Raw genomic sequence first — 57,671 nt, 5'->3', positions numbered from 1 at the left:
CTATTGACAAGGCTAAAGAGGTTATAGGTGTCGATTTTGAGGAGTTAATTATCTGCACGGCTAATCCCGCTGACACATTTGTAATTCAGCAGGAATTCATCTATCAAGTGGGAATTACCTGTCAAGAATAAACCTGAGCTTGGATGCCAGCTCTTTTCTGGAAAATGGCTTCATCATATATCCCATGATACCATTCTCCATTGCTTTTTTTTCATTTACATTACAGCTATATCCCGTACAGAGAAGTACAGGTAAATCTGGACGTATGTCCATGCATTTTCTGGCAAGCGTCATTCCGGTAAGCCCGGGCATTGTATAGTCTGTCATGAGAAGATCGAATATCTCGGGATTTTTGCGAAAAGTATCGAAGGTCTGCTGACTGTCAGTAAAGGATGTAAGACGATATCCAAGTTTTTTAAGCATACTTCTGGCAACCTTTTCAACCACAGGATCATCATCAACAAGAAGAATATGCTCATTGCCTGATTCTTCCACAGTTCCGTCAAATGGAAATTCTTCTGTCAACGCAGGATCATCAAGCTCAGGCAGATAAACACGAAAAATAGCACCTGAACCAGGAGAGTTCTCTGCTATTATCCCCCCCTTATGGCTTTTTACAATGCCCATGACAACAGAAAGCCCCATTCCTGAACCTTTTCCCACTTCCTTAGTTGTAAAATATGGATCAAAAATCTTTTCAATGTGCTCTTTTGATATGCCAGGGCCTGTATCTTTTACACTAATACAGATATATCGACCAGAAGGAATTTTGACGCCTGAGCAGTTAAGGGGCTCTTCCAATATTTTTCTTGTTATTTTCACAAACAGCTCCCCGCCTTCTTCCTCCATGGCCTGAGCCGCATTTGTGCAAAGATTTATCAAAACCTGATGTATCTGGGTTGGATCACCAAGAATTGTTCCAAGATTTGGTTCAATTGAGTAATCCATAAAAACCATACTGGGGATGGAGGCACGCATAAACTTAATCGTCTCTTTGACAATAGGGACAATATCAACGATATCATACCTGCGCTCTCTTTTTCTGCTGAACATCAGAATCTGATTAATCAGTTTTTTGGCACGGAAACTGGCTTTAAGGATCTCATGGGTTTTTTCAGTATCCATTCCTGCACTTTGCAAATCATCTTCAAGAAGCTCTGTGTAACCTGTTATAATTGAGAGCAGGTTATTAAAATCATGTGCAATACCTCCGGCAAGGGTTCCCATTGCCTCCATCTTTGTAGCCTGGCGCAAAAGGCGCTCCTGCTCTTTTATCTTCCTGTCTGTTCTTGCCTTGTAAATCGCCATTTCAATGGCTGCTTTCAATTCATACTCTTCAAATGGCTTTAAAAGATAACCAAAGGATCCAACGGAACTTGCTCGCTGAAGCAGTGCATCCTCAGCATATGCAGTCAGAAAAATAACAGGTATTCCATAGGATGAATAAATATGATCAGCAGCATCAATACCATCCATTTCTCCACTCAACCTTATATCCATCAGAACTATATCAGGCTTTTTATCCTCTGCATCAACAACTGCCTCCTCACCAGAAGTCACGGAAGAAACAATAGAGTAGCCCATGCTTTCAAGGCTTTCCCTAATAGCGTCTGCAATAAGAACTTCATCTTCTACAATCATTATAGTTGCAAGTGTGGACATTACTTTTTTACCTTTTATTATATATCTGAAGGTTTTTTATAACGTACATGGCGGACATGATACCATAGCTGTTATAATAAGAGATTGTTGGTATTTATGCAAATATATTTTCCTTACCATAATATTTATTTGAAAGATAATTCAATATGCTGTAGAGACTTCTGACGCATATAATGGAAAAACACTGCAACTGCTGACATCTTTAATATCTAAATAAAAGTATCCACGCTTTTTTGATGAGGATTCCCGTTAAACGGGTATTATGGCCAGTAGGTCTGCAAATGAAAGACATTTGATAATTTTAGAAAAAAGGAATGATTTATGAAAGGTAAGCCTGTTATTTATCCTGTCAATATGACTGCCACTTACAAATTTGAATCATCTGACGATCTTATTGATGTTGTTCAGAATCGTACAGGCTATATATATTCAAGGTGGGATAACCCATCCATCATGGAAGTTGAAAAAGAGATGGCCGCCCTTGAAGGATATGACCATGCTGCGGCATTTTCTTCAGGAATGGCTGCCATTACAACTTCGGTATTCTCACACATGAAAAGCGGTGACCGTATTCTGAGTACAAGAGAAGTTTATGGTGGAACCTATGAACTTTTTACAAAAGTGCTCCCCAATATGGGAATTGAGGTTGTAATGGTTAACTGCTGGGACATTGAAAAGTTAACATCTGAAATTGAAAAGGGCATAGATGTTCTTTACCTTGAATCCCCCACAAACCCTCTTCTCAGGGTAATGGATGTGGCGCCTCTTGTAAAACTTGCACATGCAAAAGGGGCAACGGTGATGCTTGATTCCACGTTTGCTTCACCTGTTAACCAGCACCCTGTTGATTTAGGTGTTGATGTCACAATACACAGCGCCACAAAATTTATAGGCGGCCACCATGATATTACAGGCGGTTTTACATGCAGCAATGAAAAATCATTCTGGAAAATATGGGATTATCGTAAAATTTTGGGCGGTGTAATGGATCCCATGACAGGATTTCTTGCCCAGCGTGGCCTTAAAACACTGGATATCCGTATGGAACGCCAGAACAACAATGCAATGGAGATTGCGCTTTTTCTGGAGGCTCATCCATCCATAAATTCTGTACATTATCCTGGTCTTGAGTCACATCCAGATCATGAGGTGGCAAAAAGGACTCTTAAAGGTTATGGTGGCATGATGAGTTTTGAAGTAAACTCTGACTTTAATGGCACAAAATCCGTTATGGATCGCCTGAAAGTCATCAAACTTGCCACAAGTCTTGGGGGAGTTACAAGTCTTGCCAACCAGCCAATCACAAACACCCATGCTTCTTTAAGCCCTGAAGACAGGAAAAAAGCAGGTGTTGCTGAAAACCTTGTAAGACTCTCCGTAGGAATTGAGCCTGTGGCAACATTGATTGATGATCTGGCTCAGGCATTGAAAATTTGACTCTGATCACCATTTCGACCATGATGCGTAGTGACAAATCCTATGTGCCTCTACCTTGCGAGACATTAGTATTTTATAGAGACTTGCAAACAAAAAGTCTCCGTAATTCAACCTTGTTAACTTTTTATATAATTGTCTGAATCAGGATACCCTGGATTAACAGGATAAGGCAGGATTAAGTATCCTGAACATCCTTTTATCCTGGTTATCCTGATTCAGACATAAAAAAAAGATAAGCTAACAAATAACTGTTTTTTTAAACGACTTCATGCTTTGTTGCGGTAAAGATCTCTTCCGTTGCCTCTATTTAAGACATCTATTTAAAAAATTTCAAAGGCTCTCTCACCATGAATGGAGCTGTCAAGACCTGACACTTCGTCATCTTTATCTACCCTAAGTCCTGATGTTACAGCTTTTGTTATAAAAATAACAATCAGAGTGGCAACAGCGCTGTAAGCTGCCGTTGCAATAACTGACACCAATTGTATCCATACCTGTCCGACATTGCCGTATAAAGCTCCGGAAACCCCTTCTGTTATTGATGGGTCAGCAAAAATACCTGTTGCTATTGCACCCCATACACCACAAACACCATGTACTCCAAAGGCATCAAGTGAGTCATCATATCCCATTTTTTTCTTAAGCACTGCCACACTGAAAAAACCTATGATACCAGATACTGCTCCAATGGCAATGGAAGATGGCAGATTTACAAAACCGGCTGCCGGTGTTATCGCAACAAGACCCGCCACAACACCGGATGCAATGCCAAGTAGTGTAGGTCTTTGAGTTCTTACCCACTCAACAGCCATCCATGATATTGCACCGGCTGCTGCTGCTGTGTTTGTAACAAGAAATGCCGATGCTGCAACACCATCCGCTGCAAGCTGGCTTCCTGCATTAAAACCAAACCAGCCAAACCACAGAAGAGCGGCACCAAGAGCTGTCAATGTTATACTGGAAGGAAACATGGCTTCTGTTCCATACCCCACCCGTTTGCCAAGTACCATGGCAAGAACAAGGCCTGCAATTCCGGCATTGATGTGCACAACATTACCACCTGCAAAATCAAGGGCACCCATTGCATGCATCCATCCGCCACCCCACACCCAGTGTGCCACAGGGCAATAGACCAGCGTTATCCATAGAACCATGAAAACAAGCCATGAAGAGAATTTGATTCGATCCACCACAGAACCCAGTACAAGGGCACCAGTGATACAGGCAAATGTCATCTGAAAAAGAACAAAAACAAGTGTTGGAATGGTACCTGATATTTCGGCCGGAGTTATACCTGAGAGCATAAAATAATCAAAGCCACCTACAACACCGGCAACATCAGGGCCAAAAGCAAGTGTATATCCCCACAAGACCCATACTATGCTGCCGATACAGTAAGCCATAAAAGTCATGGCAAAAGTGTTAAGCAGATTTTTGTACCTTGACATTCCACCGTAAAATAAAGCAAGACCCGCAGGTGTCATAACCATGACAAGGGCGGTTGCAACAATTATCCAGGCTGTATCACCTGAGTTGATAGTTGGCTCATCACCTGCAAAAGCAGGCAAGACATTAAATAGGGAAAGAAGCAGCACAACTATTGAAAAAATGACCTTGAAAATGTTTGTGAATTTAATGGCTTTCATTGCTTTAAATTATCTCCTTGCAGTTTTTTTTAGATGAAGTGATCTCAGGAATTAGATTTATAACGTACATGGCGAATCACCGCCGCAATCGAAAAAATGAAAGTCGTTTTAAAAACAGTCTGTTATCGAGACTTTCATATAAACGGCCATGGCAGATCCATCTGCCACAACGATGCATGAAAGTCTTTATATGTCAGTCTGCTATAAAGACTTTCCAATAAACTGATTCCTGAATGGCCTCTGTTTTTATGATTAAAAAAATTAAAATCTGCAATGCTGAAAAGCAAAGAGAATGCCACCCTATGGCAATTCAAAAAAGAAATATAAATATCAACTGTTATATTAAATAGTTATCATTTTAAAACGCAAACAAATAGAGATGCATTTAAAAAAAAGACCTACAAAAACAAAATCCATTTTTGCATTTTAAATAAAAATAAAATACAAAAATGGATTATTTACCCATCAAGTAATGGAGGTTAATTATTTTCCCCGTATTTCGGGCATCCTTCATATCATGCAGAAAGTATTTACACTTTCCAGAACAGGCTACCAGAAAAACCGGCATTGTGTTCAGGAAAATGTAAACTTACAAATGAAAGATGCCGAACTTCGCATCTTAAGTCATGAAGAGGGGCAGGTGGAGATGATTCGTAGCAACAATTTACGCTGGATATTTTAAAAAGGATACACTCAAAGTTATTTAAGCCCAATTCCTAAAATGAATCAAACCCCTCTTCTTTAAGAAGCGCTTTATACCACTGGGCAAACTCAAACATACCCCTGACCTTTTCATCGTCATTAATAATTCCAAGGCACATCTCAAGGGCACCCTGTGCATAGGCATTGGAATTTTTGTCATGGGAGGTCTGCTGCAGGAACTCACGAATCAGTGACTGACTGGTTCGTTTGGTTTTATCCCTTCTGATATCAATGGGATCCTTTGGATTCTGAATAGGGTCCCACTTGTCATACCCTATCTTCATGATCTGCCTCTGACCCCTTTTACCCATGGCGTCAAAAATAGCTTTTTTTCTTGCCTCTATCTGTTCTTGAGTAAACTCTTCCATCTCTTGCAATCTCCAAACCCTGACAAAACTGTAAAAAACTGATTTTGAGAACTCTACTCTATCCCAAAAAAAGCTTCATTGAAATCAGTGATCAATGCCATTGAAACAGGAATGAGCATTTCACATACTTTTATATTGGTGGCCTTTAAATCAGCGGTCATTTCAGCAGAGATAAGCTGCAATTTTGAATAAAGTGAGTCCATATTAAGGGTGGGATACTGCTCTCCCTGCTTAAAGTTGGTTCTGCCACAAATATGGCTTTCTCCTGCTGTTGCTGTGGGAATGCCATAAACACGGCACGTCAAGGGACGATACTTGTATAGCAGGCAAAGATCATTTTTTCCAAGCAGTGGGCATCTGACCCGCTCCATTGACATCTTTGCAACTATCTGTATTTGATCTTTGCCATCCTGGGCTTCTTTATGGGCATCACGTTTCATCTTAAAAAGAGACCGGTCAACTTTTGCAGCAATGTCAATCAGCTCTCTCTTTTCAACTCCTGAAAAGTGCTCATTAAATTTTTGATTAAGGTAAACAGCTTCAATAATGGGGATATCAAAAATTGCATAACAGCAGTCACTGCATTTCTCCCTGCAAAATACCTCTTTGGGATACTCTGACTTGACCTTATCAAATATTGCATCTACGGTTACAACCAACTCTTCATATTTTTTAAAATGAGGCTCAAAATTCATGGGTCTATTTCTATCCTTTATTTTGGCATTAAGGAATACATAAAAAAAACCCAACTGCAAAAACAAGGCGTTAATGATATAGGACATTGTGGCCTTCAAGTTGGGTAGATTGTTTTATGAGTTCCATAACACTTTTATTAGAGAGTCTCCATAACATATTTATATATAACGGCCAGCGCAGAGTCACCTGCCACAACGAAGTATGAAAGTCCTCATGAGTCTTAAAATACGGGGACTTTCTTATAAAAGACTTTCATGCTTCGTTGAGGCAGTTATCTGTCATGGCCGTTATTTACCTATCGTTTAAACAGGTAAATTCTGTGGTTGCAGAGTTATCTGTCATGGCCGTTATTTACCTATGCAGAATCTGCTGAAAATCTGCTCCAGAATATCAACTCCGGCACTATCTCCTGTTATCTCTCCAAGAGCATCTATTCCGTTTCTAATATCTATAGCCAGAGTCTCCTCATCAAAAAAGCCAGAACACAAACTCCTGTGTGCATACTCAAGGGACTCCAATGCGCTTTTAAGGGAGTGCATATGCCTTGTATTTGGAACAACAGATGAAGAGAGCTCCATACCACCAAGGGCAACATCAACAATTTTTTTTCTCAGGTTGTCAATTCCTCTGTTGTAAAGAGCAGAAGTTGCCACAACAGGGAGAGAAGAGCCTTTGAAATCTTCATTATCTAATAATAAATCCCCCTGCAATGGTTCATTGTCTTTCTTATTACAGACAATAATGATTTTTTTATCACTTGGAATAATTCCATTAATATCCTCAATTGAGAAAGAGGTTCCAGCCTCATGGACAAAAAGAACAATATCCGATTCCCTTATATTCTTTCTGGCCTTCTCAATTCCTATTTTTTCCACAGGATCATCTGTTGTATGCATTCCTGCTGTGTCTGAAATAACAAAAGGGATACCATTGATATTCAGGTGATCTTCAATAAGATCCCTTGTTGTGCCAGGAATTTCTGTCACAATGGAACACTCTTTCTCAAGAAGCCTGTTCATTATGCTTGATTTTCCCACATTGGGAGGGCCACAAATGGCAAGCTTTATACCCTCCCTTAAAAATCCTGCATTTTCATACTTTTCAATGGCACTTACACAGGTATCAATGGTTTTTCCCACCAGTGCCGATGCATCCTCAGGAATAAGTTCCCCTGCTTCATCAGGAAAATCAATGGCAGCTTCAATCTGGGTTAAAAGTGATACAAGAAGATTCCGTGCCGCCGCAATCTCTTCTCTTAGATGCCCAAGTCCCTGTGAAACTGCAATTTTTAAAGCCTTGACAGATCGGGCATTAATTATATCCATAACAGCCTCTGCCTGGCTCAGGTCAATACGGCCATTCAAAAAGGCTCTTTTGGTAAATTCTCCAGGCTCTGCCGGACGAACACCCATGGAAAACAGAAGATTTAAAATTGCCTGAAGCACAACATGTCCGCAATGGGCCTGTATCTCCACAACATCCTCGGCAGTATAAGAACGGGGAGCCAGCATCGGCAAAACAATGACTTCATCAATAATCATTAATGTTTCAGGATTAAAAATATAGCCATGCACAGCCCTGTGTGACTCAAAACAAAAAGAGGGTGATAATTGAGGCAAAGCATGTTGCAGATCTGGTTGTTTGTTTTTTGCAGCAGATTTTAACAATTGCGCTGCTTCATCAGAGTCATACAAATGGTCGCAAACAGGCAGATCAGGGCATTTTGCTCTTCTGGAAAAGAGAGCAGAAACCATAGCTACTGCTTCAGGCCCGGAGACTCTTATTATCCCAATTCCCCCACCACTGCCTGGCGGGGTTGCAATGGCAGCAATAGTATCACTTGACATCTTGTTATTTTCTAAAGCTCTTTCTCCGTTTCCAGCTTCCCTTCTTGGGAAATATCACAAGACGCCTGTAGTATCCCTCTCCCATACTCTGGGTTCTCACTCTGTAGTCATCCTTCAGGGCAAGATGTACAATTCTTCTATCCTGTGCTGTCATCTGGTTGATTGTGGCAGGCTTGCCAGTCTTTCTGGCTTTGTCAGCCATCTTGTATGCAAGGCTCTGTAGGTTTGCCTTGCGTGTCTCCATATAGCCTTCAATATCAACTTTAAGGCGAACCCTTGATTGGCTGAAACGATTGATAATTTTGTCTGTAATATATTGCATTGCCTCAAGGGTCTGGCCTCTCCTGCCTATAAGGACTCCTGAATTTCCACCTTCAACTCTCAAAAGAAGCCTGTCTTCATCGGTTTCCGCCACAACTATTGCTTCATCTGTTATCATGGATACCATTTTCTGAAGGGTTTCCCTGCCAACACGAACAGCCTCCTCTGACACATCAACAGGAATTTCTCCTTTGTATTTTGGGGGGTACCCCTCATCACGGTCATCAAATGGTTCCAGCAGATCCTCATTTATAAATTTTTTACCAGAATAAGATCTCTTATTTCCCTGTAAATTATTATCTTCAGGCAGAAGCTCACCATCTTCTGAATCATCACTTTCCACATTACTATCTTCGGGAAAGTAATCCTTATGAAAATTATTCTCAAAGTTTTTCTCTTCCGACAGGGAATCAGAGTCACTTTTTTCAATGGCAAGTGGTTTATTATCATCAAATGAAGGCTGTGCTTTTTCCACATCAGACTTTTTACCTTCATTAAGTTTGTCTCCACTTTCCAGGTATTGAGAATTATTATCTTCGGACTTTGACAATGATGATGACTTGTCTGAGTCTGACAAATTAGAATCCCCTGCATTTTTTCCAGGTCCGGCAAACCTTGAGCTATTGACCTTTCTGCGAGGTCGGTTTTTTCTGCTGTATTTTCCATGTTTTGCAGGGCCTGATTTCTGAACACCCTGTTTTGCGTCATCTGTTATGCCAGCATCTGATATTCCTGAGTCCTTTTTCAAATCATCATTTTTACCGACCTGAACATCACTTGTGGCTGAACTTTGCTCATCATTCTTCTTATTATCAACTGCATCAGTGGTGCTCTTTTTATATTCTCCCTTTTTCCAGCCACCTTTTTTATACTCATTTTTTCTTCCATCAGAAGGTGTCTGTTCAGAAACTCCTGAAGCAGCCTTTGTATGTTCACTTTTTTTACCATGAACCACACCTTTATTACGAGGTGACTTTTTGTGAAAACTTGTCGTCTTTTTTACATCGCCTTGTACGCCATTCTCTCCGGAGAGCTTGTTTCGGGATTGTTTTACGTCTTTTTTTACATTTTTTTTCTTATCTTCTCCATTGCCTGGGGCGTTATCATCCTGTTTACCAAAAGCTTCATCCACAATGGACATAACGCCAGTCATATCAGTATCTATAGAACCTTCCCGAGAAGCGGCATCACTCTTTTCCGGTAATGTCACCCTTATTCTGGCCTTTTTAACTCCAACAATACCAAAAATACCTGTGGATCCGGTTGAAATAACATCATATACAAGATTTTTTTTTGAAACATTTAAGGTTGAGCAGGCTTTTTCAACAGCATGATCAATATTTTTGCCATCAAATTCCTGGGTCTGTTTCATTATACCTCCACGATTTACGAAAATTTCTTTTGAATGTAATACTGCTGGCCTATGGAGAGAACGTTGTTGACAAGCCAGTAGAGCACAAGCCCTGCAGGAAAATTGATAAAGATAAATGTCATAAACAGAGGCATGAACATCATCATTTTAGCCTGGGTTGGATCTCCTGTTGTAGGAGTCATTTTCTGCTGCAGAAACATGGTTGCTCCCATTATCAGAGTCAAAACAGGAATACCATAAGGTGGCTGCATAAAAGGGATGGAAACAGCAAAATCAAAAAGACGATCAGGAGCGGAAAGATCATTGATCCAACCCATGAAAGGAGCATGTCTCAACTCTATTGCCTGGTACAGCATCCTGTAGAGTGCAAAAAAAATGGGCATCTGTACAAGCATGGGAAGGCAACCGCTCATGGGGTTAACTTTATAGGTTTTGTAAAGAGACATTACCTCCTGGTTCATCTTCTGTTTGTCGTCTTTATACTTTTCACGAATTTCTGTCATGAGGGGCGTTAATTTTCTCATGTCATTCATGGACTTGTAACTTTTTGTACCAAGCGGCCAGAACAGCAATTTAATCAATATTGTAAGAATAATAATGGCAATGCCATAGTTGGGTATAAAATCATGAATCAAGTTCATTGCAATCAGGCAGGGCTTTGCAAGTACATCAAACCACCCAAAGTTAATGGATTTTTTTAAACTGTTATCGTAGGAACTGAGCACTTTAAGGCTTTTTGGTCCCATGTAGCAGTTAAATGAAAAGGCTACCTGCTTGCCGGGATCAAGTCGATCCATGGATTGGATATAACTTGTCAATACAAGAGATTCTCTCTTTACAAGCTTTATGGAAGATTGAACAGGGGTAACCGGAAGAAGGGTTGAGATAAAATATCTATCTGCATTGCCAACCCACTCAACAATACCCTGAAAGTTATTTTTCTCTTCTATGTCATCCGGTTTTATCTCTTCAAGTGCACCATTGAGATAAACTGCCGGACCATATGAGCCAAAACGTGCAAGAGATGATGCATCCTTGCTCAAGGCAAATGGAAGAACTATTTCCAAAGAATCTTTCAAAGGCATGGTTGAACCGTTTTTCACAATCAACTCCATACCTATCATGTATGAAGATGCTGAAAAAGTGTATATTTTTTCGACAACAATGCCATGTGGAGAACGCCATGAAAAAGATATCCGACTCTCGCCATCGCTTATTGTCAGGGATTCAGTATCTCTGTCTGCTTTAAAGACCGCCCTGTCAAGACCAGGAAGGCTTTTCCCTTCCATATCAAAAGCAAAAAGGCCTGAAGGAAGCCCGGAAGTAACCATCTGTTTCAAGGGAGAATCTTCCTCCACCCCCTCTCTAAATCCTTTAAGTGTCATACTGGTTACTGCTGCTCTTTTTTCAGAAACCACAGCATTATAAAGCGGTGTTGATATGGTAAGAGTTCTGAATATTTCAGGTTCCGATGAAAGATTCTGCTGTGCAGCTCCCGCAGTGCTATTAGTATAGGCAGAGGAACCATTCTCCGGTTGAAAATCCTCTATTGAGGGACTTTGAGACTCACCAACTCTATTTTCAGCCACAGAATTGCCATCAACCACAGGTTGTTGATTGATGCTTACAGGATCCACAAACAACAAATTCCATCCCGCAATAACTACCACAGAAAGAATAATGGCAATAAATAACCGTTTCTGCTCTTCCATCTTATCTCCCAAAATCCATATTTTTTTTAAAAATGTTATTTACACTTTTTGAAATAATTTTATCATTTTTCGGGCACCTCCATCAAAAAAGATTAAATTACTTTTGAAATAAAGTGAAGTGTGCCCAAATTCCTGTCACCTGTTCAGACAACAGCAATTAAAACAGCCTATATGCTGATTTTTTTGATGTTAAGAGTCAAGGAACAGGATCAAAACCTCCAGGATGAAACGGATGACATTTCAAAATTCGCTTTACAGCAAGATATGAGCCTTTAAACGAACCATATTTTTTAACAGCTTCAAAGGCATATTCAGAACATGATGGATAAAATCGACAGGCAGGACCTATAACGGGTGAAATAATATATTGATACAACCTGATAGTGATTAAAAGCAGCTCTTTGAACATTAAAATTCAACACCCTTTCTAAACAACTTGTCCAGCTCACCAAACATCTGTGAACTGGACAGGGAAGATGTGTACTTTCTCGCTATTATATTGATATCCCTTTTTCCGGGGATGGACGATTTTCTGGTTCTGTAATACTCTCTGATAATCCGTTTAATCCTGTTTCTAACCACAGCATTACCCACTTTTTTTGATACAGTTATACCGATCCTGTTATTTTCATTTCCCTGGTCAAGCAGGATACCTATGAAAAAACGGGTCTGTATCTTTTTACCCAATCTGGATAATTTCAGGAAGTCACCTCTTTTAAGGATACGTTCCTTTTTGGGAAATGAGTGGTCGCCCAAGCTGTGTTACCTTCCTGGTTATCAGGCTGTCAGTTTTTTTCTGCCTTTTGCTCTTCTGTTGTTAACAATACGTCTTCCCGCAGCGGTTGACATTCTTTTAAGAAAACCGTGGTTCCTTGCTCGTTTAAGTCTGCTGGGCTGAAATGTTCTTTTCATAGCCAATAATTCCTTATAATTACTTGATTTTAAAGATAAAAATTACTAATAACAACAATTATTCCCTCTACCATAATAAACATAAAATTCTAATTCATTATTGTTCCGGTGTCAAGATTCATTTTAATCCAATTGCCTCGGCAACACTTCTCATTCCCATAATGGTATCTGTTATAAGCTCATTTCTTTCCATATTAAGCATCAAAGCACCCTTTTCAATAATAGTGCGATCAACACCTGCTGCAAAACTTTTATCTTTCCATTTTTTATTGACTGATTTTGCCTTCAAGTCCATAACGCTTCTTGATGGCCTGACAAGTGCTGTACTTGCAATAAGTCCTGTCAGTTCATCAACGGCATAAAGTGTCTTTTCCAACATGGATTCGGGCTTTACATCCGAACAGATCCCCCATCCATGGCTGACAACAGCTCTTATATATATTTCAGGCCACCCTTTTTCTTCAAGTATTTCACGGCTTTTTTTACAATGTTCATCAGGATAACGCTCATAATCAAGATCATGGACAAGTCCAACTACCTGCCACATCTGCTTATCCTCACCAAATTTTTCCGCAAAATAACCCATGACCCCCTCCACAGCAAGGGCGTGACGTATCAAACTATCACTTTTATTATACTCTTTAAGAAGCATCATGGCATCATCTCTTGTAGGAACAAATAAATTCATACTTCACCTTTCACTCTTTATGCTCCTGTTTACAGGAACATTGGAATTGATTTTTAACAACTTGCCCATTCACCTCGCCCCCAGCCATATTTTACAGACTTGGGAGGGGGAGTTTGGGTAAGTTAATTAAACCCAATTGCATTAAATTTTACATTTACAACTTAAAAATTCACAACATCAGACTTTTTGCAGCTTCATCAATTTCAATGAATAGCTCTTGATAATCTCGCAAAAATCTCAAAAAATCAAAGATTGCTTTGATAATACTATGGCGGAGAGTCACCGCAAGAACTTATGACTGATGAGATAAAAAAACTCAATATTCCTATTGATATTTCCATCCCACTGTGTCAGTAAATAAAAACCGAGTCCTAAGTAATGTGAGCTTAAGAGCCAATCACAGCAATAAATAAAGGCTCAAGAGAAACTGTAAACGGCCATGATTAATTGCGTATCAATCACCCCCAAATATAAAAATAATAGTCATTGTCATGGTAAAAAAGAAGGTAACAATGAAAATAATTAAAACCTCCAAAGATATGAGATCATGGTCAGATGCCATGCATACAGAAGGAAAAACTATAGCTTTTGTACCAACAATGGGATTTCTCCATGAGGGGCATCTCTCCTTGATGGATATTGGCAAAAGCCTCTGTTCCACCCTTGCTGTGAGCATATTTGTCAATCCAACCCAGTTTGGTGCCAATGAAGACCTTGATGCCTATCCCACGAATATTGAAAGAGATCTTGAGCTGGCAAAAAAGCACGGAGCACAGGCAATTTTTCTTCCTGACAAAAGTGACATTTACCCTGCGGGCTACCAATCCTATGTATCACTTGAACATCTGCCTGCTCATCTTTGCGGTCTTTCAAGACCGGAACACTTCAGAGGCGTTACCACAGTTGTAACAAAATTATTTAATATAGTAAGACCTGACACAGCTGTATTTGGCAGCAAAGATTATCAGCAGTTGCAGATAATAAAACAGCTTAATAAAGACCTTGACTTTAACATCAACATTGTGGGGGCACCCATTGTAAGAGAGAGCGACGGGCTTGCCATGAGTTCAAGGAATGCATATTTGAAACCTGAAGAGCGGGAATCGGCTCTGTCTCTTTCCAGATCAAGGCTAATGGCAGAAAGTGATGTTAAATCAGGAGAGAAAAGCGCAGCAACCATAAAATCAAAAATAAAAAAGTTTATCGAATCTTTTGACCATACAAAAATTGACTATATAAGCATCTGCAACCCTGAAACCCTGGATGAAATTGATATAATTGAAGGCAAAACACTTCTTGCACTTGCAGTGCATGTTGGAAAAGCACGGCTGATTGATAATATCATCCTTGAAAAGTAGATATAGAGACAATGAGAGCCTTGTCTCTATTGGCTTTTTCCAGAGTACTTTACACTTTTCATCAAAATCGACACCTATGATCTTTTGAGCCTTGTCAACATTGTCTGAATCAGGATGTCCAAGATTAACAAGATAAGGCAGGATTATTTATCCTGAGCATCCTTTTCATCCTGGTTATCCTGATTCAGACAAATTCAATAACTGCTCAAAAAGCAATAAAGTGTCGATTTTGAGACTTTTCAGATGTCAAGGCTTTGAAAAAGTCGTATCAATCTTGGGCATGCTTCATTTACCGTTTTACACTCTCCGGGGAAGCAACCTTATGTTTAAGGATTCTTTCTCAAAAAAGTGTAAAGTATTTTTGATGCGATATGAAGGACGCCCAACCTTGAATGTGTAAAGAGGGAAATGAAACATGCCATTAAAACAACATCAAATTTTTGTTTTTGATATCAGAATGATAACCTTGCAGGCTTTCATGAACAAATGGCGCTCTGGCATTTTTACAATTTTTTCTGCATCAGCAACAGGTATAATAATAGTATTCCCCTTATCTCCATCCTTTCTTAAAGCCTTTATGACAACAGGGTTGTCACCTGCCCTTCTCATAATCATGGATGGATCAGGCAGGTATGCATAAGTACAAAGTCCTTTTTCAACCGCATACTCTCTGCTGGCAAACATTGAGCCATAAATTTCCGCCCCATGCTCACTCACAATCAAAGGGTATAGGACGGGCTTAAACCCAATATCTCGTGCATCAACAACCATACCTGTATGCATTTTCCCTATACTGTATTGATTTGCTGGATCAATAACCTCAATTTCCGGAATTTTCTGAAGTTCCGGTGGAAGAAGAAACTGAAGAAAATCACCGTAAATATCTGCTTTAAAGATAAGACCTGCACCATCTCCGGCAAAAAATTTACGAGCGCCAGAGTTTACTGCATTCAAAGCTTTTTTCTCTATTTCTGCTCTCAACATATTAATGGAATAACCATTTTCTGAAACCCATACTCTGTAATCAGAGGCAATCTTTTCAAAAACCTGAATTATCCTTTGACGTGCCGCTGACAATGCATTCTCCGGTATCTTATCAAGCTCTCTTACAGATAGAGGTTCCAGTGTACCACCAAAAAAAGAATTTGAATCAAAACTCTCTCCCGAAAAAACAGTTCCTAACGAACCTGTTGAGATATTGCCCAAAGAGCCTTGCTGCAAAGATGTTGATGAAAAGTCATGAGAAGTATCGGAAGCCAGGGCATCTTTTTTTTCGGAAGAATCTGAGTTTAGAGGGATAGCAACCGTAACTACACCGGTTGTCCAGTTAATGATGCCGCCTTCAAGCTCCTCAATGCATTGTGCTGTCAAATCATTTTCCATTGCATAAACGGACTTTGACATAAAAGAGAGTGAAGCAGAGACAATAAATACAGCTAAAGAGACAAAGCAAATGATCTCCTTAATATCATCCCCCCAAATGGCATCTTTAATATCACCCAAAAAACAACTTACACTTTTCTGATGTATATTCCTGATGCAACCAGAGCATCTATTCCTTAATAGCATTTGATATATATATGGATTCTTTTTGTAAGATTTCATCTTTTTACCGTAAAGTCTGACATGATTCATCCGCTGTTTTTATAGAGGCTTCCTGTTAATATCGGGTATCTTGATTCAGACAGTATTGACAATTCTCAAAAGATCATAGGTTTCAACTTTGAGTATATTTTCAAAATCGACACCTTGTTGGACTTTTTGGCATTTCTTGAATTTGTCTGAATCAGGATAACCAGGATTTACAGGATGCTCAGGATTTTTATCCTGTAAATCCTGAGCATCCTGGGCATCCTGATTCAGACAGTATTGACAAGGCTCAAAAGCTCATAGGTGTCACTTTTGAGTATATTAATATAAAGAGATCATGATAGTTGCATCTTTTGCTCTTTCATATATACAAACAGATCATCAAAAACCCTGTTTAAGCCTTTATAGTGTAAAGGAACCGAAAGCGTATCAACAATAGCATCAATGTAACTCCTCTCTAAAACCTTTGCAACAGAATTTGGAAAATTCAAATCATAAACCCAACTGATCTGCATAAGTTTCAGGTCGTTCAACTCTTTTATTCCGCTGCTTTTTACATAAGTATGAGACTTCAATGCGCTTATTGCTTCATCTGAGCAACCACCAGCATCTTTAAGCCCAAGGTTCACCGTGCTGCTGTTTTCAGGATCAGGGACGATATAGTTTCCTATAACCACATTCCAGATATCCAGCTTGTCTGCATCACGAAGAAGCTTCATGAAAGTACTCTTTTCATAATCTTTAATTGCCGGTACCCCTGCTGCATTATGAACTGCAATTGCCCCTTGAATTAAAAATTTTTCCCTGTCAGAACAGTTAGCAAGAAACGCATGTTTCTTCAGCTCAACAATGGAAAGACGGGCATGATTTTCCGACTTCAAATCCAGAAATGTCCTGTACTCTTCAAATTGACGAAACCTCCCCAGATCATGAAAAAGCGCCATGGTTCTGGCAAGGATTATTTGCTCACCACTCAAAGAGATCTCTTTTGCAAGGTCTTCAATTTCCCTGCAAACCCTCATGGTGTGTTCCCTCTTTAGAATCAAAGGTGCAGGTTGAGAAGAGTTATTGATAAAACTGTCTGCATACTCTATGAATTTTTGCTCCAACAGCGCAAAATCTTTGTCTTTCATAATATTGAAACCTTACAGCCCTTTGTTCGCTTATTTCTCTGTAAGCAACTTACTCAAAGCCGACACCTATGATCTTTTTAGCCTTGTCAAGATTGTCTGAATCAGGATAGCCAGGATTAACAAGATAAGGCAGGATTATTTATCCTGAGCATCCTTTTCATCCTTTTCATCCTGGTTGTCTTGATTCAGACAAATTCAATAACTGCTCAAAAAAGCAACAAGGTGTCAATTTTGAGAAGTTATTTTATTGGCACTTAAAAGGTAAGATATTTAAGGCAGATCCATTATCTTTACCATTAAAACACATTCTGTTTTCATGATCGGGGGTGGCCGAAACTCGGCCATGAGTGTTTACCGTAAAACAACTATCATTTTTATATTTGGGTGCGATTGATACGTAATCAATCATACCTGTTTACCGTGAAAATAACTATCACAAAGAATTTGCTCCTCAATAAAATCTGCAACCCCATCTGCATCATCCATGGTAAAAATTGGGACATCAGGAGAATATTTTGAATCTGTAATAAAAGCCTTAAGATTAGGATCATTTAAAAGCAAAGGAGATGCATGGCCGGAACCACACCTGAAAATTTCAATCTTAGGCACTTCTGCATGTTTAAAACCCTCTATAATAACAAGATCCATATCACCCATATAATGAATTACATCTTCAATAGAAGCGTCTTCCCAATCTTTGACAAGTGCAATGGCTCCGGGAGAAATTACAAGAGTAGCAGATGCTCCAGCTTTTTTATGACGCCAACTGTCCTTTCCCTCCCTATCCATTGAAAAACCACAGTGAGTATGCTTAAGCACCCCGATTTTATAACCCCTTCCTTTTAAAGCTGGTATCAGCTTTTCAAGAAAAGTGGTTTTGCCGGACCCCGAACATCCGGCTATTGAAATAATTTTTGGCTCCATATTCTATATCATTGTCTCCAATATAACAGCTTTCACATAACGGTCTTGGCGGATGCCCGGGATTAACATGATAAGGCTGGATTATTTATCCGGAACATCCTTTTCATCCTGGTTATCCTTATTCAGATAAATTCAATAACTGAAAAAAAGCAATAAGATGTCGATTTTGAGTATTTAACAAGCTATTTCAAGTTGACAGGAAATCAGGATAATGTCAAGAATGATGACTTTGGAGATTTTCACCTGGGAACACCAGGAAACGAACACCGTGACAAACAAATATCAAATGAGAGGTTTGAATGAAAGAGCTTCTTTCCACAAAAGAAGTTGCAGCTTTTTTAAATATCAATGAGAAAATGGTCTATACCCTTATTTCCGAAAAGGGGCTACCAGCAACCAAAGTTACAGGCAAATGGCTATTCCCCCTGGAGCTTGTTAGGCAGTGGATAGAATCAGGAACCATAAACTATCCAGAACCAGTAACAAAATTACCTCCATACCACGGATTAATACTAATCGCAGGAAGCAATGATCTGCTCCTTGATGCGGTAATCTCAAATTTCAACAGCCGATCCGGAGAACACCTGGCAATGTTTGGCATGACAGGCAGTATGGGGGGAATCAAGGCACTTAGAAAAAATATGTGCCACATTGCCTCAAGTCATCTTGTGGGAGACGATGTCAATGAACACAATGAATATAATTTTCCATATCTGAAAAAAGAGATGGGAAGAATGCCTGCGGTTGTAAATTTTTGCTTCAGGCAACAGGGGCTTATTGTCCAAAAAGGAAATCCCCTTGGCCTTACATCTATTAAAGATCTTGACCAAAAAGGACTTACCATGGTTAACCGAGCACTTGGTACAGGCACACGGCATCTCCTTGACAAGGAACTTAACATGGCAGGCATCAAGCCTGGCAAAATTAAAGGGTACGATAATATCAAACCCAAACATATGGATATTGGACTTACAATTCTTGAAGGAAAAGCAGATGCAGGACCTGGAATCAGGCCTGTGGCAGAGAAACTGAAGCTGGACTTCATTCCGCTTTGCTGGGAACGATTTGACCTGCTTATTTCCAAAGATCGTTTTTTTGATCAGGGAATTCAGCTTTTTTTAGGTGCTGTTAAAGATGATTTCATGAAAGAGACAGCTTTGCAGCTTGGCGGGTATGACACTTCAAAGTCAGGTCAAATGGTCTATCAAGGCCAAACATTCATGGCAGAATCAGAGGATTGATATCATTCCTATCTCTTGTTGTGCAGTGATAACTTCTATCATATTGTACAGTATAGCCTCTATCTTATTGTACAGTATAGTCTCTATCTTATTGTACAGTGAAAACCTCTATGCTCAGCCATTTTGCGGAAAATATTCATCTCATCTTCACTGCACAGCCGGCCTCCATGTCGAAAAAAATCCGGCTCAAGCACAACAACATTATCAGAGCAGTGCTGAAGAATATATCTGGAAGCCCCATCTATAAGGCTCAATATTTCTTTCATTGAGTCTTCTGTGACAAAAGGCTTTACACATGTGGTGCGAAATTCATGATCCGGAGCTTTACTAATAATAAGGCGAATGCTTTCTCTGATAAGACCTGTATCAAAATCATCTCCGGCAATTTGCCGATATCCAGACAGGTCACTTTTAACATCCATTGCCACAAAATCAAGAAGATCCCGGCAGAGCAACCTTTTCAATACCCAAGGGCGGCTGCCATTGGTATCTAATTTTACCTTAAGCCCCATACTTTTCATTTTATAGCAAAAGGATTCCAAATCCTTCTGCAAGGTAGGCTCTCCACCGGTAATTGCAACCCCATCAATCATACCTTTTCTTTTTTCAATAAAATTAAATACATCTAATTCTCCAACAGAGAGATTACCAGGCATTGTCTCAGTGGCTGATGAGATACCGGAAAATTGAAAAAACGATAAAAGCGGAGATGAATTAAGAATTGATGGAGAAAGATGCCCATTTATCAATGAAGATGGCTCTTTTGTCGGTGAGATATTCTCTTTTATCAGTGAAGATAACTCTTTTGACGGTAAGATATGCTCTTTTATCAGTGAAGATGGCTCTTTTGGCGGTGAAATACTCTCTTTTATCAGTGAAGAGGGCTTTTTTGACGTTGAAATCTGCTCGCTTAACAGCGAAAGTTCTTTTTCATTTAAATATACGAGGTCTGGATTATGACAGTAGGGGCACCTGAAATTACACCCCTTTGTAAACACAAGGGATGCAATTTCACCTGGAAAGTCAATAAACGTATTTTTTTGAAATCCACCAATCAGCATAACGGCAAACAGATCAGGAGGCGGCTTTAAATGTCTTACGCATGCAGAATTCCGTCTTTTTACCGTTATTCCACTGCTGCACAGGTCTTAAATATCCAACCACTCTTGAGTAAACTTCTGTCTCTGCACCACATTTATCACATGAACATTTCTCTCCGGAAAGATAACCGTGGGAAGGGCATACACTGAAAGTTGGTGTCAATGTAAAATATGGCAGCTTATAATTAGTAGCCACCTTTTTTACCATATTTTTTACAATCTTGGTATCACAGACCTGCTCTCCAAGGAAAAGGTGAAGCACGGTTCCGCCTGTATATCTTGTCTGCAACTGATCCTGGAGTTCCAACGCCTCAAAAAGGTCATCCGTATAATTTACAGGAAGGTGCGTAGAATTAGTATAAAAAGGATCACTTCCCTTTTGATATTCATACTCATTTGCACAGATAATATCCGGATATCTGGTTTTGTCCATCATGGCAAACCGATATGTAGTACCCTCTGCCGGAGTAGCTTCAAGGTTGAAAAACTCATCTGTCTCTTCCTGAAGTTTTTCAATTCCAGAACGAATATGATTCATAACCCTGACAGCAAATTCATGTCCTTTTTCAGAAGCGATACCCTCGCCCATAAAGTTAATACAGGCTTCATGCATACCCAAAACTCCGATTGTTGAGAAGTGGTTACGCCAGTAACATCCTGAATTCTCCTTTATCTTTCTGAGATAGAACTTTGAATATGGATAAAGATTCCCATTTGTAAATTTTTCCAGAACTTTCCGCTTTATGATAAGCGAGTCCGCAGAAATTTGGATCAGCTCATCAAGACGACTCATAAAGTCAGCTTCACTTGTAGCAAGATAACCAATCCTCGGCAGGTTAATGGTAACAACTCCAATTGAACCTGTGAGGGGATTTGCACCAAAAAGGCCGCCACCACGCTTCTGAAGCTCCCTGTTGTCAAGACGCAGGCGGCAACACATCGATCGGGCATCATCAGGGGACATGTCGGAGTTAACAAAGTTGGAAAAATAGGGAATTCCGTATTTGCCGGTCATTTTCCAGACATTGTAAAGGTTTGGATTATCCCAGTCAAAATCCTCTGTTATATTATATGTCGGTATGGGAAATGTAAAAACCCGCCCCCTTGCATCCCCTTCCATCATGACCTCTGCAAAGGCGCTGTTTATCATATCCATCTCTTTCTGGTACTCAGAATAGGTCTGCGACCGATACTCCCCGCCTATAATAACAGGAGAGTCCTTCAATATTGACGGTACATTGAGATCCATGGTTATATTGGTAAAAGGTGTCTGAAAGCCAACCCTTGTGGGTATGTTTATATTAAATACAAACTCCTGAAGAGCCTGCTTTACATCCTTGTATCCAAGCTTATCCTCTCTTACAAATGGAGCCAGAAGCGTATCAAAGTTTGACATTGCCTGGGCACCGGCTGCCTCTCCCTGTAGGGTATAGAAAAAATTGACCATCTGCCCAAGTGCTGTACGGAAATGACGGGGAGGAGAGCTTTCCACCTTTCCGGCCACGCCCTTGAAACCTTCAAGAAGAAGATCCTGAAGATCCCATCCCACACAATATACAGAAAGAAGACTCAAGTCATGTATATGAATATCTCCCCTGTTATGAACATCCCTGACATGGGGTGGATAGATGCAATTTAGCCAGTATTCGGCGGTTATATCCGATGAGATATAATTATTGAGTCCCTGGAGAGAGTAACTCATATTACTGTTCTCTTTGACTTTCCAGTCCATCTTTCCTATATAACTGTCCATAAGTTCAACATGTTCACGGATGGTTATATTGCGAATCTGATTGTGTTGCTCACGATATATTATGTATGCTTTGGCTGTTTTGTAAAAGGGAGAATCCAGCAGAACACGTTCAACAATATCCTGTATTTCCTCCACCTCAGGGCATCGTCCAAGCCTTAGATCCCGTGCAAGGGTCAGCACCTTCAGCGTCAATTTTTTTGCTTCCCTTTCATCAAATTCACCTGTTGCTCTGCCAGCTTTGGCAATGGCATCACTGATCTTTGATGAGTCAAAATCAGCCACTCTCCCATCACGTTTTTTTATCTTTTCAAACATTCAAATTCCCCTTGAATTGGGTTACCCCTGTCTCAACAGACGGAAATGCCCCTTGAAATTGATGGAGTTTTGTACTATCTATCTGTATGGATTTATAATAAATTCAACAAAAAAAAGTGTTGATTCACTGTTGTTATTTCAGAGGGAAAATAATCAATATATAGTTTCATGTCAAGCAAATTATTCGATATATTGTGTTAAAAAGGCAATAAACGCGTGAAACATACTTTCAAAAAACGTGAAAACAAAGGAAATAAAAGCAAAAAATGAAAATAGACAGCAATCCTTTTTTCAGAAGAAGCATCACCCCGTGGTATGATTCAGATTCAGCATGCTGGGGTGTCATTATTTTTATGTTACCGATTCTTGCATTTGCATTGGCCGGCCTTAAAACAGCACTGACTACACCAGAATTTAATCCCTACATTTGGCTTCCATCCATGCTTGCAGGTTCCTCATTTTTTGTGATTGCAAGCATCACCTTCCGTATGATAAGGCGTCACAGAAGGGGATAATTTCAGGAAGCATTATCTCCATAAGATGGTGCACAATTTTTGCTGTCACTCCCCATATAACAACATCGTCATATGGATAAACAAGTTCATAAAGATCCGGACGCCTTCCAGTAAAATTTTTGTCATGATGTATTGTCAGCAAATGGGCTACAGGTATTCTGAAAATCCTTGAAATCTCAGATGGATCAAAATAGATATCTCCCATTTTCTTCCATATACCCGCAAATGCTTCGATATCCTTATTATTAATGGTTTGGAAATGCCCTATTGAACCCAACATTTCCACATTTTCTGAAGAGATATTCACCTCCTCTTCAAGTTCCCGCAAAGCTGTTGCCTCACGACTGGCATCATCCGGATCACAATTACCTCCCGGAAATGCCATCTGATTTCTCCAAGGATACCCCTTGATATCTGCCTTCTGAATAAAAATAAGCCCCGGGTTTTCATCAGGAGGAAGAGTATCCAAATAAAATTTTTCACCTGAAGTATTATCTGACGATATAATATTTACAGATTCATTGCCAAAAACAAACAAGACCATCACACTTGTTGGCTGAAACACATTGGTTGGTGGTTGAACAGGATGAGCTGAACCTGTTATGGAGTCTTTTATTATTTGATAACATTGACCATTTCTGCGCAACATAACTATAAAATCCTTAATGCCATATCTTTTTTGGGCATCTTTCATTTCTCATTTTAAAAAGTTTTCTACTTACCGTAAAAACAGATACTAATTTTCACACTCAAGGGTTGCCAAAACTTCTGGCCATGAAGGTTTAAACTGAAAAACCAGAAGAATCAAAAAACCTCTTGACTAAAAAAAAACCATGAAAGTATAGTGTCTTAAAAGGAGAAAGGAAAGAATAACCAGAAAAATTTATCCTGCAATTTTCGCCAATGGCTCCTTCAAACCTCTTATTTCTATGTGGAAAACTGGGATGCTTCATATATCATCAAAAGTACTTTAGACTTTTTGGGCGAGCTTCCCAAAAAATGAGACTCTGCATCAGGAAGGTGTAAACCGGAAAATGAAACATACCTGGAAAACTGATGGCCTTGTAAAAACTACATAATCTCCGGCTCCCTTTACTTCCACACAAAAATAGTTTGCACTTTTTCAGGGAAACTGCTGAAAAACGGCGTTGGCTTAAAAAAGTGTTAAGTATTATCAAAGTTTACACTCTAATTAATTCGCATCAACAGAATCTTCCTTAAGGAACACCCATGTTCTATCAAATCAGAAAAAAGATTGCTTTGAAAATTGCGGTTGTTATTGTTTTTGTTGTGATGCTTGTAAGCATTGCCTCCATTCTCTATTTCAACAGCATCAACAAAAAAAATCTTACTGAATCCATAAATATATCCCTTTCAAATGCCATCAACTTTTCCGAGCAGGTTTATGCCCGCCCACTTTGGGACTTCAACGACAAAGAGATTGATCGCCTTAATCGAATCATATTAAATAACAAACTGATTGTTGCTGTGAATCTTTTTGATATTGAAACTTTCATGAACGGTACCAAAAAAAAAGAGAGCAGTCTCAAGAAAAATACTATCCTGCTGGAAAATATCAGGAACTCCCTTTTTTCATGGCTAAAGCCATCCACCACAACATTTCAATATTCTGATCATACCACAACAGATCAATATTCAGATCACACAATAACAGGTCAATATTCAGATCACACAACAATTCAACATTCTGACAACAACTTAACAACAACTCCACATTCCGATAATAGTGCCACCTCTCCATCTGTTTCCAGAACACGACCATATAAAAACAGCTCTCCGGCAAACAAAAAAAACTCCCAACAGAGCAATATAACAACAACTGATGAAGTTTTTGAAAATAACCTGGAAAAAATTTATAAGCCATATAAAATTCCTGAAGATGAGCCTTATATTAAAAAAATTTCCGGTGATATTATCCTTGAAGAAAATGTAATCGGACATTTCGAACTCTTTTATACTGAAGAGTTTATAAATAATGCTGTGGCCATGGCCAACAAGCGCATGATATTGGCCTTCATGGTTATAGCAGGCATTATAATAATTACCATTATTATAAGTGTCAGCAAAATAAACAGACCGATTGTTGTTCTGGCAGAACTTGCAGAAAAAATTGCAAAGGAAAACAGCTACGAGATTGAGATAAAAAAATCAAATCGAATTGATGAAGTTGGGACACTTGTAAATAGTTTTGCAGAGATGATGGAACAGATCAAAAAGAAAGAGAGAGAGCGAAATTCCCTTTACGAAAGTCTTCAGGAGAATCTGACCTTGTTCCGGTCACTTTTTTCAAAACTTCAGCATGCCATAGATAATGAAGACTACTCCATGCGTATTTCCCATGACAGCGACAATGATGAACTTGCAATTTCTCTTAACAAAATAATGGAAGCGCTTGAATCTGCCGACACAACAAAACAGAATCAAAGCTGGCTTAAAAACGGTCAGGCTGAACTTGGTGGCCTTATAAGCAGAGAGCAAAACATTGATGTGCTTTGTCGAAAGGCATTGGAATTCATTGCAGGATATGTCGGTGCAATGGTTGGAACTCTGTTTGTCAAAGATGATATTTTCAAAGGCTTTAAGCTTATTGCAACATATGCATTTAAGACCCGTAAAGGAGTTGCAAATCGTTTTAAGGCTGGTGAAGGACTTACAGGACAGGCTGCACTGGAGAAAAAATCAATTATTTTCACAGAGATACCGGAAGATTATATTCATATTGAATCCTCCATAGGAAACAGTGTACCAAAAAGCATCATTGTTCTTCCTATAATCTATGAGGATGATGTTAAAGGCGTCATGGAACTTGGTATTACCACATTTTTTTCAGAAATCCAGATTGAGTTTCTTGAAACTGTTACAGAAATAATTGCAATTGCAATTAATGGAGCCATGTTCAATGAAAAACTATCGGTACTTCTTGAGCAGACACGTGAGCAGGCAGAAGAGTTAAAAGCACAGCAGGAAGAGCTGAAAGCCACCAACGAAGAACTTGAAGAACAGACAATGATTCTTAAAGAATCTGAAGAAAAACTCCAGGTTCAGCAGGAAGAGCTCCAGGCAAGTAATGAAGAGATGGAAGAGAAGACCGAACTTCTGCAAATCCAGAAAAGAGAAATTCAAAAGAGCAATGAAGCTCTTAAGCAAAAACAGATTGAAATAAAGGAAAAGGCAAAGCAGCTTGAACTTGAAACAAGATATAAATCTGAATTTCTTGCAAACATGTCACATGAACTACGAACTCCCCTAAATTCTCTTCTTATTTTGGCCAATATGCTTGCAGAAAATGAGGAGGAAAACCTTACACAGGATCAGATTGATTCCGCAGCCTCCATATACAGAAGCGGTCAAAACCTTCTTCACCTTATCAATGATATCCTTGATCTTTCCAAAATTGAAGCCAAAAAGATCGAACTCAATATCTCCTCATTTCCTCTCAAAGATCTTGGAGAACATTGCAAGACAGAGTTTGTTCACATGGCAAAGGAAAAGGGACTTGAATTTATTGTGGTAAGTGACGACAATCTGCCAGAGATGATCACTTCCGATATGTATAGATTGGAACAGATACTGCGAAACCTCATAGGAAATGCAATAAAATTTACAGACAATGGACAAATCACTTTGCACTTTTCAAGACCAGGTTCAGACTCCACAAATCCTCCTTCTGTCAGAACTTCTTTGGAACCGTCATCTGCCATTGCAATTTCAATTAAAGACAGTGGTGTGGGGATTCCTGAAGATCAGCTCAATACTATTTTTGAAGCATTCAAACAGGTGGATGGTTCCATAAGAAGAAGACACGATGGCACAGGGCTTGGGCTTTCCATATCCAGGGAACTTGCCTGTCTTCTTGGCGGAGAGATCCAGGTAAAAAGCAAATTTGCTCAAGGCTCAATTTTTACCATCTATATTCCCGAAAAGGTCTCTTCTGAGGCCTCGCTATCTAACCATTCACTGCCCAATGCACAGATTCCCCCGGGCAATGTAAATAAGAATTATTTGAACGATAAAGGATATAAGACTCCAGAGTTTTCACTAAATGAAAAATATCCTGAAAAAAGCAGTTCGGAAAAAAATTATACAGACGACAGAGCCACACATGATAAATTTATTACCCAAAAGGATCAAAATATCAGTTTTGATAATACAAAAGAGAGATTTACCCAGCATGATATGGATGAGAAAAAGAGAAACATATCCGGCAATCATACTGAAAACGGGGCAACAGATCATAAAGTAAACACTGAATTCAGAAAATCTTCTGACAATAATAATTTCAATGAATATAGAGATATTGAAAAATCGACACACTCATCAGATCCGACAACATCTGATAGACCTGAAAAGACCATATTGATCATTGAAGATGATCCTGAATTTGCAAAGGTGCTGTCAATTTTTTTTCAAAAACATGGCTATCACAGTATTGCCTGCCACACTGGCGAAGAGGGGTTAAAACATGTAATTGACCATAAACCAACTGCAATAATCCTTGATATAATGCTTCCGGGTATTGATGGCTGGGCAGTAATGAACGAACTTAAAAGCAACCCTGACACCCGTCATATTCCGGTTCATATAATGTCCGGCCATGACAACACCCAAAAAGGACTTGAAAAAGGTGCTGTAGGATATCTTACCAAGCCGGTTTCAAGTGAAGATCTTGGCAATGCGCTTAAAAAAATTGAGCATGTGGTGTTAAATGATGTCAAAAATCTTTTGGTGGTGGAAGACAACCAGGAGTTACAGTTAAGCATTCTAAAACTCATTGGCACCAATGACATCAGGGTGACAGCAGCAGTAACCGGCAAAGAGGCCATATCTCTGTTGAAAAAAGAAAACTTTGATGGCATGATTCTGGATCTTGGCCTTCCGGACATCTCCGGCTTTGATATTCTTGACCAGATCAGCAAAGATCCATCCATTGAAATGATACCTGTTATTGTATTCACAGGAAGGGATTTGACATCCACAGAAACAGCCAGGCTTGAAAAATACTCCAGCAGCATTGTTCTAAAAAACGCTGTATCCATGGAGAGACTCATTGATGAGACAGCCCTGTTCCTTCACAGGGTCGAAAGCGATATGCCTGAAAAACAGAAAAAAATAATAAAAAACTTACGGGAACAGCAAAATATTCTTTTTCGCAAAAAGGTGATGATAGTTGACGATGACATGCGCAATGCCTTTGCCCTGAATAAATATCTCAAATCCAGGGGACTGGATGTCACAATAGCCAACAATGGAGAAAAAGCTCTTAAAATACTTGAGACAGAAGAGCCTCCGGAGATCATTCTTATGGATATAATGATGCCGGTAATGGATGGATATGAAGCCATACGCCGAATTAGAAAAATAAAGACACTCAAGGATATTCCAATAATTGCTCTGACTGCCAAGGCAATGTCCTCTGACCGTGATGAGTGCATAAGGTGTGGTGCCAACGATTATCTCTCAAAACCACTGGATACCTCAAAACTGTTAACCCTTCTGCGCGTGTGGCTCAGCAGATGAGATACTAAAAGAGGTTTATGGAAAACGAAGATATTGAAATAAAACTTGTTTTAAAAGCCATACAGTTAAAGCATGGTTATGATTTTTCTAACTATGCCACAGCTTCCATGAAAAGAAGATTGAAAAAAAATCTTGAAGAAGCGGGCTTAAAAACAATGTCCGAGATGATCCCTTTGATTATATATGACAAGGAGTTTTTCAACCTTTTTTTACACAATCTCTCTGTAAATGTAACTGAAATGTTTCGCGATCCACCATTCTTTCTTTCAATAAGAAGACAGGTAATACCTTATTTAAAAACATATCCCTTTATAAAAATATGGGCAGCAGGCTCATCCACAGGGGAAGAGGTATATTCCCTTGCGATTCTTCTCAAGGAAGAGGGTATCTCTGAAAAATGCATAATATACGCCACTGACTTTAACGAAAATGTTCTTGAAATTGCTCGAAAAGGAATCTATCCTGCCCAGGATATCAGGAAACACACCACAAATTACCAGCAGGCAGGAGGAAAGGAGTCTTTTGTCAGCTACTACCATGCAGATTACAATTCAGTGATATTTGATAACTCCCTGAAAAACAACATTGTGTTTGCAAATCACAATCTGGTGACAGACGGCGTTTTTGGAGAGATGAATATTATTATTTGTCGCAATGTCCTTATCTATTTTAACAAAAAACTACAGGATCAGGTACTTTATCTTTTTAATGAAAGTCTGCGAATAAACGGTTTTTTGTGTCTTGGCTCAAGGGAGACTCTGGATTTTTCCCCAAACGCATCACTATATATTCCAGTTAATAAAAACCTTAAAATATATCAGAAAAAAAAGAGTAACCTTTCAACAGGCTCCAGAAGCATATGACAATAAAAACAGATACAAAAAAGCAAATGCTGATAAAGGCAGTTGTTATTGGAGTATCAGCCGGAGGATTCAAGGCCCTGCACAGAATACTTCCTCTGTTTGACAACTCTTTTCCTATACCTGTAATGATTGTTCAGCACAGAAAAGCAGAGAATGACTCCTTTTTTGTCAATTCTCTTAAAGAAAAATGTCATATTCATGTTGAAGAGGCTATTGATAAAACCCGTATAGCACAAGGCAGGATATACATTGCCCCTGGAGGCTATCACCTGCTGGTTGAAAAGGATTTATCCCTTGCTCTTTCAGTTGATTCTCCTGTCTGTTACTGCCGCCCGTCAATTGATGTTTTGTTTGAATCAGCGGCTGATGCCTTTGGGCCTAATATTATCGGCATTATCCTGACAGGAGCAAATGCTGATGGAGCCAATGGAATCAAGGCTATTAAATCATCCGGTGGAATTACCATTGTGCAGAATCCCAAAACCGCTGATGTTGATTATATGCCCCTGGCTGCCATTAAAACCAATGCTGTTGACCACATTCTTGAGCTGGACGAAATTCCGCGCTTTGTAAATAACTTAGTGATTGGGTCTAATTAACTTACCCAAGCGCCTCCTCGCAACTTCTGTGAGAGGATGCACGAGGGGGTGATATTAATGGATAAATTATTTGGACTCCATATCTTACTGGAGAATTATCATGACAAAAGATGCTGCCCTACCTAAAATTCTCATTGTGGATGACATTCCCGAAAATCTTTTTGTCCTTGAAAAAATTCTCGGAAAACTTGAAGTAAACATTATAAGTGCATCTTCGGGAAACGAGGCACTTGCACATGTTCTTGATCATGATTTTGCCCTGATTATTCTTGATATCCAGATGCCGGAAATGGATGGCTACGAAGTTGCGGAGATTTTAAAATTTGATGAAGCAACAGCAAACATACCCATTATTTTTGTAACAGCCATTGACAGAGACACCACAAAGGAGATGAAAGGTTATGATACAGGTGCTGTGGATTTTATTTTCAAACCCCTTAATAAATTTATCCTCTTAAGCAAAGTAAAGGTTTTTCTGGAGCTTTATAAAATCAAGACAGGTCTTGAGCAGATGGTAATGGAAAGAACACTGGAACTTAACAAAATCAACAAGTCCCTGATAGAGCAGATTGAAAAAAATGCAGAGGCTGCAAGGGAAATTGAAAAGGGAAGAGCCTATCTTTCAAAAGTTATCAATACCATCTCATCCTGTCTTATAAGTGTTGATGATAAAGGCTGCATAACAGATATGAATATTCAGGCCCAAAAAATATCTGGCATTTCAGCAATGGAAGCCAAAGGAGAGCCTGTTTCCAAAATTTTTCCGTTTTATGTAATGCTTATGAAAAATGTCAAACAGGCCATTGAATCAGATGCTCCTGTGGAAAAAAGCCGGACTCCTGTATATATCAAGGGCAAGCTTGTTATAAACAATTTTTTTATATATCCATTCAGCTTTAACGACAACATGGGCGCAGTCATAAGGGTGGATGATGTCACTGAGCGGGTAAAAATGGACGAGATTGTAATCCAATCGGAAAAAATGCTCTCCATGGGTGGAATTGCAGCAGGGATGGCCCAGGAGATGAACAACCCCCTTGCCGGCATAATACAGAACATTCAGGTCATAAGAAACCGCATACAGAAAAAACTTCCTGCCAATGAATCTACAGCAGTTGAGTGTGGCATTTCCTTTGATGCCATGGGAAATTACCTTGAAAAAAGAGGTATCTTCAAAATGATTGACGCTGTACATCAATCAGGAAAAAAAGCTGCCTGTATTGTGGAGGATATGCTGAATTTCAGTAGGAAAAGTGAAGGTTATGTATCAGATGAAGAGATTGTCGTTCTGGTTGACAAATCTGTAAAAATCGCCTTGAATGATCACATGATAAATTCAGATACAAATAGTTCATTTACGTCCATTGAGATCAATAGAAATTATCAGGAAAATCTGCCGAGAATTCCGTGTCAGGCTGGAAAAATACAGCAGGTAATTCTCAATATCTTAAAAAACGGCATTCAGGCAATGGAGACAAAATCATATGAAGACGGCGATAAAAAGAGATTTGATATAACGATTCGTACAGCTCCAAATGATATGATATGCATACTGATTTCAGATAACGGCCACGGCATGAGTGAAACTATATCAAAAAAAATTTTCGAGCCTTTTTTTACAACCAAAAAAAATTGTACAGGCCTTGGATTATCAATTGCCTATTTTATTATTACAGAAGACCACAAAGGTTATCTTTCCGTATCTTCCGATCAAAACAAAGGGACAACATTTACCATACGTCTGCCCATGAAAAAAGTAAGTTCATAATTTTCATTAGAAATCCTCCATAACATGCTGATATATAACGACTTTCATGTTTCATTGTGATGCGTCAGCAAACATGGGGGTTACTAGAAAAGCACCATAAACAGACTGTTATATACTCAAATTCGACATCTTACTGCCTTTTCAGAAGTTATTGCAGTTGTCTGAACCAGGATAACCAGGATGGATAAGATGCTCAGGATAGATAATCCTGCCTTATCTTTGTTAATCTTGGGAATCCTGATTCAGACAGTGTTGACAAGGCTTACAAGATAATAGGTGTCAACTTTGGGTATATTTAAAGACTTTCATACAAAAAGACAACAACATTAATATACAAAAGGAAACAGAATGCCTGTTTACTCATTTGAAAACCACACCCCAAAGATAGATGATTCAGCCTATATTGCTCCCACTGCAACTATAATTGGAAACGTAACCATGGGAAAAAATTCTTCTGTATGGTTCAACTGCGTATTAAGGGGAGATTGTGATGCCATCATAATTGGTGATAATACCAACATACAGGATCTCACCATGTGCCATGAAGATTATGAGAGACCCTTGAACATAGGAAACGGAGTCACCATTGGACATAAATGTGTTATTCACGGATGCGATATTGAGGATGAGTGCCTTATAGGCATGGGATCAGTTGTGATGAATGGTGCCCGAATCGGCAAAGGATCAATTATTGCTGCTGGCTCAGTTATACTGGAAAACACAATTATACCACCATTCTCTCTTGTGGCAGGGGTTCCGGGGAAAATAAAAAGGCAGTTTGACGAGAGTGTGCTTGAGCTTATCAAACTGCCTGCTGACAATTATCTACAAAGGGCTATGGACTACTGTTCAGATAAATTCAGGGCTATAAATTAGTGTTCTATCAAGGTTTGTTTGTCGGGTAAACGGGGTCATGGCTGCCATCCAGCCCCCCTACCTAACGTAGAAAATTATATCCATTTAAGGCATCCTTCATATCATACAGAAAGTACTTTACACTTTCCGGAACAGTATCCCCGAAAAACTGGCATTCTGTTCGGGAAAGTGTAAACTGGGAAATGGAAGATGCCCCATTTAAACGAAAAAAACACGCACAATCTTTCCATTGCCTGAAAAATCACCCGACATTCAAACTTTTATGAAACAGTAGAGAAAATTCAGACCTTAAAAAAGGAGGGCATATCAGACATCATCCGCTTAAACTCGCTCTTCATCCCTTCCCTGGCATTGGAGAGTTCATTTAAAAGAAATTTTCCCTTTGCCGCAAAATCGTCGTTCAAATTACTGACAGAACCTTCATCCAGAATATTAATGCCGTTTAAAGGATTTTCGTCATTTAAATTGCTCTCTCCTCCGGGGTAGCCATCGGCAACTGTGCCATTTTCCTGCATTGCACCTCTACTATCTGCCATGTTACCCTGACTTAACTGCTCCATATGATGAGCAAGAAGCTTATCAACCGGCTCTGCAGCTCTTCTGGGGATATTCTGGTTTTCATCTTTCATTTTATCCAGCTCCTCAAGCATCATGTCAAGAAGACGCATTGAGCTGTCCTTAAAAAGCTCCTCTATTCCCTTACTGTTCTCTTCCCCTGAATATGCCCTTTGCATCATTCCTGGATTATTAAATCTTCCAAAGCCTTTAGCATTTCCGGGACTGCCATATGAGGATGAGCGGGTTGCTGTCTCTTCTTCATATATGTAGGAACTGGAATAATTTAAATCTGCATTAAATCCTGAGACAGTCTCATATCCTTCTCCCATCTCAAGGGCCTTTGCCATTGCCTCATCCATGTCACCTGTGGACATCTCATAAAACACATCATCCAGGGTCTTTACAATATTTTCAATATCATTGAGTTCATCTTCGCTCAGGCTACCCTGCACAGAAAAAGTAAACTGGGAACCTGATGCAAGGGTCATCTCCCGTGAACTCATCTTTGCTGATGCTGTCTCATAGCCGTTGGAAACCTTTCCGCTTTTATCGTAGGATAAAGATGCGAAATCCATGAATGAGGCAGTACTCAATGTAACGGTATCACCATCCTTGGTGGTTAATTCAAGTTCAAGGCTTCTGTTTTCAGATGCCCTAAGAGATTCACTTCTTTCAGATGACAGGCTCCTGAAACGCTCCATGTCATTTCTGTTGTCATATCCTGCAACCGATGAATTAAAAGACGATATATTGCTCATGGCGCACACTCCCATAATCTATTGACTTCCCAAAAAATTGCCATCTGGCACTTACATCATACTCATCGGCAGCAGAACAAAAAAACATAAGCATAAAATTTACGGGTTTGATTTTAAAGTCGGCCACTGTAGAGGCAATCCTGTGTGATTGCCTCTTTGGGGGCAAATCTGTTGCCTTAAGGACTCATCGTCGTTTTTGGTAGGGTCACGGCGTGCCGTGCCCTTACATTCCATGCCCGCAATGTCGTTAAGTCAACACCATTGCCTTGGAGGGCAGACACATTGGTCTCTGCCCCTACAAAAATGGCCGAAAATATAATCAAGCCACAATTTACAACAGGGAGCTAAGTTTATCCATAAATCCTGAAAGATGCTCTGATCTGTCAAAACAGAAATGAAGTTCCTGAAAATTATTTCTGAAAGCAGAGACCTTTTCTCCCACTGATTTTCTGCCATTTACTGCATCATGAATCAACTGGGCAATCTGCTGGAAATCATTCTCTTTCATGCCAAAACGGGTCATCTCGGATACCCCCATACGCAATGCTCCTGATGCTGTAAATCCCTCCTCTTCCGGTGTGGCTTGATAGTTTACAATTATATTATTTTTTTCAAGGAAATCAGCAACTTCTGCCCCTTTTGCATATCCAACATCAAGAATCACCTGATGGGTATGTGTAAAACCATCAGCTTTCTCGCCTGCAACCGGCATACCAAGATCTGAAAGGGCTGATGCAAAGGCTCTGGCATTGGCAATGACCTGCTTCTGGTATGAATCTTTAAAATGATTCATCTCATATGTTGATGCCAGCAATCCCAGCATGGTACCAAGGTGATGGTTGCTTACACTGCCCGGAAATGCCCGGCGTTCAATTGCCTCCCAAAGGGGAAACTGCACATCCTCTGTATCATAATTCCCTGCAATGATGCCCCTTTGGGTTCCAAAAAATGTCTTGTGAGTCGAGCCTGTCACAAGGTCAGCACCATCTTTAAAAGGTTCCTGAAAATGCGGACCTGCAAGCCCGAGTACATGAGCCATGTCATACATAATGATAGTAGAAAGCCCTGCACTTTCAACCATTTTACGAATCTGGGCAACAGGTTCCGGATATAGTGTCATGCTTTTGCCAAAAATAACAAGTTCCGGCTTATGAATTTCAATAAGGCTTTGACAGGCATCAACATCAATCCTGTATGGATTATCCTTACAGACAGGAAAATTAACCACAGCAGGTTTTTCTGTCATGGGATCCCTTGCCACAAAATCCCTCAAAGCACCCATGGGCTGGGCACTTAAATGACCTCCGTTAAGGATATGGTTATTTATGATTTTCCTGATGCGACGCTGCTCACTTTTTCTGTCTGCCCGATTTATATAATCCACAATAGCACTGAAAACAGCACTGTTTGCCATCTGCCCTGACACCACCCTGCTTTCCACGTTCCGGCATCCAAGATAGGTGCAAAGCTCCTTTATAAGAAGGGATTCAACCTCGGCAATAAATTCTGTACCCTGGTAGTAGAAAACTTCATGATCATGGAATGCCTTTACTTTTTTGTGTTCCGCATATCTTCCGGAAGGATCCATGATAGATAGCATCCTTGCAAAGGAAGATGCTGTCTGCTCTGACGGAATAAGGTTAATGCAGTCCTTCTGACGCCATGTGGTATTATCAATAGCTTTTTTGATCAGGGCAATCATCTTCTCTTCGGATTGCGAGGGTGATAGTGATGTTGGCGTTTGAGTTTGGTTTTGAGTTTGGTTTTGAGTTTGGGTTTGAATTTGGTTTTGAGTTTGAGTTTGAATTTGGTTTTGAGTTTGAGCTTGAACTTGGTTTTGAGTTTGAGCTTGAACTTGGTTTTGAGTTTGAGCTTGAGTTGGGATGACAGATGTCCCAGATTGTTCTAAATTTCCATAACCTGCCACTCCATCAACAGCCATATTAGCTGAGTCTGAATTCTCCGGTTTAATCTCCCTGCCTGACTCATCCCACATTATGGCCCTTGCAAAAGGGGGTGCCTCTGCCCTCATGTGATAGGGCACAACAATACCGGTTGACATTTTTTTTCGGATTTTGATCTCAAGTTTACTGCCCTGGACCACATCAGCATCAACAAGTGCTGTTGCAATTGCTCTTTTATCATCACTGTCACTGAACAGAGATGCAATTCCATCTCCCTTGGTTGTCCAGCAGGGAACCATTGTGCCGCTTGTGATAAAACCCACAAGAGTGCCATCCCTGTAAACCTCGCACCCTGCCCTTGCAATACCTTTACCAGTAATGGCAACAGGGACAATTACCCTGGGAAGGGCTTTTATATCTGAATAGTTAAAATCCGTAATCCTCTTTAATGCTTCAAACTGATCTGAAAGAGCATTTTTACCAATAAAATCCCCTTTCTGTTGCGCAAAACTGACAGCAAATCTGGCAAGGGGACATGCAAAAACCGGAATCGGATTTCCTTCAGGATCATCTCCGAACTCATGGCCGTAAAGGGGCAAAGAGGCTTCAAGTCTTAATGTATCCCTTGCTCCAAGTCCGATGGGTTCCGCACCTTTGGAGATTAAAAGCTCCCAGATGGCAACAGCTTCATCCTTGTCCATAAAAAGCTCAAATCCAATGGGGTCACCTGTATAACCGGTTCTTGCAAGAAACACCTTTGCTCCTGCAATAGTTACTTCACTCAAGTTGTTTCTCAATGGGATGGGAAGAGTACCAGATTCAATAAGATCATTCATTATCTTCCTGGATTCAGGTCCCTGAAGGCTCAACATTCCCATATCAAAGGTCTGATCCTTAAGCTTCAGGTCATTGAATTTTTCCGCCTGTTCCCTGAAATGGTTCCAGTCTTTTTCACGGTTTGATGCATTAACAACAAGAAGATAGTTCTCTTGATTAAAACGGTAAAGATAGGCATCATCTATTGCAAAACCATTGTCATCAGGGATTATTGTGTATTGGCTCTCATTCACTTCAAGGGCAGCAGCATTATTGGAAAGTACCCTCTGAAGAAAAGGCAGGGCATCCTCTCCGCTTATGATAAAACGTCCCATGTGGGATACATCAAAAAGTCCTGCATGTTTTCTGGTACTCAGATGTTCATGGATAACCCCTTTTTTATACTGCACCGGCATATCCCAGCCACCAAAATCCACCATGGTGGCACCAAGGTCCCTGTGTTTTTCATTAAAAAATGTCCTGTTCAATGAAGACATATCTGATATTCTCCTCAATTTTCTTTTATGGCGGTCATGTTCTCATTCCCGTTATAATATCAATAAGCATTAATGCTTTCTTAAAATTGTATTTATCAATCAATTTCTGAAGCTCTTTAAGTTGAGTTGCAATACTATCCGGCCACGAAAACGCAACTATCTCAGCCATAAGCTCCTTTGATTGCTTCGGTTTTTTTCTCTCCACAATGGGAAGAAGTTTTTCCATAAAATCTTTCAGTTGTTCCATGCTAGCCGAAGGGGCTTGTGAATCTCTGTTTTTTTTATCTCCATCATCTTCCAGGGCATTCGGCAGAAGAGCGCTTTTCTTTAGCCCATCTATGGCAACTGAGAGATCAGAAGCGAGAGTTTCAAGCAGTGATGAGATAGCAGCCAGTTCACCATTTTTTATGGCATGCTCAACAGACCCTGCACTCTCCTGAATATCAAGAGCTCCAATATTAGCTGCCACCCCTTTTAAGGTGTGAGCAAGACGCTGGGCAAGGGTAAGATCTGAGATATCCAGTGCATCTTGAATCTGTTGAACACTGTTGTCAAAATCCCGCAGAAATTTTCCAAGGATAGTCACGTACAATTTTTTATTTCCAGAGACGCGTGACAAACCATTTTCAATGGAAATCCCGGGAAGCACATCTATGGCATCAAGAGAATCTGTAGTTTCAGAATCTCTCAATAAATCATCTCTGCTTTGCACCTGCTCAGACAATGTTTTGTTAATATTTACTGGTGATGGAGTCTGAGTCTGGCTGTCTCCATTATTTTTTATCTTTGCCTGATCTAAACATTTTGGCTTATCTATACATTTTGACCTATTTATACACTTTGATTTACCTGAAAAACTTGTCTTATCAGCAAACTCCTTAACCATCTCCCTTTCTCTCGGTTTAATCCACTTAAGGAGGGTATTGATCAACTCCTTTACATCAATGGGCTTTGCCACATAGTCGTTCATACCTGCTGATGCTGCCTTTTCCCGATCCTGAATCATGGCATTTGCGGTCATGGCAATGATTGGAAGATCAGAAAAAAGAGACTCCTGTCGGATGAGGCGAGTGGCTTCATATCCATCCATCACCGGCATCTGAATATCCATCAACACAACATCAAACATCTGCCCACTTGTCTTATGCTCCATTACCTTTTCCACACCTTTTTGTCCGTTTTCGGCAATGGTGACCTTTAAACCGGCGCTGGTAAGGATTTCAAAGGCAATCTGCTGATTGATCTCGTTATCTTCCACCAGAAGAATTTCAGCGCCCCGGATCGGCATGAGATTTTTTTCTTCACTCTCTTTAACCTTTCCAGATTTAAAGGAGGTTCCAGTGTCCTGGCTTACAAAAGCTTCCATAATCGCATCCAGCAAATCCGATTGTGAAACCGGCTTGATAAGCATACCGTCTATATCTGCCATGTTAAAAGCGGTATCCCCATCTACGTCTGCCTCATCCCAGGCAAAGGCTGTAACCAGGATGATTTTTGGAAAAAGAGACAATTCTGGAATTGAACGAATGGCGTAGGCGGTCTCCATGCCATCCATACCAGGCATTTTCCAATCCATGAAAACAAGCTCATAGGGGCGCTTGGAAGCATGTGCATCTTTAATAAGTTCAAGACCTTTTTTGCCGGAAGATGCCAAATCCACATCAAACTGCATTGCTGTAAGCATCTCTTCCAGTATCTGACGGGCAGTTGAGTTATCGTCAATGACCAATACCCGCATCCCTGACATCTCCTGGGCTGGTTTCAGAGGAATCTTAAGATCACCGTCACCTATTCCAAACCATGCTGTAAATATAAATTCACTCCCCTTTTCCGGCTTGCTTTTAACCCAGATCTCTCCGCCCATGAGGTTTACAAGACGCTTGCATATGGTAAGTCCCAATCCTGTTCCTCCATATTTACGGGTTGTGGATGCGTCTGCCTGGGAGAATGCCTGAAAGAGCCTGGAGCACTGTGCCTGTGTCATACCGATACCGGAGTCCCGAACCGTGAATTTTAACTTGACAGTTGCATCACAGGAAAACTCCATGACCTCGGTAGTGAGAAAGATCTCCCCTCTTTCCGTAAATTTCACGGCATTATTTCCAAGGTTAATAAGAATCTGACCCAGGCGAAGGGGATCTCCTTTTAAATAATCCGGAACTTTAGGATCTATTCGAAACAGTACCTCCAGCTCCTCTTTTTCCTGGGCTTTGACAGTAATCATATTGCAAACATTTACAAAGGTATCCGCAAGATCAAAATCAATGGACTCCATCTCCAGTTTTCCTGCTTCAATCTTGGAGAAATCAAGAATATCATTGATAATGCCCAATAGGGATTTAGCAGAGAGATCAATCTTGTTTAGATAATCCCTCTGTCTTGAATTTAGTTCTGTTTTGAGTGCCAGATGACTCATTCCCATGATAGCGTTCATGGGGGTTCTGATTTCATGGCTCATGTTGGCGAGAAAGTCACTTTTTGCTCTGGTGGCTGCCTCGGCAACCTCTCTTGCATGTTTTATCTCCTGCTCGGTTTTCTGGCGGGCGATGAATGCACCTATGATTTCAGCAGTTGTTGTAAGGAGAGCAACATCCGGAAGAGACCATTCCCGACGCAGCATGATATCATCAAAACCTATGAAGCCATGCCATACTCCAAAGACCTGAAACGGAAGAACAAGAACGGAAAGGGTTTGCTGGGCTTCCAGCACAATACGCTCCGGTTCAGGAAATTCCTCCACCAGTCCCATGATAGGTTCACCCTGTTCCAGGCTCCGCTTCCAGCGCATAAATCCTTGTGAATATGGTTTACCGTTCATTCCAGCGGTTCCGCGGTTATCGCTAACGGTGCCAAGTGGCTCAATTCCGGGAGCTGCTGCATCAAACTGGAGGCTCATGAAAAGCTCATTGCCATTTTTCAGGATGTTTTCAAACACATAAATCCTGTCTGCCCTGACCACAGAGAGCAGTTGTTGAAGGGCTGTAATCAAAATCCCATGCTCTGTTCCTGTTCCTAAAAGTGCCTGTGATATGGCAGCCATGGCCCTTTCAGATCGAAGGCGACTTGCTTGTGCCATTTCCATGCTCTTAAGGTAGGTTATGTCTTTCACCGACTGGATAGCACCTGCTCTTTTGCCTTCCGAATCCAATAGCAAAGCCGCTGTCTCAAGCAGATATCTGCCTCCATTTAAAGAGGGATAAAAGGATTCTGCAACCACCCCACCAGATTCCAGTTGCCTCACAGATGGATATGCCTCCATTAATGCTTTCTTTGACTCCCCTATCCTGTTGAGTAAAACTGGCCGGCGATCTCCATGAAACGGCAGACTGTACTCGTAATTCTCCTTTCCAAGCATTGCCCTGGCTGAAATGCCTGCCAACTTTTCCATGGCCTTGTTCCATGATATTATCCGGCCTCGGTTATCAATTACAAATGTGGCTTCAGGCAAAAAATCTATTATCTGTGCCAACTGCGAGCTGGTCTGATTAAGTTCAAAAGTTCGCTTTGCAACCATCTCTTCAAGGTTAATGGTGTAGTGCTTAAGTTCATCAAGCAATCTGTTAAAAGTTGTTGCCAGAACACCGATTTCATCGGATCTGTTCAGCATACGACTATCATGAATAGAGACATCATCTTTAAGATTTGCAGAAGAAATTGCTTTTACTCTATGAGTCAACTTTAACAGGGGAGCCACAAGCTTCCGGGAAAAAAAGAGGGCGCATAAAATACCTATAACCAAAATTAAAGCGCCAAGTTTAACGACATTGACAATTACCTGTCGAATGGGTTGATGCAACTCCTTACGGGGCACAGCTCCAATTAGATAAACCGGATAATCAGGAACAGCAAGAGTGGAGATCATCATGTTTTTATATTTTTTCTTAAGATCTGCAATGGTATCCCATTCACGGGATTCAACAGTAACATAGTGATGTTCATCAATTTTGGGACTTCTACTTATAGCAGGCAGCACCATTGTACCTTCAGGAGTTTTACCCAAAAAGGTGAGAAAACCATGCTGTCCAATGGTAATCTGGGAAAACAAAGTGTCGTTTATTTTCTCAAGATCCAACAACAAAAGTATAAATTTTCCCTGAAGCGGTCTGCCGTTATCAAAAAAAGGTCTTACCAGTACAAGTACTTCCTTGTTATGGCCCAATGGCTGCATTGAAGCTTGGCTAAATTGCTGCGTTGAAGTTTGGCTCAATGGCTGCGTTGAAGCTTGGCTCAATGGTTGCGTTGAAGTTTGGCCCAATGGCTGCGTTGAAGTTTTGCTTGATATTTCACCGAATGTCGAGTTTGATTTTTTTTCAGGGGAGTTACCAGCAGATGGAGGAAGTTGACCTTTAGTCAATGTTTGATGGAAAGATTTGTCTGGGGTTTGAAAAGAGGGTCTAATGGCAACCTGACTTAATTCAGCCCCTTTAAATTCATCATTAAAAAAATACTTCAAATTGGTTACAAATGGCTGACCACGATTAATCAGATTAGTGATATTTTCCCTGATTTCTTTGCCTTTTGCAGTTCTATCCTGTTTAAACATATGGTCATACAGAAAGGTCTTATCGCTTATCAAAATAATATTGGTAATCCAGGGGGCATTTTTGGTTGTCTGATTCAGGTGGGCTTCCAGTCCGGAACGGGAAAGGGTTGCCATCGCAGGGTTTTTGAAAAATATGTTTACAATGGGGTGATCATTCCACAACTCCAGATTCATGGACTGCCATTTCAAAAAGACAAGGAAAAGCTCCCGTCCCTGGCTGACACGCTGGGGTAACTCACGTTCCACAACTGTCTGCAAAAGTTTTGATGAGTTTATGGATGTGGCAATGGTCAATGGAATCACCACTCCCATAATGAGGCAGGTAACTCCCAATACAAGCCTGGTTTTGATGGAATGCACTTATTATCAATCCTGTAATAAATTGGTTATAAAAAGAGTAAAATCACTTAAAGCAATACCCACTTTTTCACTCCATATCTTATCAAATCGGGAGCCTGTAATGGCCTGGGATTCAAAAAATTTATGTACAGCAGCTTGCAGATCCTTATCTTCCTTCCGAAATGCCCATCCCAGTTGTTTTGGGGTGCCTATGGGAAAGGCAACAACTGAGTTTTTAACTTTGTTACGAGTCCAGTTCAATGCTCCGTCAGCACCAATAACAGTGAAATCGACTATCCCTGTATCCACTGCCTGCATACTCGCATCTGTGGGCATGAACTCTATGGTTATGGGATTTTCTGACAGCGTTGATGCATTCTGACCGTCAATCCAGGTATGATAACTTGTGCCTTTCTGTATGGCTGCGGTTTTTCCGGCAAGATCTGCTATGCCCTTGATTCCGGACAAACGATCCTTATGCACCACTACCACCATGCGGGTCTGAAACAGGATAACAAAATCAAGTTTTTGAAGACGCCAGTCGTTCATAACCATATCATTGGGATAGCAGTCGCACTCACCGCTTACCATTAATTCCGGTGTATATGTGGCGTCTCTAACCGTTACGCCTTCTGCATTATGAAACTGCCGATCCCAGGATTCCAGTTGCTTCACCTTCGCCGGAATCCCCATTCCCTCTGCAAAGGCAAGGCCCATGGCAGCATAAAGCTCATGGCTGGAGCCCGCCACGCAAAGCCTTATTTCATTTGTTTTTCGAATCACTTCAAGCGAACGTGCCAATGCTGTGTCTGTCAAAATAGACCCGAACAAGCACAACAATAATAATGAACGCACAATATTTGCAATTAACGATATCCTGCTGATTCCAATTTTATTTCCAATTTGCATAATTTCTCCCCATAGGTCAAACATGGCGGTTTGACATAAGCTTCATTCCAAGCTGGAAGAGCATATCTTCCACTATTTCTGACGCATCCTTAAAATTGTATTTACCCACAAGCTCATCAAGCTCATCTATCCTGTCTTGATTTTCATCCGGCCAAGTATGTTTCATAATTTCCACCATGACCTCCTTGCACAGTTTGGCTTTCTTCTTTTTCAAATGCAAGGATAATTGTTCCAGCATATTTTCCAGATAAAAAAAATCCCCTTGCAAACCGCTTTCCGGGGAGATCCCATTGTTATCAGGTGAGATCATACCACTATTTTCTGTATTTTCTGTTATTACTACAGAGGCACTGTTTTCATCCTCCTCTTTTTCGATCTCTGTATTTAGAAGTTCCGGAACAGTATCAAGGGTCTTCTGAAGAGAGTTAGCTGCCTCATCCAATTTTTTAAGGTACTCCTGCTGATGTTGAATCAAGTCTGTTTCCATGAGCCGGCTGCAGTTTTCAATTATGGAATTTATTGGGTGCTTTATTCCACTGCGTATATCGGCAAAAATCTGATGATGACCTTTAATGGTATCTTCTGCAGCATCCCTTGCAAACCTTATTCTCTCATCTGTCTGCTCTCTTGCAATATAGACACCTATCATTTCAGCAGTTGCACCAAGCAGTTTTTCATCTGTTTGTGACCAGAAACGACGGGTATAGGTATCCTCAAATCCAATAAATCCATACCACTTACCCTCCACTTGCAAGGGAAGAATCAACAGGGAAATGGAGTTTTGCTTTTTCAAAACAACCTGTTCATTTTTGGGAAAACCATCAATAACCCCTTTTATATGATTGCCCCGACTCAACTCTTTCTGCCAACGGCCAAAATCATCTTTATATGAACGAACAGTTGCCCCGACAAAACGTGTCAATGAAGGCACCCCCGGAGCACACGCTTCAAATTGGAGTTCTGCAATAATATTGCCGTCTTCGTTGCTGTTATTCTGAAACACATATACCCTATCCACCTGTGCGGCAATCACAAGTTGCTGAAGTATCCTCTCCAGCTCAACAGCTTCACCCCCTGCACTCATAAGGGCCTGGGATATTGCAATAACTGCTTTTTCAGAGCGCATCCTCTGGGCACGTTCAGCATCTGCTCTCTTTTGCGCCGTAATATCAGAAACTGTCATGACGGCGGCAGTAAAACCATTTTCTTCATTACGGACAGGTGATATGCATAGATCCGCCCATCTTTCTTCACCATCCTTACGTACAAAACAGCACTCCTGGTTGACTTTACCCATAGTGCCCTGAATCTGCTTTAAAGTAAGCTTATCAAGCTTTTCAGCGTGATCTGCCTGCAAAATATCCATCAAAACCAGATGCTGCAACTCCTCTTTCTGATATCCTGAAAAGTTTAAAAACATTTCATTAACACAAATAAATTGCCGCTGTTCATTCAGGGTTGCAATCCCCACTCCAGCGTTATCAAAAATCACCCGGAAGCAAGCGTCCTGTTCTTCCATAGTTTTTCCACTCTCTTTCTCTTTAGCTCAATGTCGATTTAAAGGCCTTTAATGCATTATTACCACTCTTCTTTATTGAGAATATCAATAAGCAACAATGCTTTTTTAAAGTTGTATCTGTCAGTCAATTTCTGAAGCTCTCTAAGATGCGTTGAAATAGTGTCCGGCCACGCCAATGAAACCATTTCAGCTATTATCTCCTTTGACTGTTTAGGTTTTTTTCTCTCCACAAATGGAAGAAGTTTTTCCAGAAACTCTTTAAGTTGCTCCATGGTACCCATGGTTGATGAAGTATTAGCTCTCCCCCCGTCCCCATTTAAAAATGAAATATTATCCTTTAGTCCGTTTAGAACAATATAGAGATTATTAGATAAGGTTTTTATAGAGGATGATATATCATAAAAATCGTTATTTTTAATGGCATATTCCACAACCTCCGCACTCTCCTGTATATCAAGTGCGCCGATATTACCGGCCACTCCTTTTAAGGTGTGTGCCAGGCGCTGGGCAAGGGAAAGATCGCCGCTGTCCAATGCCGCCTGAATCTGATCAGCATTACCGTCAAAATCCCGCAGGAATTTACCGAGAATAGTCAAATACAATTTTTCATTTCCAGAGACACGGGACAAGCCGTTTTCAATTGAAATCCCGGGAAGTTTTTCCATTTTATCAACTGAGAGTTTTATATCATCTAACAGCTTTGTATTCTCTGAGATATCTGCCCGATCTGAAAATTTTGAATGCCCTGAAGGATTTGGTTGACCTGAAGGATTTGGTTGATCTGAAATTATTACTTTATCAGCAAACTCTTCAGAGTTGTGGGGTTCTTTAGGCTTAATCCACTTCAGCAGTGCATGAATCAACTCCTTTACATCAATTGGTTTTGCCACATGATCATTCATACCGGCTGCTGCGGCCTCTTCACGATCCCGGGTCATGGCATTGGCGGTCATGGCAATTATGGGAAGATTGTTAAATTCCGGGCATTTTCTAATAGCTCGGGTTGCTTCATAGCCATCCATCACCGGCATCTGGATATCCATCAGCACCGCATCAAACATCTTGCCAGAACGGGACTTTACTTTTTCCACTCCCAATTGTCCATTTTCCGCAATTGTGACATTTAACCCTGATCCCGTAAGGATTTCAAAGGCTATCTGCTGGTTGATCTCATTATCTTCAACCAACAGAATTTCAGCACCCAGCAATGGTTTGAGCTGTTCATCCCCGATATCCTGCCGGGATGCAGCTCTTCTTCCTGCTGCATGACTGCCAAATGCCACCATGATTGCATCAAGCAAATCTGATGGAGAAACAGGCTTGATAAGCATCCCGTCCATCTCGGCCTTATCCAGCTCTCCAATAGCATCATCATGGGCATAGGCGGTAACCATGATAATTTTGGGAATGGTCTCCAGATCAGGAAGCGACCGAATAACTCGACTGGCCTCCATGCCATCCATTTTCGGCATTTTCCAATCCATGAAGACAAGTTCATAGGGATGATTGGCAGCATCAGCCTCTTTTATCATCTCAATTCCCTTTTTACCTGCAGAGGCTTTGTCAACATCAAACTGCATTATCTTAAGCATCTCTTCAAGTATTTTTAGGGCAGTTAAATTGTCATCAATCACCAATACTCTCTTTCCGGCCATATCTTCAGCAGGCCTTAAACAGAGTTTGCCCTCACCTGCTCCGATCCCGAACCAGGCTGTAAATATAAACTCACTACCCTTTCCCGGCTCACTTTCAACCCATATATCACCATCCATAAGTTTCACCAGGCGTTTGCAGATGGTGAGTCCCAATCCAGTTCCTCCATATTTACGGGTGGTGGATGTATCAGCCTGGGAAAAAGCACGAAACAGTTTTGCGCATTGCTGAGGGGTCATGCCAATACCTGAATCCCGAACCGTGAATTTCAGTTTTACTTTTTCCGGGGTCATTTGGGAAGATTCCGTTCCAAAACCTGTATCTTCAACTTCAGAAGCTACATCCCCCAACTGTGCCCCTTTGAATTGTGTCCCTTCGTTAAGCGGCTCCAATTCTAACGAGCTCCTGGAAAACTCCATTACCTCAGTTGTAAGAAGGATTTCCCCACTTTCGGTGAATTTTACGGCATTATTTCCAAGGTTGATCAAAACCTGCCCCAGACGAAGGGGATCACCCTTGAGATAATCCGGTACACGTGGGTCTATCCGGAAAAGAACTTCGAGATTCTCTTTTTCATGAGCCTTAACAGTGATCATGTTAGAGACATTAATGAAGGTATCCATGAGATCAAAATCAATAGATTCCATCTCCAATTTTCCAGCCTCAATCTTGGAGAAATCAAGAATGTCATTTATGATACCCAATAGAGATTTGGCAGAAACATCAATCTTGTTAATATAGTCCCTCTGTCTGGAATCAAGTTCGGTTTTAAGAGCAAGGTGGGCCATCCCCATGATGGCGTTCATGGGGGTGCGGATTTCATGACTCATGTTGGCAAGAAAATCGCTTTTTGCTCTGGTGGCGCTTTCTGCAGCATCTTTGGCATTGAGAAGCTCCTGTTCAGCCTTTCTGCGTTGGGTGATATCACGAAATGTAACCACTGCACCTATGAGATTTCCGTCTTTTTTTACAGGAGTGCTTGTATATTCAACGGGAAAACCAGAACCATCTTTACGCCACAAAAATTCATCATCCACAAGCTGACTCTCTCCAAGGGTGAAAGACCTGCCCATTGGACAATTATCTGCCGGATAGGAAGTGCCATCCGGGTGGGAATGGTGGATCAACGGGTGTGCCAGATGTCCCAGAAGCTCATCATCGCTCATGTCAAGCATTTTACAAGCTGCTGGATTGACAAAATCAATTCGTCCAATTGCATCAAGACCGAAAATACCCTCTTCAGTAGATTGAAGAATCAGTCGTGTCTGCTCTTCAGCAGCTTCCATGGCCTTTTTGGCCGCCTTCCGATCTTCTTCTGTCCGAAGTCCTGCTATGCCATGGGAAACACTGTCTGCAAGCTGCTGCAGGGCATAGATATTATCTCCGTCAAAGCTTTGAATACTCTCCCCATAAAGAGTAATGACACCAAAGGCATCTCCGTGTTTCATAAGGGGCAGTGCCAGCACAGAGAGGTAACCGCGCTCCAGAGCATTCTCCCTGTAAGGAGCATAGTCGGCATTGCCAGCAACATCGGAAATCAGAACGTATCGCCCGCTTCGAATTGCTGTTCCGGATGGATAGAGTAACTCCTTCGCTGCAGACCATGTGAGAGTAAGAGTTTCAAGATACCCTTTTTCAAATCCGTATCTCCCAGCAATGCGGATTTTTTTATCCTGATCAAATTCTGCAAACCCGATCCATGCAAAGAGCTTTTCATTGGCTTCTACGACAATTTTACACACGTCGGAGAGAAGCTGGGGTTCCGTCAATGCGTGCATCACCGTTTCATTGATTCTGTTAATAGTGGTAAGATCCCTGTGGGCTCTGGCTTTAACAAGCTCCTCCTGCTTGCGAAGGGTAATATCCCTTATGACAGCAGCCACCCATATTCCCTGGTCAGTCTCAATGGGACTCAGCCCCACTTCAACCGGAAAAAGCGAGGCATCTTTTTTGACGGCAAGCAGTTCCAAGGTCTTTCCAGCCGGTAGAATATCAGGATTGGCAATATATTTCCGGCGATTGGCCGGATGCATATTCCGGATATGCTGTGGTACCAGGATCTCAACTTTTTCCCCTAAAAGAGCTTTTCTGTCATACCCGAAAATGGCTTCAGCCTGTGCATTGACAATTAGGATACTCCCCTCTTCATTAATGACAATCATGGGATCAGGAGCAGACTCCAAAAGAGATTGTATCCGCCCTTCACGCTCCTGCAGATCTGCGGTACGCTGGGCCACACGCTCCTCCAGCTCATCCTTGGCCAGTCGAAGTGAACGGTTGGCCCGTTGACCAATCCATACGGCAAATCCGGTCAGCAGTACAGCCAGCAAAAGTGTTACAGACAGAAGTATGACAACAGTGTTGCGGATAAACAGATAGACCCGCATAGCTTCATCACGATCAATTTCAGTGGCCATGCCCAGATTAAGTGTGGTATCCCATATCCATGCCCCCAGTACAGGTACTCCCCTATAATCTCGATATCCGTCAAGATTCAGGCCATTTCGTCCTTCAATGGCTTCTTTGGCCATAAGTGTAAGTGATGCCTTTTCAAAATCCGGTAATCTTTTATTATTTTGATACAGATTCCCTTTATGATCATTACCACTATTTTGAACTATGATTTGATCAAGCAATAAATTTTTGCCCGGGTCACGGATAAATACAGTGGGTTTGCTTTGATTTACAGTCGGCTTGCTTTGAGGTAAATTAGGTTTGCTTTGAGTATCCCTTTTGATCAAACCGAGATTTTCCATTTTATTATGGAATCGGCTCTCACTTATAAGACGAGCCTGGTCATCAAAGGCGTAAGTTTCACCTGAATTCCCTAAACGACCCAGTCGCATGATACGGTTATAAAGGGTCTCATCTACCTGGAGAAAAAGGGCTGCTATAATCTCCTGATTTTCATCTCGAATCGGTGTACCAAAAAACATGATGTATTGATTGGCATTTAACAGGCTCTCTATCTCATCATCCTCTCCGGCTGTACCTTCAAAGCCTTGCTGTATGCCAGAAACTTTTTCCAAACCTTGCTTTATAACTGATGAATCTTCCAAGCCTTGCTTTATAACTGATGAATCCTCCAAGCCTTGCTTTATGACTGATGAATCTTCCAAGCCTTGCTTTATAACTGATGAATCCTCCAAGCCTTGCTTTATGACTGATGAATCTTCCAAGCCTTGCTTTATGTCAGAAAACCTTTCAGACTCTTGCCGCATTCCGGACGGCTTCCATGAGCTATTCTGCATGATTGAGGGAATCAGCAGAGTCTCCCCCATTAAAATACGATTCATCAACTTAGGATGGCGATCCGCAATCATACTTTTTATTCCGATATGAGCATCATCCATGGAAGCATAGTTAATACAATCCTTACCTACAACAAAAAAGCTTAAATTTTCATCAGCATATTGACGACGGATGCCAATGGTTGCAAAATAGCCTCTTAGTTCTTTCAACATGAAACTTGACTGCAGTGCTATGTTTTGAGGGAGTTCTCCCAACAGGCGGAGACTCTCACGTTTTACCACATCCGAAGCGGCAATATGCTGAATATTGGAGATATTGTTTTTAGCCCAGATACGCAATGCTTCGTGGGTAGTAGCTAAAATCGTAGATAGTGTGTGTCCAATGCCCTGCTTTATTTCCAGCTTTATCTGGGCAACGGCAAGCCATGTGGCAATGGTCACAACAATCATAAATACAACAATGACACCAAAACCAAGCCCTTTTAAGCGTGCAGCCTTATATACAGAAGTCTCCTGGTTCAACACTGATCTGCGTAACAAAAAAGCAAGAAAAAACAAAGTAACTATGAAAATGGCCAGTAACGCCGCGACCTGTATTCCAATTTTCCTCAGATTAACTGATTCTATTTCCGGCCCAACTGTTTCATCTGTTTCACTGTTTTGCGGGAATAATCGGTTCTCTTCATGTGGCATTCCAATCCATCGGGTGTTAAGATCAAGCATCTCTTCATTGGAGATCAAATGCATCCCCTTTTCAAGAATTCCGAGTAACACCTGATTCTCTTTTGACACTGCAATGTGAAGGGGAATGGGTTTTGTATCGGTATCACTGATACCGAGATAGCCCCCCTCCTTAAGGTTGGTCACCTGCAACTTGATCATCAGATAATTCACCACCTGAACCAGGTCAAAAAGGGCATCTGCTTCTCCCTTAGATACAGCAAGAATTGCTTCGGCTGTGTCCTTTACAGGTATGATTTCGATGTCCGGATAATTTTTCAGAATCTCTCCCCCCAAAAAACCTCTGGGCACAGCAACGCGTTTACCAAAAAGATCGTTGATGCCCTCCACAGGGCTATCTTCAATGCGGATAAAAAGCTTCTGAATCATCTTTATATAATCCGGTGTAAAGCTGAAAGAGAGTTCCCTCTCCGGAGTTTTGGCAATATTAAGCATCACATCCAGATCACCGGTTTTTAACATCTTTATAAATTCATCCCATGAAGGGCCGCTTATAAACGATAGATCCAAACCCGTTTTTTTTGCTATTAACTTTGCATACTCAATTGAATAGCCCCTGGCCCTTTTATTTTCATAAAAATTAAAAGGCGGCCAATCCATCTCATTATGAACCCGAATTACCGGGTGTTTTGCGATCCACTCCTTTTCCGTTGGGGTCAAAAATACCGCTTCTGTTCCCTTTTTGTAAAACCGAGTCTCCTTTTTTGGAATCCAGCGTGCTTCCAGAGCTGCCAATTGAGTGAACGGGATAGCTGCAAAGCCTTTGTTGATGTTGTTCAATAAAGATTCATTTTCATGTAGTACCCCTGCATGAATGGTATTTCCCATAACCACTTCCGCCCCTTGCTTTAAGGCTCCGGGAAATCCCAGGCGACCAAGCTCAGCTTCAACAGAATTGATTTCATGCAGTATTGCCCTAATCTCCTTTTTCAACAGGGCCAGGATCATATTTTCGCCGTTTGAGAAGGGAACAATTTGAAGATCAGGATAGGTGTTAAGCAGATATTGCTCCTGATATGAATTAGCCCTTACACCGATTTTCTCAGTGGTAAGTTGTGCAAGGGAGAGCTGCGGTTGGGAATTATGAAAATATAGGGCTGTATCAGCCTTGTAAATGGGGTCTGAAAAGGAGAGCCATTCCGATCGTTCCTGGCTTTGAAAAAGCCCTGAGTGGATATCTGCTGCACCGCTTTTCATTGCCTCAAATGTGCCTTCCCAGCTTGATAGATAAAATTTTATTTTTATGCCGGTGGTCTGGCTCCAAAGCTCCCACATCTCCACCAACAACCCTGTGGGGTCTCCATTGGGTCCAAGAAGGGTCAGGGGAGGATAATTGCGTTCCATGGTAATAATGAGTGCCCCATCGTCTTCGGTACGGCTTCCTGATACCCATTGCCTGGATATTTCTCTCTTCTCCTTTGTAGTAATCTGCAGAAAGCCGCCAAAAATATGATTCATCATTGCTTTGCTACCTTGGGGCACAGCAACAAAAAAATCCTTACTGTACAACGGGGCGTTGGATTGGAAATTGACACTCTGTCTCATATTATTTTTTTCAAGGTGGTAAAAACCGGTCTGTGTATCAGCGACAAAGGCCATTATTTTACCGGAAGCAAGTGCGGCAATCATCTTCTGGTAATCGGGATACTTCTGGAGAGCCGCTTCAGGCATGTATTTGTTAAACCAGTATTCGGCAAAATCACCGTTCAGGATACCAAGACGGTAGGCCATAAAATCCTGGTGATTTTTAGGTGCCGGAAGCCTTTTGTCATAAAAAATGTGGGTCTCAGATTTGCTTATAGAAGGGCCGAAATCCAAATATTCATCCCGGGCTTCACTGTAAAAAAGACCGGCATGAGCATCGGCATCTCCCCTTTGCATGATGGCAAGGGTTTCATCCCAGGAAGCAGGAATAAAATCAATTGCAATGCCTGTTTTCTGTGACCACAACTTCCAATAGTCGATTAAGATACCGTCAGGTTCACCTTTAGGATTCTGGAAATGGTAGGGGATCATATCCTTGCTGTAAACGACTTTGATTTGTTCCGGCCCGTCAATGTCATCAGCACTAAGGGAGGCAGTGAAGATAAAAGAAAATATAAAAAAAAGAAGGATAATAGAGGTTAACGGACATGGCAGCTTTCTCTGCCACAATGAAGCATGCAAATTCTCAAGAACCTTTAAAAAACGGGATTTTTTTGGGCATCCGTCAGATGAACCCAAAAGTACTTTACACTTTTTTGTGAGAGATTCCCGATATTTAGAGTTTTTTCTCCGAAAATTGTAAAATGGAAAATGAAGCATGCCTTTTTTTGCATCATTGCCGGGTTGCTTTGCTCCACTCTTCAGATTTTGAACTGGGGCAATATACGGTAACATTTATATTACTACTCCAACTGCTCGGTTGTGTCTCAACTCCGTTGTTATTTAAGGGCTTGATTATATTGTCTGGCATTTTTGTGGGGGGGAAGAGCGATGTGTCTGACATTCAAGAGGGCAATCACACAGGATTGCCCTTACAGTGGCAGATGTTAGAACCAAACTCCAAATTATGGAATGGGTTTTAAATACTTTCGCCCGCTTAGTGTAAATCAGAAAATCAGAAATAAGAATCTAAAGTCTGAATCCCATAACCGATACATCATCCCTTCTTTTCTCACTTCCTTGATAGACTTTCAGTGCGTCAGAAATATACGCACTCTGGCGGTATAGGGGAAGTTCCTTCATCTCAAGGATCAATCGCATAAACCTTTTTTTACCAAAAGATCGTTTTTTCTCTCCTCCTACCTGATCCAGCAAGCCATCTGATGTCATGTAATAGGTATTATCGGGCAACAGATCAATAGTGTGGGAGGTAAATGTGATATCCTGTGGAACATTGCAATACCCAATACTTTTCCGTTCCCCTTTTATGATGGTAATATCATCCCCGTTAAGAATAAACAGGGGAAATCCTGCGCCAGCAAATCGCATTGTACGACGATCTCCGGAGATATAGCATGCCCCGCATTCAAAACCATCATTGGATTGATATGCCTTATCCTGCCTCTCTTTTTGTACATCATTTTTGCCATGGTCAACATGATCCTGATTCAAGCCTTTCTGAACAATGCAATGTAAGGTCTGAAGCAAAAAAGAGAGATCCCCTTCCTCAACCTCAGAAAGGGCATGCTCCAGCGCACCATTACCTATTAGACTCATAAACGCACCTGGGACACCATGTCCGGTGCAATCTGTCAAAAAAAGGACATGACCACCCTTCCAGGGTTTACACCAGTAGATATCTCCCCCCACCACATCCCTTGGTTCCCAGAGGATAAAATAATCGGAAAGGATGTTTCGGATACGTTCTGGAGAAGGCAAAGTGGATTTTTGAATCCGGCTGGCGTAGTGAATGCTGTCAGAAATTACATTATAGGCTTCTCTGAGCTGTGAGGCAACAGACTCAAGGTGATCGCGGTTTTTTTTAAGTTCAATCTGATTTTTCACCCTTGCTTTAACAAGAGCCGGGCTGAAGGGTTTTATTACATAATCCACTGCCCCCAGTGCAAGTCCCCTTGCTTCATCCTGCACTTCACTCATAGCTGTCAGAAAAATAACAGGAATATTACTGGTTTCAGGGTTTGATTTTAGCTTCTCACACACCTGATATCCGTCCATTCCCGGCATCATTATATCCAGGAGGATGAGATCTGGCTTCTCCTCTTCAATATCTTCAAGGGCAGTTTCGCCATCCATGGCAACCCGGACATCATAGTAATCTCCAAGGGTATCAACCAGAACATCAATATTGGTTTCCGTATCATCCACAATCATCACAATAAAATCTGACAAGTCCATAATAATATAGTTCCCTTATTTCCCGCACAGTTCTGCCACATCCACATCATCCATCTGTTTTTTATCCAGGAAACGTTTGGCGTACTGATTATAAACACCACTTGACAGGAAAAGATCAAACAGGTCTGGATCAATATGCCTGTCCTTTTTCATGAATCCAAGAATTCTGACTGCTTCGCTGAGGGTCTTTGCTTTTTTATAGGGTCGATCGCTTGCCGTCAGTGCTTCAAACACATCGGCTATGGCAAGAATTCTCGCCTTCAAGGGAATAGATGTCTCATCCAGTTTTTTGGGATAACCGTTACCAACAAGGGTTTCATGGTGAGATCCGGCAATATCCACAACCTGGGATAGCTGTCTGGGAAAGGGCAGTTTTTCCAGCATCACAATGGTCTGGATGGCATGCTCAATAATTTTAAAACGCTCCTCTTCCGTCAATGTTCCCTTGGCAATCTTAAGATTGTAGCACTCACCCTGATTAAAGAGATACTCCGGTGCATTGACCTTAAACCCATATTTTTCAAAATCATAGGAGGAAGCACCATCTGGTTTGGGAATGAGATGCTCTTTGCGATCAGCCAGAAGATGTTCCGTGGCTGGCAGAGATTGCGGAGAAATTCCCTTCAAGCGATAGATTTCGGCCTCGGAAAGTCCAAGGCGGTCATCAAAATGACGTTGCCAGGTGATGGTTGCAATTTCATCCAGACGCTTCTGTTTGCTCTCATCCATGAATTCACCACCTACGTTGCAGGATGCGACAAAGGCAAAATCCTCCTGGAGACGGTTGAGTTTTTCATCAAGCTCTTTTTTTAGAAGGGCCTGTCTTTGTGTCTGCTTTATGGTTATCTTTTTCCGCTGCTCAGGCTCTTTCGGCTGCTCCTGACCAAGTGGTGTTTCTTGTTGCATAGCAGTTTGTTGTAGAGCATCTTCCTTATCCCCCTGCATGAGGGCATTCAGATACTCAATCACGCAATCCCTATAAAGCACTTCAAAACGGGTACGGACTTCATGGATTCTGTTGTAAATGGTCTCCAGCTTGGTGGCCTTGTCCACAACATACTCCGGGGTTGTCACCTTGCCACAATCGTGTAGCCAACTGGCAATCCTGAACTCCCGCCATTCACTCTCCTGCATGTCAAAATCCGCCCATGGTCCTTCCATTGTCTCACATGCTACACGGGCAAGCATTTCGCTCAAAACAACCACCCGTTCACAATGGCCCCCTGTATAGGGAGACTTTGCATCAATGGCACTTGCAATGAGTTTAATCAAGGAATCCAGCAGCTGCTGCTGTCCATCCAGCAGCTGCTGATTAATAAGTGCTACAGCTGCCTGACTGGCCAACCCCTCCACAAAACCAGCCATCTCCTGGGAAAAGGGAATCACACGACCTGTTCCCTTTATACGTGCATTAAACAGAACCAGAAGCCCTACCACCTCTCCCTGACTCTGCTTTAAAGGAACCGCAAGGTAGGATTGGGAACGATAGTCAAATTTTTCGTCAAACGCCTCAATGTCGGCAAAGTCAAAGTCACTGGATTCCCTGATGTTGGCAATACTCACAGTTCTTCGTGTCAATGCTGTATGGGGGATGACCATGTAATAATAGGGGCGCTGATTTTCGGGATCCCGCAGCAGAATGGGGGCAAAAGGGATGGTGCGACCAGAGTTGCCGCCAAAATGAAGATCCAGGGAATCTACTCCAAAAAGCTCATATCTCAGGCTGTCCGATGGCTCATCAAACAGCAGCAATCCCCCGCCATCAGCATTGGTCAGCTCCTTTGCACCGGCAAGAATCATCTCCTTGAAGCGATTGAGATTTCGCTCCTTTGACAGGGCGATACCTATTTCAACCAGTTTTTCCAGTTTTTCCTGTGCTGATTGGAGATCCTTTGTCCGGTCAGCCACCTTTATTTCAAGGAGTTCTGCATGTTGGGAGAGTTCAGCGTGGGTTTTTTCCAACTCTTCCTGCTGCCTGGAGACCTGAATATTTACCTGTTTCAATCGGTTTTCATTGCTGTCACTAACTCGCATCAGACGATCTGTTGTTTTCAGCAATTTTTTGTACTGCTTCAGTAGTTTGGTAAATTCTGACGAATAATCAACCCCTTCATCACCACCCTGCAACAGTGCCTCACCGGCTTCAAATATCATCTTTTCTTTTTTGAAAGAGTCGCTTATTATCATTCGAGTTCAACCTCATTATTTAATATTAACTTCAAAAGAATTAAACCGTCATGGCCGGAGTCCGGCCACCCCCGAGTATGGAAATAATGTATCCATTTCCACGGTAAAATATTCATGGAGCATGCCAAATTTTTGGTGTTTCCGAATTTTTACAAAACCATCACATCATACAAAATCAAAACAGATTATTTGATCTTCATGTTAAACTGTGCAGAGTCAAGATCCTCACCAAACTCCTCACCCAACTCCTCCATATGATCGTCGTCCTCTTCATAGATCCAGTTTACAATAACACTATTCCCATTTTCCGCAGTCTCTTCCATCAGGTCAAACAATTCCATCAATACCTTTGCCGTGCTGCTGTTAAAATAAATGAGTTCAAAATTCATTTCTACGGATGAATCAGATAGCTGGCCAAGGTGCTGTTTCAATTTTCCCATAATGTCATCATAAAAATCATTCACATTCTCCGGGTATGACTCTCCGGTAATACTAAATATATTTTTTTCAAAATCAAAACTAATTTCAGGTGTACGTTCTGTGGGACTGATTTTGATATTTTCCATGATTGTTTCCTTCATTTTTAAAATTTTTTAATGGCCTTTTTAGATATATTATTCCAGAAAGTTAAAACGACAATGAAAAAGCCTAAATATCTGTTATCTTAACAATTTTTTTGATAAAAAAAATAAAATATTTATCTGGAAAGCTATAGTATAAGCCATTTCCGTTTTCCGTTTAATATCACAAAAATCAGTGATAATCATTAAACATAAGCTTTTAAACTGAAAAAGTAGGTATCAGTATCAATCTCTACAAAATCATAATCGAAACCATTTTTAGCCCGCAAGGCAACTTCAATAAATCCAACACCAGCTCCCTTACTTCCTTCTGGAGTCTCTCCCTTTAAAATTGTTTTATAAAGACTTTTCAACTCTTTTCTGTCCAGAGTTTTGATCTTCTCCAGACTTTTTTTGATTCTCTCGACATCTTTTACATCAATCTGATTGCCGCAATCAATATAGGTTTTTGAACCTTCCTTTCCAAGTGTCAGTATGCCATAACTTACCTCTTTTTCCTGCTCAAGAACTCCTCTTTGAGCTGAATAGCGGATTACATTCTGCACCTGCTCAACAAATACGGAAAAAGCATTTTTGCTGGTTTTTTTGTCGGCCTCATTGATCATCAACGTTTGCTTGATTGCGTCTCCAATGCTAAGT

The 57,671-nt window shown here is 40.9% G+C and carries 37 protein-coding genes; 10 read left to right on the top strand and 27 right to left on the bottom strand.

The features are described from left to right. Positions 1-114: 114 nt before the first annotated feature. Positions 115-1,662 (bottom strand): hybrid sensor histidine kinase/response regulator, encoded by a 1,548-nt coding sequence (locus tag MTBBW1_RS15485; RefSeq protein WP_080804673.1) that lies wholly within the window; start codon positions 1,660-1,662, stop codon positions 115-117. Between the two features lie 321 nt (positions 1,663-1,983). Here MTBBW1_RS15485 and MTBBW1_RS15480 point away from each other — a divergent pair, with 321 nt between their 5' ends. Continuing rightward, positions 1,984-3,099, top strand: a complete 1,116-nt coding sequence (locus tag MTBBW1_RS15480; protein WP_080804672.1) for a trans-sulfuration enzyme family protein — start codon at positions 1,984-1,986, stop codon at positions 3,097-3,099. Between the two features lie 320 nt (positions 3,100-3,419). Here MTBBW1_RS15480 and MTBBW1_RS15475 read toward each other — a convergent pair whose 3' ends face one another. After that, a complete protein-coding gene (locus tag MTBBW1_RS15475; protein ID WP_080804671.1) occupies positions 3,420-4,745 on the bottom strand; it encodes an ammonium transporter in 1,326 nt (441 codons plus the stop codon). A 517-nt stretch (positions 4,746-5,262) separates the two neighbouring features. Between MTBBW1_RS15475 and MTBBW1_RS28435 the strand changes: the two genes are divergently transcribed. Further along, positions 5,263-5,427: a hypothetical protein gene (locus MTBBW1_RS28435; protein ID WP_186441357.1), complete on the top strand. Its 165-nt coding sequence runs from the start codon at positions 5,263-5,265 to the stop codon at positions 5,425-5,427. A 34-nt stretch (positions 5,428-5,461) separates the two neighbouring features. On the opposite strand, the gene MTBBW1_RS15465 is transcribed toward MTBBW1_RS28435, so the two are convergent. The 9 genes from MTBBW1_RS15465 to MTBBW1_RS15425 all read right to left on the bottom strand — a co-directional run bounded on the left by MTBBW1_RS15465 (position 5,462) and on the right by MTBBW1_RS15425 (position 13,363). Beyond that, positions 5,462-5,815, bottom strand: coding sequence for a hypothetical protein (locus MTBBW1_RS15465; protein WP_080804669.1), 354 nt, complete (start codon positions 5,813-5,815; stop codon positions 5,462-5,464). A 53-nt stretch (positions 5,816-5,868) separates the two neighbouring features. Beyond that, positions 5,869-6,510 carry a YkgJ family cysteine cluster protein gene (locus MTBBW1_RS15460; protein WP_080804768.1) on the bottom strand — a complete coding sequence of 214 codons (642 nt, stop codon included), beginning with the start codon at positions 6,508-6,510 and terminating at the stop codon, positions 5,869-5,871. Positions 6,511-6,858: 348 nt separating this feature from the next. After that, positions 6,859-8,358: a tRNA uridine-5-carboxymethylaminomethyl(34) synthesis GTPase MnmE gene (gene mnmE / locus MTBBW1_RS15455; RefSeq protein WP_080804668.1), complete on the bottom strand. Its 1,500-nt coding sequence runs from the start codon at positions 8,356-8,358 to the stop codon at positions 6,859-6,861. A 4-nt stretch (positions 8,359-8,362) separates the two neighbouring features. Beyond that, on the bottom strand, positions 8,363-10,051 hold the full coding sequence (locus MTBBW1_RS29625; RefSeq protein ID WP_245809421.1) for a Jag family protein: 1,689 nt from the start codon (positions 10,049-10,051) through the stop codon (positions 8,363-8,365). Positions 10,052-10,065: 14 nt separating this feature from the next. Continuing rightward, complete coding sequence (gene yidC, locus MTBBW1_RS15445; RefSeq protein WP_080804667.1) at positions 10,066-11,763, bottom strand: membrane protein insertase YidC; 1,698 nt, start codon at positions 11,761-11,763, stop codon at positions 10,066-10,068. Positions 11,764-11,959: 196 nt separating this feature from the next. Next, a complete protein-coding gene (yidD, locus tag MTBBW1_RS15440) occupies positions 11,960-12,172 on the bottom strand; it encodes a membrane protein insertion efficiency factor YidD (RefSeq protein WP_080804666.1) in 213 nt (70 codons plus the stop codon). After that, a complete protein-coding gene (gene rnpA, locus MTBBW1_RS15435; RefSeq protein WP_080804665.1) occupies positions 12,172-12,519 on the bottom strand; it encodes a ribonuclease P protein component in 348 nt (115 codons plus the stop codon). The genes yidD and rnpA overlap by 1 nt, the downstream gene beginning before the upstream one ends. 21 nt (positions 12,520-12,540) lie before the next feature. Then, positions 12,541-12,675 carry a 50S ribosomal protein L34 gene (gene rpmH / locus MTBBW1_RS15430; RefSeq protein WP_080804664.1) on the bottom strand — a complete coding sequence of 45 codons (135 nt, stop codon included), beginning with the start codon at positions 12,673-12,675 and terminating at the stop codon, positions 12,541-12,543. 118 nt (positions 12,676-12,793) lie between these two features. Further along, entirely contained in the window at positions 12,794-13,363 is a 570-nt protein-coding gene (locus tag MTBBW1_RS15425; protein ID WP_080804663.1) for an HDIG domain-containing metalloprotein, read from the bottom strand. 512 nt (positions 13,364-13,875) lie between these two features. Here MTBBW1_RS15425 and panC point away from each other — a divergent pair. Continuing rightward, positions 13,876-14,721: a pantoate--beta-alanine ligase gene (gene panC, locus MTBBW1_RS15420; RefSeq protein ID WP_080804662.1), complete on the top strand. Its 846-nt coding sequence runs from the start codon at positions 13,876-13,878 to the stop codon at positions 14,719-14,721. A 432-nt stretch (positions 14,722-15,153) separates the two neighbouring features. Here the strand turns inward: panC and MTBBW1_RS15415 are convergent, their stop codons facing one another. The 3 genes from MTBBW1_RS15415 to mobB form a co-directional block, all read right to left on the bottom strand. Continuing rightward, positions 15,154-16,224, bottom strand: a complete 1,071-nt coding sequence (locus MTBBW1_RS15415; protein WP_080804661.1) for a hypothetical protein — start codon at positions 16,222-16,224, stop codon at positions 15,154-15,156. Positions 16,225-16,646: 422 nt separating this feature from the next. Further along, on the bottom strand, positions 16,647-17,444 hold the full coding sequence (locus MTBBW1_RS15410; RefSeq protein ID WP_080804660.1) for an HD domain-containing protein: 798 nt from the start codon (positions 17,442-17,444) through the stop codon (positions 16,647-16,649). Between the two features lie 405 nt (positions 17,445-17,849). Continuing rightward, a complete protein-coding gene (mobB, locus tag MTBBW1_RS15405) occupies positions 17,850-18,368 on the bottom strand; it encodes a molybdopterin-guanine dinucleotide biosynthesis protein B (protein ID WP_080804659.1) in 519 nt (172 codons plus the stop codon). A gap of 299 nt (positions 18,369-18,667) precedes the next feature. On the opposite strand from mobB, the gene MTBBW1_RS15400 reads away from it, so the two are divergent. Continuing rightward, positions 18,668-19,609 carry a helix-turn-helix transcriptional regulator gene (locus MTBBW1_RS15400; protein ID WP_080804658.1) on the top strand — a complete coding sequence of 314 codons (942 nt, stop codon included), beginning with the start codon at positions 18,668-18,670 and terminating at the stop codon, positions 19,607-19,609. 83 nt (positions 19,610-19,692) lie between these two features. On the opposite strand, the gene MTBBW1_RS27815 is transcribed toward MTBBW1_RS15400, so the two are convergent. Continuing rightward, positions 19,693-20,670: an anaerobic ribonucleoside-triphosphate reductase activating protein gene (locus MTBBW1_RS27815; RefSeq protein WP_080804657.1), complete on the bottom strand. Its 978-nt coding sequence runs from the start codon at positions 20,668-20,670 to the stop codon at positions 19,693-19,695. A 13-nt stretch (positions 20,671-20,683) separates the two neighbouring features. Beyond that, positions 20,684-22,777, bottom strand: a complete 2,094-nt coding sequence (locus MTBBW1_RS15390) for a ribonucleoside triphosphate reductase (protein ID WP_080804656.1) — start codon at positions 22,775-22,777, stop codon at positions 20,684-20,686. Positions 22,778-23,043: 266 nt separating this feature from the next. Here MTBBW1_RS15390 and MTBBW1_RS15385 point away from each other — a divergent pair, with 266 nt between their 5' ends. Then, positions 23,044-23,292, top strand: coding sequence for a hypothetical protein (locus tag MTBBW1_RS15385; RefSeq protein ID WP_080804655.1), 249 nt, complete (start codon positions 23,044-23,046; stop codon positions 23,290-23,292). Here the strand turns inward: MTBBW1_RS15385 and MTBBW1_RS15380 are convergent. Next, on the bottom strand, positions 23,255-23,986 hold the full coding sequence (locus MTBBW1_RS15380; protein WP_245809420.1) for an NUDIX hydrolase: 732 nt from the start codon (positions 23,984-23,986) through the stop codon (positions 23,255-23,257). The genes MTBBW1_RS15385 and MTBBW1_RS15380 overlap by 38 nt on opposite strands. A 536-nt stretch (positions 23,987-24,522) precedes the next feature. Between MTBBW1_RS15380 and MTBBW1_RS15375 the strand changes: the two genes are divergently transcribed. From MTBBW1_RS15375 to MTBBW1_RS15355, 5 genes are all read left to right on the top strand, one after another. Then, complete coding sequence (locus MTBBW1_RS15375; protein WP_080804654.1) at positions 24,523-28,830, top strand: response regulator; 4,308 nt, start codon at positions 24,523-24,525, stop codon at positions 28,828-28,830. Between the two features lie 17 nt (positions 28,831-28,847). Beyond that, positions 28,848-29,693, top strand: a complete 846-nt coding sequence (locus tag MTBBW1_RS15370; RefSeq protein ID WP_080804653.1) for a CheR family methyltransferase — start codon at positions 28,848-28,850, stop codon at positions 29,691-29,693. Continuing rightward, positions 29,690-30,292, top strand: coding sequence for a chemotaxis protein CheB (locus tag MTBBW1_RS15365; RefSeq protein WP_245809419.1), 603 nt, complete (start codon positions 29,690-29,692; stop codon positions 30,290-30,292). Before MTBBW1_RS15370 ends, MTBBW1_RS15365 begins: the two co-directional genes overlap by 4 nt. A 100-nt stretch (positions 30,293-30,392) precedes the next feature. Beyond that, complete coding sequence (locus MTBBW1_RS15360) at positions 30,393-32,060, top strand: ATP-binding response regulator (RefSeq protein WP_080804652.1); 1,668 nt, start codon at positions 30,393-30,395, stop codon at positions 32,058-32,060. A 348-nt stretch (positions 32,061-32,408) separates the two neighbouring features. After that, positions 32,409-32,936, top strand: a complete 528-nt coding sequence (locus tag MTBBW1_RS15355; RefSeq protein WP_080804651.1) for a gamma carbonic anhydrase family protein — start codon at positions 32,409-32,411, stop codon at positions 32,934-32,936. A 281-nt stretch (positions 32,937-33,217) separates the two neighbouring features. Here MTBBW1_RS15355 and MTBBW1_RS15350 read toward each other — a convergent pair whose 3' ends face one another. From MTBBW1_RS15350 to MTBBW1_RS15305, 10 genes are all read right to left on the bottom strand, one after another. Further along, the gene (locus tag MTBBW1_RS15350; RefSeq protein ID WP_080804650.1) at positions 33,218-34,252 is read right to left on the bottom strand and encodes a hypothetical protein; all 1,035 of its coding nucleotides are present in this window, start codon (positions 34,250-34,252) and stop codon (positions 33,218-33,220) included. A 331-nt stretch (positions 34,253-34,583) separates the two neighbouring features. Beyond that, the gene (gene gcvT, locus MTBBW1_RS29620) at positions 34,584-37,469 is read right to left on the bottom strand and encodes a glycine cleavage system aminomethyltransferase GcvT (protein WP_245809418.1); all 2,886 of its coding nucleotides are present in this window, start codon (positions 37,467-37,469) and stop codon (positions 34,584-34,586) included. A gap of 34 nt (positions 37,470-37,503) precedes the next feature. Beyond that, positions 37,504-42,372 carry a response regulator gene (locus tag MTBBW1_RS15340; protein ID WP_080804649.1) on the bottom strand — a complete coding sequence of 1,623 codons (4,869 nt, stop codon included), beginning with the start codon at positions 42,370-42,372 and terminating at the stop codon, positions 37,504-37,506. 6 nt (positions 42,373-42,378) lie between these two features. Next, positions 42,379-43,260, bottom strand: a complete 882-nt coding sequence (locus MTBBW1_RS15335; protein ID WP_186441355.1) for a substrate-binding periplasmic protein — start codon at positions 43,258-43,260, stop codon at positions 42,379-42,381. Positions 43,261-43,276: 16 nt separating this feature from the next. Next, on the bottom strand, positions 43,277-44,779 hold the full coding sequence (locus tag MTBBW1_RS15330) for a PAS domain S-box protein (protein WP_080804647.1): 1,503 nt from the start codon (positions 44,777-44,779) through the stop codon (positions 43,277-43,279). Positions 44,780-44,838: 59 nt separating this feature from the next. Then, positions 44,839-52,803 carry a transporter substrate-binding domain-containing protein gene (locus MTBBW1_RS15325; RefSeq protein ID WP_080804646.1) on the bottom strand — a complete coding sequence of 2,655 codons (7,965 nt, stop codon included), beginning with the start codon at positions 52,801-52,803 and terminating at the stop codon, positions 44,839-44,841. 234 nt (positions 52,804-53,037) lie between these two features. Next, positions 53,038-54,264 carry a response regulator gene (locus tag MTBBW1_RS29615; RefSeq protein WP_245809417.1) on the bottom strand — a complete coding sequence of 409 codons (1,227 nt, stop codon included), beginning with the start codon at positions 54,262-54,264 and terminating at the stop codon, positions 53,038-53,040. A gap of 15 nt (positions 54,265-54,279) precedes the next feature. Beyond that, positions 54,280-56,451 carry an HD domain-containing phosphohydrolase gene (locus tag MTBBW1_RS15315; RefSeq protein WP_080804645.1) on the bottom strand — a complete coding sequence of 724 codons (2,172 nt, stop codon included), beginning with the start codon at positions 56,449-56,451 and terminating at the stop codon, positions 54,280-54,282. Between the two features lie 185 nt (positions 56,452-56,636). Then, positions 56,637-57,017, bottom strand: coding sequence for a DUF1987 domain-containing protein (locus tag MTBBW1_RS15310; RefSeq protein ID WP_080804644.1), 381 nt, complete (start codon positions 57,015-57,017; stop codon positions 56,637-56,639). Positions 57,018-57,217: 200 nt separating this feature from the next. Further along, positions 57,218-57,671 (bottom strand): SiaB family protein kinase (locus MTBBW1_RS15305; protein WP_222424072.1); only part of this gene is annotated, 454 nt, incomplete at its 5' end.

This window comes from Desulfamplus magnetovallimortis, assembly GCF_900170035.1.
Classification (GTDB): domain Bacteria; phylum Desulfobacterota; class Desulfobacteria; order Desulfobacterales; family Desulfobacteraceae; genus Desulfamplus; species Desulfamplus magnetovallimortis.
Note: the sequence above shows the minus strand (reverse complement) of the source record. Positions and strands in the feature narration are given on the sequence as shown.

Coding starts and splice junctions, on each gene's coding strand:
- MTBBW1_RS15410 (WP_080804660.1), bottom strand. CDS start 17,444: ATGAAAGACAAAGATTTTGCGCTGTTGGAGCAAAAATTCATAGAGTAT.
- MTBBW1_RS15425 (WP_080804663.1), bottom strand. CDS start 13,363: ATGAATTTATTTGTTCCTACAAGAGATGATGCCATGATGCTTCTTAAA.
- MTBBW1_RS15360 (WP_080804652.1), top strand. CDS start 30,393: ATGACAAAAGATGCTGCCCTACCTAAAATTCTCATTGTGGATGACATT.
- MTBBW1_RS15485 (WP_080804673.1), bottom strand. CDS start 1,662: ATGTCCACACTTGCAACTATAATGATTGTAGAAGATGAAGTTCTTATT.
- MTBBW1_RS15385 (WP_080804655.1), top strand. CDS start 23,044: ATGAAAATAGACAGCAATCCTTTTTTCAGAAGAAGCATCACCCCGTGG.
- MTBBW1_RS15355 (WP_080804651.1), top strand. CDS start 32,409: ATGCCTGTTTACTCATTTGAAAACCACACCCCAAAGATAGATGATTCA.
- MTBBW1_RS29625 (WP_245809421.1), bottom strand. CDS start 10,051: ATGAAACAGACCCAGGAATTTGATGGCAAAAATATTGATCATGCTGTT.
- MTBBW1_RS15375 (WP_080804654.1), top strand. CDS start 24,523: ATGTTCTATCAAATCAGAAAAAAGATTGCTTTGAAAATTGCGGTTGTT.
- rpmH (WP_080804664.1), bottom strand. CDS start 12,675: ATGAAAAGAACATTTCAGCCCAGCAGACTTAAACGAGCAAGGAACCAC.
- mnmE (WP_080804668.1), bottom strand. CDS start 8,358: ATGTCAAGTGATACTATTGCTGCCATTGCAACCCCGCCAGGCAGTGGT.
- MTBBW1_RS15350 (WP_080804650.1), bottom strand. CDS start 34,252: ATGAGCAATATATCGTCTTTTAATTCATCGGTTGCAGGATATGACAAC.
- MTBBW1_RS15310 (WP_080804644.1), bottom strand. CDS start 57,017: ATGGAAAATATCAAAATCAGTCCCACAGAACGTACACCTGAAATTAGT.
- mobB (WP_080804659.1), bottom strand. CDS start 18,368: ATGGAGCCAAAAATTATTTCAATAGCCGGATGTTCGGGGTCCGGCAAA.
- panC (WP_080804662.1), top strand. CDS start 13,876: ATGAAAATAATTAAAACCTCCAAAGATATGAGATCATGGTCAGATGCC.
- gcvT (WP_245809418.1), bottom strand. CDS start 37,469: ATGTCTTCATTGAACAGGACATTTTTTAATGAAAAACACAGGGACCTT.
- MTBBW1_RS15325 (WP_080804646.1), bottom strand. CDS start 52,803: ATGTTACCGTATATTGCCCCAGTTCAAAATCTGAAGAGTGGAGCAAAG.
- MTBBW1_RS15365 (WP_245809419.1), top strand. CDS start 29,690: ATGACAATAAAAACAGATACAAAAAAGCAAATGCTGATAAAGGCAGTT.
- MTBBW1_RS15335 (WP_186441355.1), bottom strand. CDS start 43,260: ATGCAAATTGGAAATAAAATTGGAATCAGCAGGATATCGTTAATTGCA.
- MTBBW1_RS29615 (WP_245809417.1), bottom strand. CDS start 54,264: ATGGACTTGTCAGATTTTATTGTGATGATTGTGGATGATACGGAAACC.
- MTBBW1_RS15390 (WP_080804656.1), bottom strand. CDS start 22,777: ATGTTTGAAAAGATAAAAAAACGTGATGGGAGAGTGGCTGATTTTGAC.
- MTBBW1_RS15370 (WP_080804653.1), top strand. CDS start 28,848: ATGGAAAACGAAGATATTGAAATAAAACTTGTTTTAAAAGCCATACAG.
- MTBBW1_RS15480 (WP_080804672.1), top strand. CDS start 1,984: ATGAAAGGTAAGCCTGTTATTTATCCTGTCAATATGACTGCCACTTAC.
- MTBBW1_RS15380 (WP_245809420.1), bottom strand. CDS start 23,986: ATGAAAGATGCCCAAAAAAGATATGGCATTAAGGATTTTATAGTTATG.
- MTBBW1_RS28435 (WP_186441357.1), top strand. CDS start 5,263: ATGCAGAAAGTATTTACACTTTCCAGAACAGGCTACCAGAAAAACCGG.
- MTBBW1_RS27815 (WP_080804657.1), bottom strand. CDS start 20,670: ATGCTGATTGGTGGATTTCAAAAAAATACGTTTATTGACTTTCCAGGT.
- MTBBW1_RS15475 (WP_080804671.1), bottom strand. CDS start 4,745: ATGAAAGCCATTAAATTCACAAACATTTTCAAGGTCATTTTTTCAATA.
- MTBBW1_RS15315 (WP_080804645.1), bottom strand. CDS start 56,451: ATGATAATAAGCGACTCTTTCAAAAAAGAAAAGATGATATTTGAAGCC.
- MTBBW1_RS15460 (WP_080804768.1), bottom strand. CDS start 6,510: ATGAATTTTGAGCCTCATTTTAAAAAATATGAAGAGTTGGTTGTAACC.
- MTBBW1_RS15330 (WP_080804647.1), bottom strand. CDS start 44,779: ATGGAAGAACAGGACGCTTGCTTCCGGGTGATTTTTGATAACGCTGGA.
- yidD (WP_080804666.1), bottom strand. CDS start 12,172: ATGTTCAAAGAGCTGCTTTTAATCACTATCAGGTTGTATCAATATATT.
- yidC (WP_080804667.1), bottom strand. CDS start 11,763: ATGGAAGAGCAGAAACGGTTATTTATTGCCATTATTCTTTCTGTGGTA.
- MTBBW1_RS15465 (WP_080804669.1), bottom strand. CDS start 5,815: ATGGAAGAGTTTACTCAAGAACAGATAGAGGCAAGAAAAAAAGCTATT.
- MTBBW1_RS15400 (WP_080804658.1), top strand. CDS start 18,668: ATGAAAGAGCTTCTTTCCACAAAAGAAGTTGCAGCTTTTTTAAATATC.